Genomic DNA, 51163 nt, shown 5'->3' with positions numbered 1-51163 from the left:
TGGTGTAGATCTCGGTGGACGCCGTATCATTAAAAAAGATGTGGTGACTGCTGCGGTTATTCTTGATCCCAAGCACCCTATTGAAGGTCTGGCTGATTCAAAAAAGCTCAGTGAGAAGAAGCGCAATATGCTGGCCGAGCAGATTAAGCAGCATGCCCTGGCTTGGTCGATTGGACGTGCAACCCCGGAAGAAATCGACCGCCTGAATATTCTGCACGCTACCATGCTTGCCATGGTTAGAGCGGTAGAAGGGCTCATAATTACCCCTGAATTTGTGCGGGTCGACGGCAACCGGTTGCCAAAATGGCAATACGCTGGCGAAGCGGTGGTGAAAGGTGATAGCAAGCATGCAGAAATTTCAGCCGCATCGATAATAGCCAAAGTTGCCCGCGATGATGATATGATTGCACTGGACAAACTACACCCGGAATACGGTTTTGCTGCGCACAAAGGCTATCCAACCAAAGCGCATTTTGAAGCCATTGCCCAATACGGTGTATTATCTTGTTATCGCAAGAGTTTTAAACCCGTGCAAGCCGTGCTGGCCGGGTCAGATTCAGCCGCCAAGTAGTAAAGGTACACCACAACTATGTCAGTGAATTTTGTTCATTTACGCGTCCATTCTGATTTCTCGATGATGGACGGCCTGAATAAGGTGAAACCTATCCTGGATAAAGTTCAGGCGCTGGGTATGCCTGCCGTAGCGATCACCGATCAAATGAACATGTGTGGCCTGGTTAAGTTTTATTCTGAGTCACATTCCCGCGGTATTAAGCCCATTATTGGTTGTGATTTTTGGGTACAAAGCGAAGATTTTAACGAAGAGCCTTTCCGCTTGACCCTGTTGGCAATGAATAACGAAGGGTATAAAAACGTTACTCTGTTGATCTCTAAAGCCTATTTACGCGGACAGGTTGCGCAGCGCGCGGTTATCGACAAAGACTGGTTGGCCGAACACGCCGAGGGTGTGATTGTACTGTCGGGAGCAATGCGCGGTGATATTGGCTTGTGTCTGGCGAAAAACAATCCACGCATGCTGGAAGATAATCTGGCGTTCTATCAAACGCATTTTGCTGATCGCTTTTATCTTGAATTAATGCGAACGGGTCGCCGCGGTGAGGAAGATTATAATCACCGTGCGGTAGCATTGGCTGAATCTGTAGATTTGCCTGTAGTTGCCACTAACGAAGTGTGTTTTATTGATGAAGCTGGATTCGATGCCCACGAAATACGCGTAAGTATTCACGATGGTTTTACCCTTGACGATAAACGTCGTCCCAAGCTTTACAGCGAGCAGCAATATCTTCGCAGTGCCGATGAAATGGCAGAACTGTTCGAAGACATTCCTGAAGCCTTAGCCAATACGGTGGAAATCGCCAAGCGTTGTAACGTAACAGTGCGCTTGGGCGAGTACTTCCTGCCGCAGTTTCCTACCGGCGGCATGACCACTGAAGATTTTCTGGTAAAGGTATCAAAAGAAGGGCTGGAAGAGCGCCTTGAGTTTTTGTTCCCCGATGAAGAAGAGCGGTTAAAGCGCCGTCCTGAATACGATGAGCGTTTGGATATAGAGCTTGGGGTGATTAACCAGATGGGGTTCCCGGGTTACTTCCTTATCGTAATGGAATTTATTCAGTGGAGTAAGGACAACAATATTCCGGTAGGGCCAGGACGGGGCTCCGGTGCGGGTTCTTTAGTGGCATATGCGCTGAAAATTACCGATCTTGATCCACTTGAATTCGACCTGCTTTTCGAACGGTTCCTGAACCCTGAGCGGGTATCCATGCCCGACTTCGACGTTGACTTCTGTATGGATCGTCGCGATGAAGTAATCGACCATGTTGCTGAGTTATATGGACGTGACGCGGTGTCTCAAATTATCACCTTCGGCACCATGGCAGCGAAAGCGGTTGTGCGTGACGTGGGCCGTGTGCTCGGTCATCCCTATGGCTTCGTTGATCGCATATCTAAACTGATCCCGCCTGATCCGGGTATGACCCTGAAGAAAGCCTTTGAGGCCGAGCCACGTTTACCAGAGTTATATGATCAGGACGAGGATGTACGCGAGCTCATCGACATGGCGCGCATTCTGGAAGGCGTTACCCGTAACGCGGGAAAGCATGCCGGGGGCGTGGTAATTGCACCCACCAAAATCACCGACTTTGCACCTTTGTATTGCGATGATGAAGGTAAAAACCCGGTAACGCAGTTTGATAAAAACGACGTCGAAACTGCCGGGTTAGTTAAGTTTGACTTCTTGGGTCTGCGAACGCTAACGATTATTCAGTGGGCGCTCGATATGATTAAGGAAGGGCAGGGTAAACACGTCGATATCGCCGCCATTCCACTAGACGATAAAAAGAGTTTCCGTTCACTGCAAGCCGCAGAAACAACAGCGGTATTCCAGTTAGAATCGCGAGGGATGAAGGAGCTGATTAAGCGACTCAAACCTGACTGTTTTGAAGATATTATCGCATTGGTGGCATTGTTCCGCCCAGGGCCGTTGCAATCGGGCATGGTTGATAACTTTATAGACCGTAAGCACGGCCGTGAAGAGAGTTCCTACCCGGATGCAGAATATCAACACGAGTGTTTACAAGAAATCCTGGAGCCAACCTACGGCATTATCCTGTATCAGGAACAGGTAATGCAGATTGCTCAGGAAATGTCCGGATACAGTCTGGGTGGCGCTGACTTGTTGCGTCGTGCAATGGGTAAGAAGAAACCCGAAGAAATGGCCAAGCAGCGTTCAACCTTTCAGGATGGTGCAAAGAACAATAACATTGACCCTGACCTGGCAATGAAAATATTTGACCTGGTAGAAAAATTCGCTGGGTACGGATTCAACAAATCGCACTCTGCTGCATACGCCCTGGTGTCGTATCAGACTCTGTGGCTTAAAGTACATTACCCGGCTGAATTTATGGCCGCGGTAATGTCGGCAGATATGGATAACACCGACAAAATTGTTACGCTGGTGGATGAAGTAGGTCGAATGGGTCTTGAAATTCTGCCGCCTGACCTGAACAAAGGTCGCTATAAATTTACCGTAGATGCTGAAGGCCGTATTGTGTACGGTATTGGCGCTATTAAAGGCGTGGGTGAAGGCCCAATAGAAGCGATTATAGAAGCCCGTGAAACCCATGGCGCGTTTTCAGATTTATTTGATTTCTGCGCCAAAGTGGACTTAAAGCGAGTAAATAAGCGGGTACTGGAAAAGCTGGTACTCTCTGGTGCAATGGACAATCTCGGCCCACATCGCGCGGCCCTTATGGCAACGTTGCCTGAGGCCATTGCCGCCGCAGATCAACACGCAAAAGCGGAATCGTTTGGCCAGTCTGATATGTTTGGGCTGTTAACCACCGAGCCAGAACAAGTAGAACAGGCATTTGCTGATGTGCCGAAATGGCCGGAAAAAGTGTGGTTAGACGGGGAAAAAGAAACATTGGGCTTGTATTTAACCGGACACCCCATAAATCAATATGCAGAAGAGATTCGAAATTACATTGATGGGCGACTGGTCGATCTTAAACCTACCCCTAAAGATCAAATGAGCACCGCCGTTGGATTGGTGTTAGGTGTAAGGGTAATGACCAATAAAAAAGGGCGTCGCTGGGCAATTGTAACGCTCGATGACAAAAGTGCGCGTATGGATGTTCGATTCTTCCCGGATATGTATGAACAATTCGAATCCATACTGGAACCAGACCGCATTCTACTGATCAAAGGACAGGTCAGCTTTGATGATTTCTCGGGTGGCAATACAATCTCCGCCCGAGATGCAATGGACATTGTGCAGGCTCGCGAGAAAAACGCGCGGGCACTGGCATTGCAAGTTGATACGCAATGGTGTAAACCTGATAAGTTAGCGTCACTGCAATCAATTTTGCAAACTTATTCCGGCGGAAGTTGTCCGGTACAATTAGATATTTTACATCCAGATGTTGCAGTTTCCCTTAAGTGCGGTGCACACTGGTACATCACACCCGAAGATCAGTTGTTGCACGAGTTGAAACAGTGTTTGGGTGAACAGGCAGTGAAACTGACTTTTCATTAACACAGTGAATTTGCCCGGAAGTAAAGATAGGACAAGTAATGAGTATACAGTTTTTGGATTTTGAACAGCCAATCGCCGAACTAGAAGCAAAAATAGAAGAGCTAAGGCTGGTAAATCAAGGTGGTGAGTTTGATGTGGGGATCGAAGAAGAGATCACCCGCTTGCGCAATAAAAGCGCCGATCTGACCGGTAAGATATTTTCAAATTTAGGTGCCTGGCAGATTTCGCAGTTGGCTCGTCACCCCATGCGCCCTTACACGCAAGACTATATTAAGCACGCGTTTGAAGAGTTCGACGAATTGGCGGGCGACCGTGCATTTGCCGACGACAAAGCCATTGTTGGCGGATTGGCTAAGCTGGACGATCAGGCTGTGATGATCATTGGTCATCAAAAGGGCCGTGATGTACCAGAAAAAATCAAACGTAACTTTGGTATGCCTAAACCAGAGGGCTATCGCAAAGCACTGCGTTTAATGAAAATGGCTGAACGTTTTAATCTGCCTATTATTACGCTGATTGATACGCCCGGAGCCTATCCTGGTGTTGGCGCAGAAGAGCGCGGCCAGAGTGAAGCCATTGCCCGTAACCTCAAGGAAATGGCTGAACTGAAAGTGCCAATTATTTGTACGGTTATTGGAGAAGGCGGCTCGGGTGGCGCGTTGGCCATTGGTGTGGGCGACCGGGTTAACATGTTGCAATACAGCACCTACTCGGTCATTTCGCCAGAAGGTTGTGCGTCAATTCTTTGGAAGAGCGCCGATAAAGCACCGTTGGCAGCTGAAGCCATGGGTGTAAGTGCACAGCAAATTAAAGAACTCGGTTTGATCAATGCCATCGTAAATGAGCCGCTAGGTGGTGCACATCGCGATCACGCCAGTATGGCAGCCAATCTGAAAGCTACGCTTAAACAACAGCTTAGCCAGTTGCAGTCATTGCCGCTGGATAAACTGATGAGCGAGCGATATGATCGCATCATGTCCTTTGGCTATTGCTAAGTTATTATTGAGAATCAGTTAAAGGAGCCAACAGGCTCCTTTTTTATTGCATGACATCTTTACTATCAAGTCTTAAAAAGTCGTTAACCGAGCGGTTACGTGAACATACTCCCGACGCTTTGCTTATAGGGCTGAGTGGGGGTGTGGATTCCGTAGTATTGCTGCATGCGTTGGTGACTTTGCGCAATCAACATCTGTTGCAGTTGCCCCCTTTGGTTGCGATGCATGTGAATCACGGTATCAGCGCTAATGCGACTGAGTGGCAAACATTCTGCGAAACGTTGTGTACGTTGTGGGACGTAAGTTTTCAAAGTGCCTGTGTAGCGGTGGAAAAGGCGCCGCGAACCAGCCTGGAGGCAACAGCTCGCGAAAAGCGTTACCGAGCGTTATTTGCAATGGCTAAAGCATACCAGGCTGCCGTGCTCACAGCACATCACTGTGATGATCAGGCTGAAACCGTGTTGTTGCAATTAAAACGCGGCGCCGGTCCCAAGGGGCTTTCCGGCATGGCCGTCTGCAGTAAACAACAGGACGTACACATCTGGCGGCCGCTTCTGGCGGTGGCCAGAGTTGAGATAGAGCAATATGCACGAGATAACGGATTATCCTGGGTAACCGACGAGTCTAATGCCGATATTCGCTATGATCGCAATTTTTTACGCAATACCATTTTACCTGCGTTGCAGCAACGCTGGCCTGGGTTTAGTCAAACGTTGAGTCGCAGTGCTGCACTTTGCGCATCGCAACAGCAACTGTTGGAAGAAGTGTGCGATGAACGCTTGGCATCTTTAGTATCAACTGATGGCAGCCTGCAACTCAATGGATTAGCGTTGTATTCCAAGGGTTGGCAACAGGCTTTGATCCGCCGATGGATTGAAAAGCACAATGCACCGCTGCCCAGTGCAGCGCAGGTTGAGCAAATTATTAATATCCAGTATGCCAGCGCCGACCGTCAACCCGAGGTGATTTTGGGTACCTGCAGTGTGCGCCGGTTTCGGGAAAACTTACACTTAGTCAAATCCAGCAGTGCAACAGTTTCGGATGCACCTACAACACCTTCTTTGCTAAAACAAAACGAGGCGTTATTGATAGGCGGAATGCGGTTGTTGTTATCGGCCAGCGCTATGGAGCACTGCCAGTTACTGCATGTGAATCATCCTAATCACATTACTGTTGAATCAGCGGCATTGACCACCTCGGTAAAGCCGGTTGGTGAACGACATCACAAACCACTTAAACAATGGTGTAAGTTGTGGAATATGCCGCCCTGGCAGCGTACAGAGCTATTATTGATTCGCGATGACAGTGTACCGCTGGCCTTACTTATCCCCGCTGGCAGGCAAGTCATAATATTGAGTGAAGGGGAAGCGCAAACGCTTAGTTTGCGTATCGACTAACTATCAGAGGGCAATCCCTTAGGGCAATCCCTGAGGGCAATTCATTGCCGTTTTGGCCTGCGTTGTTATGCCGCCTGATAAGTATCTTTGCCGCCGTCTTTGGCTTCATAAAGCGCTCTATCGGCACGCTCGAATAGCATTTCCAGACTATCTCCTGCTTTAAATAACGAGCCCCCGATACTGGATGTCACGCCGTGGCTGGTGAGTAATGGATGGGAGTGCATGGCGCGTTGAATGCGCTGTGCAACCGTATTTAATTCCTGACTGCAGGATACATCCAGCAGGCAACAAAATTCGTCACCACCAAATCTGAATGCTTCTTCGTGTCCGCGAATACTGTCGATAAGAATATGCGCGGTTTCCTGTAATACCCGGTCTCCCTGCTGATGACCATAGCAGTCATTAACTTGCTTAAAGTTATCTAAATCAACCACTAGCAGGCCAAATATCTGGTTTGTCCGAATGTGTCGATTAATCAGACGCTGGGCCGCTTCGTTAAAACCATTACGGTTGCCTAAATTGGTTAATGGATCTTTGGTTGCCATTAACTTCAGACGACGAAACTCAAGCGCATGTCCAAGTGGACGGATAAAAATATGATGCAAATTCGCCAGGATACGACGCTGCGCTGGCGCAATCATCTCACTAAACTGATAGCGTATATAGGCAGTTGACTTACTCTCACCAAATTTTATGGTGGAAACCGGCAATGAGATTGTTTCAAGATTTTCCCGTGGGCGCAGGCCAAAGCGCATTGCATCACCGAATTCGCTTAAATCCAGACTTTCGACCGGTAGAAATGCTGCCAACTGTGTAAAATAGAGTGAACCCAGTGTAGATAATTCAATGGTTGATGTGAGCTGACTCAATACACTGTTGATTTGATCCGAGGATAATATTTCCCGCTCCGTAATGGGCGAAAATGCACTATCTGCACTAGTTTCAAACTGTATCATTGATATATCCACACAATGCCCCTTAACGCGTTGATGTATGGACTAATCAAAACGGAATGACAAAATTTTGTCGTGAAATCTGCCAAACTGTGCTTTGATTAATCTTATGGATAGTTCTGCAAAACACATGCCTAGTTTATTTTTGACGGGTTACCCGATTCGAAGGAGTAAAGAGTGGTAGATAACAGTTTTGTACAAATCGTCTTACTCATGCTTATTGCAGTGGTAAGTGTTGCCTTGTTCAAACGCATCCATCTGCCGCCGATTCTTGCCTATCTGTTTGCCGGCGTGATTGCCGGACCCAGCGGTATTTCGCTGTTTGCACATCCTGAAGAAATGCATCTTCTCGCCGAAGTGGGCATTGTATTCTTGTTGTTTTCACTGGGTCTGGAGTTTTCTTTGCCCAAACTCCTGGCTATGCGATCTTTGGTGTTTGGTGCCGGCCTGTTGCAAATGCTCACTACCACGGTATTGGGTTCATTGGTGGTCTTTCTGGTTACGGAAGTGTCTGTATCTGCAGCCATTGTTATGGGCGGGATGCTGGCTCTCAGTTCAACCGCAATCGTGATTAAACAGGTTACCGAAATGGGCATTTTAAATAATGTCCGAACGCAATTCGCTATTAGTATCCTGCTGTTTCAGGATATGGCGGTCGTGCCATTTCTTATCGTGATCCCCTTGTTATCGGGAGCGGATTCATCGAGTTTGGCCTGGGCGTTAAGTCTGGCGCTGGTTAAAGGCGTGGTAGTGGTTACCTTGCTAATGTCAGTAGGGAAGTGGTTACTGCCCTGGGTATTCCGGGAGGTGGCGCGTACCCGTACCGATGAATTGTTTGTGCTAACCACTATTTTGGTTGCGCTGCTTGCGGGTGGATTAACCTACGCGTTTGGCCTTTCTATGGCGTTAGGAGCCTTTCTGGCTGGCATGATGCTGGGTGAAAGCCAGTACAAATACCAGCTTGAAGCCGATATCCGGCCATTCCGCGACATATTAATGGGCCTGTTTTTCGCCACTGTTGGCATGCAACTGAAAATCAGTGTGCTGTTCGAATACTGGTATTGGATTATTCTTGGCGTGACGCTGCTGATGATAACCAAAGTGGCGTTGGTGCGCATCTCCGCAAGTTTATTTGCTATTTCTAAAGTGGATGCCTGGTCTGCGGGCGTTAAGCTTTGTCAGGTGGGGGAGTTTAGCTTTGTAATCGCCGCTCTGGCTAACTCTCACGGTGTCATTACCGCTACTCAGTCCTCCGTAATTGTGTGTATTGGCGTGATCAGTATGGCGTTAACCCCCTATCTGATTGAAAAGAGTCTTGGCATTGCACAATGGCTCTCACCGGATAAACGGGTATTACAGGCACAGGAACAGGGAGTATTTGAGCCTGAAGACATCAGTCATCACGTACTGATTTGCGGATTTGGTCGTGTCGGGCAGTCGGTAGCCAGAATGCTCGATATGGAAGATGTTGATTACAATGTAGTGGATGTTGACCCTATACGGGTTCACGAAAGTCGCAGTGCGGGTGAGCCGGTGATTTTTGGTGATGCTACGCAAAAAGACATTTTACTGAATGCAGGTGTGCTTACCGCAAAACTCGTACTCATCACTTTTTCAGAGGCGGAAAAGGCTAAGTTAGTTATTGATGCTGCAAGACAATGCCGCGACGATATTGATGTTATGGTGAGGACGTATCGCGATGCTGAGCTGGACGAACTGTATAAGGCCGGCGCCAGTCAGGTGGTACCGGAATTACAGGAAGGCAGCTTGATGCTGATTTCTCAGGTTATGCACTACGCCGGTATACCCATGTCTCGCATACTCAAGCGAGTGAGGGAAGAGCGCAAAGGACGATACGATCATTTACACGGATTCTATCCTGGCGAGACGACTGAAATTAGTTATGGTACAGCAGACAAACTGGAGTTTATGCATGCGGTGGTATTGGGCGCGAACGCTTTTGCAATAGGCAAAACGCTGGTCGAATTAGACAAACTGAATAACAAAGTGAAAATTAAGTCTGTACGCAGAGACGCGGTCGACTGGGATCCATCTGAGTGGAAAGGGGTTCTCGAATCGGGTGATGTTATTGTAGTGGCAGGTAAACCACGGCGCGTTGAACGCGCCGAGCGGTATCTGCTTGAAGGGGATTAGGCTACTTTATCCTGCTCCAGATCTTTAAATTGCTTTTTAAGATCGTAACTTGAGTCGGTAACGATTTTCTCCAACGTTGCAATACGGTCTTTTAATGCCAGAATGTCGTCCTCAAGTGCGCTAACCTTGCCGTTTTCTGCATGTCCTGCATGACGGTATCTTTGTTTGATCAAGGTGATAAATACACCGGCTACGATTGCCACTATGGCGACAGCTGCAGTAAAAAAGCTCATTTTCTTTCCCTTTTTATTAAACCAGTAAAGCGTTTCGCGATAGGTATACCAACGTCGATGTTTTATAATAGGGCATCTTTTTATCTTTGTATAAAAAATGTTCACTTCATGCTTGTCAGGCATGAATAAAACCGGCCCCAGTTGGTTAAACCTGTCGCGCAATTAATGTGTCGATTAATGCGATGACAAAGCTAGTAGAGCAATTTATTCGCCAAAACTACAAAAATCAATAAAATCAGTATAATATCGCGATATTTGGTAATCATCATTATCAACGTTTTAGCGGTATTGACGAACTAATAGGTATATTTTGCTAATGAGTGAGCAAATTAACCAAGATGAAATATGGATGCGTTATGCCCTCGGGCTGGCCCATAAAGCCGAACTGGCCGGTGAAGTACCGGTAGGTGCAGTGGTTGTTGCTAACGATACCGTAATAGGTGAAGGTTGGAACACGCCAATCAGTGATCACGACCCTACTGCCCATGCGGAACTGAAGGCCATTCGTATGGCAGCGACACGGCGCGAAAATTATCGGGTAATTGACGCTACCCTTTACGTCACGCTTGAGCCTTGCTCTATGTGTGCGGGTGCATTGGTACACAGCAGGATATCCCGCTTAGTATTTGGTGCCTATGACGATAAAACCGGTGCGGCAGGCAGTGTGATGCAATTGTGCAGACACGATGCACTCAACCATCAGCTTGAGGTTACGGGTGGCGTATTAGCCCAGGAGTGTGCAACAACAATCTCAGATTTTTTTAAGCGACGAAGAGCGGAAAAGAAGGCAGCGAAAAAACAGGATTAGTTGATTTTCGCTGGGAACAGCAATTCGAAAGTGGCAAATTGGCGGCGACGCTGATATATCTTTTGGCTGGTTTTGCGCGTTTGAAAACGTCGACGATGGTTAAGTTTCATAATATTTCCTTTAATAAATGCTGTTGCTTTTGTAACTTGATCACTATGACCGACTTGTTAATGCTACGAAAGTTATATGAAGGTGATGTGACAAAAAAACAAGTCAACTGACATTCAGTAAGTCACAATGTCATTCATATTGACTGTTTGGTCAAGAAAAATTGTAAAAGTTCCCAGTTAGTAAGGATTCAGACACGATTAATTTTGATTTTCCAGTAATTGTAGGGTATCCGAGAAGTGGTTTACCCATTCGACATAATGCACTGCCAAGGGCCCATTGGCATAACCGTGTCGTGTTGTTTGGTAAACGTTGGGAGCGTGCAGCAGCGCAACCTGCTGCTTAACGTTAGCCCATAAAAACGGATCGGCGCCTTGTTGCTGAGTCAGCCAGATCGCATCTGTGAGGTGGTCAAGTCCCAGTACATACGCTGCCACCATGATCATTTGCTTGTCTGGCAATTGCAATTTAGCGGGCAGTTTCCGGCTTAATTCTGCCAGATAGGTATCCAACGCCTGCACAAGTTGAGCCTGAGTATAGGGCCGGGTTAATGCCAGTGGAGTGGCCATTGCGGGTGGTAAAGTGAACGGTTCCAATACACCGGCACCCTCATTTCTATCTTTAGTGGTAAGCGTGTGATCAGCATAACTTATTGCCGCCAACAAATGCCATGGAAAGGTTTGCCCAGGATAGCTGAATGCGGTTTTTAAAGCGCTTATATGTGTTTGAGTGTCGGCAATAAACTGACGCGTAGGTAAGGGGCCAGACAGGTCGTTAAATGGGGCTGGTGTAGTCAGAGCAATCGCCAGTGAACCGTTCACACGGCTTCGGTGCGTAAAATCAAATAGCGCAGCGCGCAGCAAGGTTGCCTCACGCTTGATCAGCCACTGGTGCGGCAAGGTGTCGGAGGTGGGTAGTGTTATCATGTTGAGATGTGGCTGTGGCGTTAGTGGTTGCAACCATTTCACCGGTAATACCACGCAGGCTTCTTGCTGCTGCACCAGCTTGGGTAACATCGTTTCAACCGGGGTATCTCTCAGTATGTCGCTGGCCATCACACAAGGCTTAGACTGTTCAGATAGCATTAACCGGACTTGGTGCCTGTGCTGAAAAACCGGTCCGGTAGCAAATTTGTCGTTTAGTGTTTCGGGGGTGAAAAGCGGCGCGGCAATGTCTATTTCATCGTTTTGCAATGCCTGTTCGAGCTCGTCATGGTTATAAAAGTGGCGAATGAAAAGCGTGACCTCAAGATAATCAGCAAAACCTTTCGCAAGCGCAATATTTTCACCCTGGTAGCCGGTACGCCCAATATTGCCACCAACCGGACTGTTTATCACGCCAACGCTTAGCTGATTAGACGTTAGAATGTCGGGTACCGTGCGGGCGTTTGCGTTATGACAGAACACAACAGGCAAAATAGTACATAGGGTAAGGCTCAATCGAAGCCAGGTCTGGCGGAAAAATATCGAGTGCAATGTCATTGTTATCAGGCTTTCAGGCTGTTGTGTTATTAAGATTCGGCAATGCACTGCCAATCAGACAAAAAATATGCCATTGATTACGGCTTAGCGGTTATCAAGGCGAAGCTTTTCCACTATAATCCGCGCCACACGACTTCACAACCAGAACCCTGCTTTTTGCATACCGTTTAATCAGCGGGTGTTCTCACAATTTGGGTAGCTTAATATGTTGGTCCTACGTGGCGCACCTGCATTATCTGACTTTCGTACAGCAAAACTGATTCAACGATTAGCCAACGCTGGCGTTAAGGTAACTCACCTTTACAGCGAATTTGTGCATCTGGTATCTGCCAGTCAGGCTCTTAGTGATGCCGAGCAGGGAGTGCTGAATAAACTGTTAACCTATGGACCAACAGCCTCGCAGGAAAGTGCTAAAGGCGAGTTATTTTTCGTAACACCCCGTCCTGGTACCATTTCTCCCTGGTCTAGCAAAGCTACTGACATTGCCCGCAACTGTGGTTTGTCTGCCATAGAACGCATTGAGCGTGGATGCGCTTATTTCGTGGAAGTAGAAGGCGATGTGTCCTCCGGTACCCGCGCGATTATTGCGGCTGAACTTCACGATCGCATGACCGAAAGCGTATTTGGTTCACTGGAAGCGGCGAGTGTACTGTTTGATAAAGCCGAGCCCAAGGTATTTAATTCAGTCGATATCCTGGCCAATGGCCGTGAAGCATTGGCAACGGCAAACCAAACATTGGGACTGGCGCTGGCTGAAGACGAAATTGACTACCTCTACGAAAACTTTGTGAAGCTGGGCCGTAATCCCAACGACATCGAGCTTTACATGTTTGCTCAGGCGAACTCAGAGCACTGTCGACACAAAATTTTCAACGCCGACTGGACCATCGACGGTGAAGTACAGCCTAAGTCGCTGTTTAAAATGATTAAAAACACCTTTGAGGTGTGCCCCGAATACGTATTTTCGGCGTATAAAGACAACGCTGCGGTAATGCAGGGCTGGCAGGCTGGCCGATTCTTCCCCGAGCCGCAATCACACGAATACATGTACCACCATGAAGACATCGCTATTCTGATGAAGGTGGAAACCCACAACCATCCTACCGCTATTTCGCCATTCCCTGGTGCTGCTACAGGCTCTGGTGGTGAAATTCGCGATGAAGGTGCAACAGGACGCGGTTCTAAACCAAAAGCCGGATTGGTTGGTTTTACGGTATCAAACCTGAAGCTGCCCGATGCCGTTCGCCCATGGGAAAAAGAATATGGCAAACCGTCGCGTATCGTCAGTGCGCTGGATATCATGATTGACGGTCCTTTGGGCGGCGCCGCGTTTAACAACGAATTTGGTCGTCCGAACCTGCTGGGGTATTTCCGTACTTATGAACAGGAAGTGACGAGCTTTAACGGCACTGAAGTACGCGGCTACCACAAGCCTATTATGCTGGCGGGTGGTTTAGGTAATATCCGTATGGATCACGTTGAAAAAGGCGAAATCACGGTAGGCGCCAAGCTGATTGTACTGGGTGGCCCGGCGATGAATATCGGCCTTGGCGGTGGTGCAGCCTCCTCGATGGCGTCAGGTCAATCCAGCGAAGATTTGGATTTTGCCTCAGTGCAGCGCGACAACCCTGAGATGGAACGTCGTTGTCAGGAAGTCATTGACGCGTGCTGGCAGTTAGGCGACAACAACCCCATTCAGTTTATTCACGACGTGGGCGCGGGCGGTTTGTCTAATGCAATGCCTGAGCTTGTGAACGATGGCGGTCGTGGCGGTCGTTTTGAGCTGCGCAAAGTGCTGTCTGATGAACCGGGTATGTCGCCACTGGAAATCTGGTGTAATGAATCTCAGGAACGTTACGTACTGTCTGTTGCACCTGAAAACCTTGCCGTATTTGAAGCCATTTGTAAGCGTGAACGTGCGCCATTTGCTGTTATTGGTGAAGCCACTCAGGAACAACATCTGTTGTTGAATGACGCACATTTCGATAACCAGCCAATTGATTTGCCGCTGGATGTACTATTGGGCAAGCCGCCTAAAATGCATCGCGACGTGGCGTCTGCTACCCAGGCATCGCCTGAACTGGATCGCAGTGAAATTACCCTGGCTGATGCTGCGCAGCGCCTGTTGCGCTTGCCGACGATTGCTGAGAAGACCTTCCTGATCACCATTGGTGATCGCAGTGTTACCGGTTTAGTGAGCCGCGATCAGATGGTTGGTCCCTGGCAGGTTCCGGTTGCTGATGTTGCGGTCACTGCCTCTGCATTTGACACATACCACGGCGAAGCAATGGCAATGGGTGAGCGTACGCCGGTTGCTTTGCTTGATTTTGCTGCCTCTGCGCGATTAGCGGTGGGTGAGTCGATTACTAATATTGCCGCTGCTCACATTGGCGACATGAAGCGGATTAAATTGTCTGCAAACTGGATGGCAGCAGCAGGGCATCCAGGCGAAGATGCCGGTTTATATGAAGCAGTAAAAGCCGTGGGTGAAGAATTGTGTCCGGCTCTGGGGTTAACCATTCCGGTAGGCAAGGACTCTATGTCGATGAAGACCGCCTGGCAGGATGAGCAGGGTAATAACAAAGCAGTGACTTCGCCATTGTCTTTGCTCATTTCAGCGTTTGGAGCAGTAACTGATATCCGCCGCACGGTAACGCCTGAGCTGCGCACCGATAAAGGTGATACCCGATTGTTGCTAGTGGATTTAGGCGCGGGTCAAAACCGTTTGGGCGCCAGCTGTCTGGCTCAGGTTTATAATCAATTAGGCAAAACCCCGGTTGATTTGGATTCTCCGGCACTGCTGAGCAACTTCTTTAACGCTATTCAGGCACTGTTGGCTGACGGCAAATTGTTAGCCTACCACGACCGTTCAGACGGCGGTTTGTTTGTCACTGTGGCAGAAATGGCGTTCGCGGGCAAAACCGGTGTTACAGTTGCCCTTGATGATCTTGGCAGCGATGATCTGGCTGCGCTATACAGCGAAGAGTTGGGTGCGGTTATTCAGGTAAGCGAAAGTGCGCTGGAAGACGTATTGGCTGTATTTAAACAACACGATCTTGCATCTGTTACTCATGTCATTGGCGAGCTTAACCAGAACGACACAGTTACCTTCACACGTAATGGCAATGCTGTATTGTCTGATTCTCGCGTGGCTTATCGCACGATGTGGGCAGAGACTACCTTTGCCATGCAGACTCTGCGTGACAACCCAAGTTGTGCAGAACAAGAACACAACGCTAAGCAGGATGCGGCTGATCCGGGTTTGCATGCACAATTAAGTTACGACCTGAACCACGATGTTGCTGCGCCGTATATTGCTAAAGGCATTCGCCCACGCGTTGCGATTTTGCGTGAGCAGGGCGTTAACTCGCACCTTGAAATGGCGGCGGCGTTTAACCGTGCTGGTTTTACTGCTATTGATGTGCACATGAGTGACGTACTGAGTGACGCCGTTTCACTGGACAGCTTTAAAGGTCTGGCTGCGTGTGGGGGATTCTCTTACGGTGACGTACTGGGTGCGGGTGAAGGCTGGGCTAAGTCGATTCTGTTTAACGAGCTGGCCAGTGAGCAATTTGCTGCTTTCTTCGCTCGTAAGGATACCTTCAGCCTGGGCGTGTGTAACGGTTGTCAGATGCTGTCTAACCTGAAGTCACTGATCCCTGGCACCGAACACTGGCCGCATTTTGTAACTAATCAGTCTGAGCGTTTCGAGGCTCGGGTGGCGATGGTTGAAGTGATGGAGTCTAAGTCTGTACTGTTTGACGGCATGGCGGGTTCACGTATGCCAATTGCTGTTTCACACGGTGAAGGTAGGGCAGAGTTTGCCAGCGAAGGCGCTTTGCAAGCGGCTCAGTCGCATGTGGCGCTGCGCTTTGTTAACAACTACGGGGACGTGGCTACCCAGTATCCTGCGAACCCGAATGGATCGCCTATGGGGATCACCGGCTTAACCAGCACGGACGGTCGCGCAACCATCATGATGCCTCACCCGGAGCGGGTTTTCCGTGCTGTGGCCAATTCATGGCGTGCCGATGAGTGGAAAGAAGATTCACCGTGGATGCGTATTTTCCGGAATGCACGTGTGTTTGTAGAATAATTTCAAAAATATGACGGTAAGGTGTCAAATTTTTGTCCTGACACCTTGCCAGTCCCTCAATACTGCTTTAAAGTAGTGCAATCAGTACGGAATGCTGAGTGGTTACAAGGACTTGTAGGGGTTGAGTTATCATCGCTGTCTACCTCCTAGCAGTGGTCTTGGCATAATAAGAGACGAACATGAATCGTTCGAGTAAAGGTTTCGGTTTGACCGGTGTTGCAATCGCGGTATTGTTTATGATCGTTACTGCGGCGTTCGCTACTTCGGCTCAATCCAGTGAAATCAACAACGCAGAACAAATCACTTCAAAGTAAGTAATAAAATCAAATAATTACGATAATTCGGCCAGTCCCGGCAGGTTATCGCTTTGCCTGTTTTTCCCGGTTAATCAGTTTCTGATTAGGATGTTTTTTCAGTAATACATAAGTTGCACCGAATCCGCCGTGTTGTGGTTGTGCGGTATGAAATGCAATGACAATATCCAACTGCGGTAACCAGTGATTTACGTAAGATTTTTTCAAGCCTGGAAATGGTTTGCTTTGTTCGCCTCTACCGTGTTGTACGAGTAGAGTGCGCACGCCGCGTTGGTGAGCAGCGGTAAGTCTGGTGTACAGCAACGCGCTGGCATCGTGCAGTGACATGCCGCTCAATGTTACTTTTTGTTCAATTTCGTACTTACCTAATCGCAGGTTTTTATAGACACCATCCTGGATTCCCGGCTTTTTGTAATCAAGGTAATCAAGCGGGTCAACGGGCTTCACGCTTTCCATTGTAAACGGGTTTACGTGCTGTTGATTCGCAGCGAGAGCCTCCCGTCGCAATTGCTTGGCGAGCCTTTGCTGCGCGGTGTCCAGCAATACACGGTCGTCAGTTTTGATTGGCTTTACGTCGCCTAATTCTTGTAAAAAATCCTGAAAATCGTCGCTGTGATCGTACATAACACCCTCTTTGCTACTCTTTATACTGGTTGCTTTGGTATCCCGATCACTCTATACCGGCTTGAACAGTCAGGGTCAACTTTTCTGGCTTATTTGAGGTGTCTGGTAAGCAACCGTATTAATAAATACCCCATTGAAATCACAAACACAACCAGGGTGACCTTGGGGCTGAATCCTTGCATTAAAGCAAGGGTAAAGTAACCGATCATGATAATGGCGAGTTGGCTGTGACTGGCTTGCCTGCTTCCTCCTCGCGTTGCTAATGTGGCAACAGCAAAAATCAGCAGATAGGCGGGTACAAATCCGTATTCGAGAGTAATAAACAGGGCTTTTAGCGCAGCCATAACCGCGACAATGGCAAAGCCGGCCGTTAAGCCATAGCAGAGTTTTTGTGACACAGTCACGGGGTGAGAAGGGGATGTGGTTGGCATAAGTTCCTCATTCACTGATAAGAAAGGGCGTGCACACCCTTGATTCTAGTGGATAACAATGCTGGCTAAATAATGTCGGTAACATCAGCCATAGCGATGAGAATGCTTGCCACACCAGCACCTGTCATTGCACCTTTCCCAAATGCGATAGCCAATGGAATAAAAGCAAGTGATCCTTGTACATATTGTAGTTCGTCGGTTGTTAGTTCCCGCATTTGCTTAGTCATCCATTTCTGCTGCTATTGTGATTCCAGCGCCAGCAGCGAAGCCTGCGCCTGTAGCAATTTGAGTGGCGGAGTAAGTGCGGTATAGATAAATGCCACCGCGTATTCCCCAATAAATAAGCGAACCAAAGCCGCCATTTACTTGTGTTAATTCTTTTTCGTTCAATTCTGTCATCAGTTTCTCCTTTGCTATGCAAAAAATGTCGTCGCTCTTTGCGACACAAACAAGTGTTGCGCATTCACAGAAGGGATGAAACTGTACAAGAGAGGGGTTTAACAAACAGAAAATGGGTGTGTCGAACTGGCGTCCCCACCAGGAATCGAACCTGGATCTAAGCCTTAGGAGGGCCTTGTTTTATCCATTAAACTACAGGGACGAGGCGGCTATCATAACGATTATGATGCACTATGTTAACTGCCTCGTTGAATTTACTGGTTTATTTGTTGGTAATTTGACCTGTGTTGAAAATCTTGGGTTTGCGTCGAGAGCTTAATATGCTCTGTTATTGTAACTATCTGCCGAATAGACAATAAGAATGTGCGATAACAGTCAGAGGTTTTGTTTTTTGGAATTTGTAAAGGACTAGCATCTTTTGCACATTAGTTTGCAGAACCCAATCTAAAATTGCTATTCTCGTTAACCACAACAAGTCTACTTTTCACAAAACACCTGAAAAGAAAAATAGAAGACACATATATGCCGATTTCTATGAGCAGAAACTCTCTTATCATTTGTTTGATTTTGTTTAACTGGTGTTTTCATATTCAGTATAGTTTTGCTGCCACGGTGCGCGTCATTGATGAGCAGGGAAGACCATTTGCTAACGCTGTGATTAGCTCAAGGGATTTATTACCTGTCTCAGACAAAAGTACAGTTGGCTTCTCTGCTGTAATGGATCAAATGAATAAACAGTTTTCCCCGGAAATTTTAATTGTTGATCAGGGGACCACAGTTACTTTTCCTAATAGTGATAACATTCGGCATCATGTATACAGTTTTTCAGAACCAAAGCCGTTTGAAATTAAGCTGTATGCAAATGACAACGTCCCGCCAATTTTATTCGACAAACCAGGCATCGTCGTTTTAGGTTGCAATATCCATGACTCAATGCTTGGCTATATATACGTAAAAGAGAATGGCAGAGTGTGGACAACAAATGCCCAAGGTATTGCCGAAATTGAAATTGCTGATGGAGAATTTTCGGTTTGGCATCCTGAGTTTTCTATCAATCACTTACAGCGAATGCCTGCTAAGTTTGATACTAATCGAGATTACGAATTAACCTTCAGTCGTGTGTCTTCTTCTGCTTTAAACAAGAACACTTTCGGCAGTGGTAAGTTTAATCGGCAATGACGATCTCTCTCCGGCAATCACTTTTTCAGCTTTTGTTTTTCGGCGTATTTATTACCGCATTATTGATCATGGCTAATGTGTGGACGATTACGTCTAAAGCTGCATTAGACCAGGTTTCAAAGAATATTGATGTAGCCAATACGGTGTTGGAGCAGCTTATGGCTGAACGTAGCAATCAATTGCTAAACTCTGCCCGTGTATTAACAGATGACTTTGGGTTCAAACAAGCTGTCGCAACAGGCGATATTCCGACTATTAAAAGTGTGTTAGAAAACCACAGTCAGCGAATAGACGCTGACTTCATGGCAATCCTGGATTTATCCGGGCAAGTTATAGAAAGCCAACCCGCGATTTTTGCTAAAGACACCGCATTCCCCTTTCCTGATATTGTACGGTCTGTACTCGAAGACGGGGGAGCGGACGACGCACTGATTGTAAACGACGGCCTTTATCAGGTCATTATGTTACCGATTTATGCTCCCAATCCAATTGCTATCGCCGGAATTGGTTTTTTAAATGGCGATGCGTTTTTACGCGATGTGAAGTCAATCATCCAAGCAGATATCATCGTTTCTTTACACTCTCAAAGCAGTTCTAATCCAGTTGTGTTACACAGCAGCTTGCCACGTTACAAAGCAGAGCGTGTAATTGCCGCAAATCAGCAAACACTCAACTGGTTTGACGTGACGTTTTTCAGAAGTGCGCCGTATTTGATAAGACAAATAGCCTTGCCTGACACTATAAGTAAAGAAGTAACGATTACTCTTGCCGTTGATGTTTCGAATCATTTCGACAATTTTTCAGCGCTTCAGTTTAGTATTCTGGTTATCTCTCTTATGGCAATTGCAGGTTCACTATTGGTATCTATGTTTATGGCTCATCGAGTGAGTAAACCAGTGGCCAGCCTGGTTGATGCAGCTAATCAACTTGCCAATGGAAACTACGATAAAAGTTTTCGTACCCATGGGAAGCTTAGGGAAATAAATGCGTTGTCTGTGGCGTTTGTAAGAATGAAAGACAGTATTCAGCAACGACAGGAGAGCATTCTGACGCAATCCCGACAGGATTTACTTACCGGTTTGTACAATCGGGGGTATATGGAAACGCTGATTGAGCAACAACTTAATTCAGGAAACAAACTGCAAGTAATCGGTATTAATATTCGCGACTTTAGAACAATTAATGATTTGTATGGTTATTCAAATGGCGATGCTTGTATCGTAACCATTGCGGAGAGGATAAAAGAATGGTCTGGAACTGCTGCCAGATTGTCCGGAGGCGAATTGGTTTGGTTTGCCAATGAGCCGCTCACACAGGAGCAGATTGAATCATTTCATGCGAGCCTGGAATTACCCGTCATTACCAACCAGGTGGTCATGTCAGTTAAGATTATCTTTACAATCATTAATTGCCCTGAGGATGCAACCAGTACACAAGACCTTCTCAGAAAGATGAATATTCTTCTCGATGAGGGGGAGCAGGGAGCAGAGTGGTGTTTATACTTTAACAATGACGTTGAACAGCGTTATTTACGGCGTCTCAATATTATTACCGAACTCAAAAAGGTGTTGCAGACCCAGCAGGATGAATTGTCATTGGTTTATCAACCCAAGGTTGATTTACATAACGGTAAAGTTAACGGTCTGGAAGCACTGATTCGATGGAATAGTAAAACATTGGGATTTGTACCACCAGACGAATTCATTTGTATTGCAGAACAAGCTGGATTCATTGAAAAAGTTACAGACTGGGTATTTAGTCAGGTAATTCGCGATGTCTTGTTTCTCAAAGGAAATAACATTTCTTTACAGCCCGCTATTAACCTCTCCATGCAGGATATACAAAACAGACCGCTGTTGGAAAAGCTGATTCAGTTATTGCATGAAAATGGTTTGTCTACACGCGATATCACCCTTGAAATCACAGAAAGCGATTTAGTTGCTGATGCTAATCTGGCTATCGATAACCTGACTTTTCTCAGGGATAAGGGCTTTAGTATAGCTATAGATGATTTTGGCACAGGTTACTCGTCTTTGGCTTACCTTAAGCATTTGCCGGTTACTGATATAAAAATTGATAAGAGTTTTGTGTTGAACTTAAGTGCAGATAGTGAAGATCAGCAAATAGTTCATACGATATTGAGTTTGTCTAACATATTTGATTTGAAAGTAGTTGCCGAAGGCGTCGAAGATGCTCAGGCAATGAACATTTTAACTGAATGGGGTTGTGACACTGCTCAGGGGTATTTCATTACCCGCCCGTTACCTTTATCAGAATTAGTCGAATGGTTAGATAGGACTGAATACTTTTAGTAAGTTTGGAGCTTCGCGTGCGGTGTATAAAACTAGTGGGGATAATATTACTTTTCGTGAGTAGTATGGCAGTTGCCGGTGATGGCAAGCTTATCGGAACAGCAGGCCTAAATACAATTGAGGGAAGTGGTGGGGGCGGAATAGTTCCTTGGGCAACGCTATCAGGATACGATACTCGCGATCAGATTTCAGCAAGTGCATTCATCACTCAGGTCAGCTTACCGGATTACAGACTAAACGTAATTGGAGCAAATATCTCTTTATTTGATCGCGCGGAATTCAGTGTGGCGCGACAAGTGTTTGGCCTTACTTCATTGGGTGGGGAGATTACTCAATCCATCTACGGTGCGAAAGTGCGGCTTTACGGCGACGTTATTTACTCAGACTGGCCGCAAATTAGTATCGGATTACAGTACAAAGATCTCGAGGATACTGCTGTTGCTCAATTGTTAGGCAGCGACGATACCCAAGGAACAGATTTCTATGTTGCGGCTACTAAGGTACATCTCGGAGTAGTAGCTGGGTACAATCTGGTATGGAATGTTTCAGGGCGTCTTACCAAAGCCAATCAGCTTGGTTTGTTGGGCTTTGGTGGTGCAACAAATGATGATTACGAACTTATGCTTGAAGCCAGTGCTGGGGTCTTGTTTTCCCGTCATTTTGCGGCAGGCATGGAATACCGTCAAAAGCCCGATAATCTTGGCGTAGGGGAAGATGATTGGATAGATGTCTTTATTACCTACATTCCGTCAAAGCGGGTTAATTTTACGTTGGCTTGGGCTGATTTAGGCAGTATTGCTGGTGTACCGGCCCAAAAAGGTCTTTATCTATCAGTTGGAGGCCAGTTATGGTGAAAGGTCTATTATTTATTGCAGTTTGTGGATTGCTCTTTGTGACTGGCTGCGTTAGTCGTTCTGAAACATTGTATGTTCAACTGGGCGGGCAGGCGAAAATAGATGAAGTAGTAAAAAACTTTGTTCGTGAAATTGAATTTAATAATGAAATACTCCCTTTTTTCGCTGACACCAATATCGACCGTTTTACAGAAAAATTTGCACAGCAACTTTGTGTATTCGCCGATGGTCCTTGTGATTATACAGGTGATTCTATGGAGCAAGTACATGGGGGCATGCACATTACAGAAGCGCAATTTAATCTTACTGTCGATTTGTTTATTGCTGCTATGGACAAAGCCAATGTTCCTCATAGATTGCAGAATCAGTTAATTAGCAGAATGACCTTCACCAGGAAACAAATGCTATACAAATAACAACCATGCGCGTTTCTTGAGTTACCCGGATTAACGTTTGACAACAAAATCGTTTGGCTGAATATTGGCAAGAAAACTGTCGTCGCTGGCTTTCACCAGTGAACTGTTAGCGTAGGCTTCAACTACCGTTACCGAAACCGGATGTATACGGTATTGAAGGAAGGTATCACCCCGTGGGTTATTGATTTCCTGGATCTGATACAACGCCAGTTCGTCACCCACCATTACCCCATGTTGCCTGCCCAGCGATACGGACAATTCGTTATTGGCAACAACCTGAATAACCCGACCAGTTGCAGGCACACAGGCAAGCGACAAATCAATATCACTTTGTATCTGTAACACCTGATCGTGCAGCGCTTTGCCAAAGGCACTTTGCCAGAACGCGTGGTTACTGGCATCTAACTGGGCAAATTTGTCGAACTCCCATTCAGCAGACATACTGTAGGTTTTAGCGAATATGGGCGCGCCATTTACACCGTCTATCAATTCGGTTCTGAAACGAAAGCTACGGGTAGGGGTGTTGTCTTCCCAAAATGCCAGAGTGGAATGCTCTGGGCGATGTACGCTGATATCTTCAATCACCCCGGTAAGTACAAATTGTGAGCGAGTTTGAGCCGCCAGCGCCGTTGCCTGTGCCCTTACCTGGCGAGTTTGCCAGCGAATGGTATAAGGCTCGAGCGCATTAATCACACCATATTGCGCATCGTTGTCGAATACTTGTTGAAGTTGTCGCGCGAATTGCTCACCAATTTCCTGAATCTGGCCGTCCTGAGTATGTTGGCGCTCCATCACCGGAAAATAGCTGGTCGCAATGGTTTTCATGTAACTGGCGGAGTCGCACTGTTGTTCAGCGGGAAATATGTCTGCTCTAATTCGCACAGTAACATAGTTATCGTGCCAGGTTTCCGACACTAACTGGAGCTCCTTTACTTCACTGGATGCCGATATTTCCAGCCGCTCACTGTTGAGCAGGCCATTGGTGAGTTGCTGGACACTGGTTACCGATGCGCCGGCAAACAACATTGCCTGTCGCAGCGCTTCCTGAGTGGCGTCCTGTTTGGCTTGCACCTTATTACCATTTATCACAGCAGCCTGTCCCTGTGTTTCAAACCAGGCGGCATAAGATTGCCCTGTCAGGCAAATGAGCAGGCAGAATAGCGCCCATTGATAAGGTGTGCTGATAGGCGCATACTTTAGTTTGTTACCCATATTCATACTCGGTGTCAGCGTTTTTACTGCTATTGTTGTGTGCCCGTTGTTCCGGCGATTCCCCGGGGTTTGGCGTTATGCCTGGTATCGGACAACACGGCAATAGTAACGTCAATCATGTCGTGAATACTATCTCGAAGCATTTTTCGTTCCGTATTTTACACGGGCACGAATATTGCCTGTTTAATTGCATTACAGTGGTTATGACACGGTGCAACGCATGATGAATTGTTCAGTTAAACTTACCCGGCTAGCGCAATTAGCACGACTGGTAGCGGTAACTATTACCTTGTTTATTGTTACTGGCTGTACGTCATTGTTCGATAAGCACGTAGAATGGGAAACTGTTGAACCAACGGAATATCCGGTACTTACCGCAGTCGGTTATGCGCCAATTGGATCGCAAATGGGCGCGAATGATTCTGAAAAGAATATCATGGCAATGAAGGCTTCCAAGCTTGATGCGTACCGAGAACTTGCTGAGCAGGTATACGGGCAACGCATAAACGGCAAACAGTCTCTGGCAAACATGGTGATAAACAATGCTCAGTTGCAAGCATCGGTAGAAGGTGTGATCCGCGGTGCCAAGGTAGTGAAGGCTTATCCGGTAGGCGAGGACACCTATGCAACGGAGCTGCAGCTGGATATGCAGCAGGTGTATAACATCTATTTATCTACTGCCCGTCCTCAGCGTGTGAAAAACGTGCGTTATTATTAAGTCGGTAGCAAACATTCTGTTCTGCAATGTGCGCAACGGTATTCGCTTGCTATAGTAATTGGTATTCTTTCTGATTATAAAAAGGCCATTGTAAAACGGGCCACCCATTACGACGGAATAACTATGAAAACTTCGCTTCTGGCGATCCCTCTTGCGATCGCAAGTTGCTGTAGCCTTGTCGCTTGCAGTAATACCACATCAACAACCAATCAACCCGCCAGCAACAGTGTGTCAGCAATCGCTGTATCCAGCACCGACAGTCAGCTTACTCAATTTTTAGAGAAAGAGTGGCAACGCTTTATTTCGCAGAATCCAGAAATGGCCAGCTACTACCGATTAGGCGACGATACGCTGCACGCTCAGTGGAGTGATTTGAGCCTTGACGCGATCAATCAGCGACATAAAGACGATCAAAATGCCCTGGCAGAATTGTTGGCAATAAACAAAGCAAGCTTATCTAAAGCACAGCAGTTAAGTTTCGATTTGTTCAGATGGCAACTGGAAATGGCCATTGATGAACACCAGTACCAGTCTTATCTCATGCAGGTTAATCAACGAGGTGGAGTGCAAACTCTGGATAATTTTGCCAATTATGTCCCTCTGGATACGGTGGCTGATTATGAGCGCTGGCTAAAACGACTGGAGGCTCTGCCTACTGTTATTGAACAAACAACGGTATTAATGCAATTGGGTATCGACACAGGCGTTTTGCCGCCAAGAAAGACGTTATCCAGAGTATCTGGTCAGCTGGAAAAGCAACTGGTGGAAAACGCCGAGGAGAGCTTATTTTATAAAGCCTTCAAGCAATTGCCTGAGGCGTTTAGTGAGCAGGACAAGCAACGGTTACAAAACCACGCAAAAACGGTAATTGCTGATCAGGTCATCCCGGCTTATACAGCGTTTACTGATTTCTTTAATCAGTCTTATTTGCCTGCGTGCCGCGACACCGATGGTTTGTCGGAGATTCCCAAAGGTCGCGAATACTATGAACACCTTGTGAAGTATTACACGACAACGGATCTAACCCCAGACGCGATCCATCAAATTGGTTTGCAGGAAGTGGCCAAAAACCGTGCTGCCATGCTTGAGATCATCAAAGAAGTGGGATTTGACGGCGATTTTGACCAATTCATTACGTTCCTGCGAACGGATCCCCAGTTCTATTACAACACGCCAGAAGCGTTATTCGACGCTTATCTGGCGGTGAGTAAACGGCTTGATCCTGAGTTGGTAAAGTTGTTCGGTAAATTGCCGCGAATGCCCTATGGCTTAAAGGCCATACCTGATGCGATTGCGCCAGACACCACCACCGCATATTATCAACCGCCTTCAGCAGACGGCCTGAGAGCGGGATATTACTTCGTCAATCTTCACGAACCTGGCACACGGCCAAAGTATGAAATGGAAGTACTGAGTGTGCACGAGGCGGTACCGGGGCATCACCTGCAAATTGCGTTACAGATGGAGCTCGGTGAGTTGCCTATGTTCCGCCGGTTGCAGGGTTTTACGGTATTTATAGAAGGGTGGGGGCTTTATAGTGAGCGTTTAGGTTATGAGATGGGCTTATATCAGGATCCCTATTCTCGTTTCGGGCAACTCACTTATGATATGTGGCGCGCAGTGCGGTTGGTAGTTGATACTGGCATTCATTACAAAGGCTGGTCACGTCAGCAAGCCATTGACTACTTCACGCAAAATGCCGCCAAAAGCAAAGAAGACATCATTAACGAAATTGACCGTTACATCACCATGCCAGGGCAGGCGTTAGCGTATAAAATCGGACAGTTAAAACTATTGGCATTACGCGAGCAGGCTGAAACCGCGTTAGGCGACCAATTTGATATTCGCGCATTTCATGACGTAGTGCTTGGGTCGGGTTCAATACCGCTTAACGTGCTGGAAGCTAATGTGCAAGAGTGGATTGATAAACAGTTGAAATAACGGAAATAATATCGGGTGCCTGTTAATTCAGGCGCTCACGCCCTTACCGGAAAAACCGCCTTTCTTTTTCCCGGCTTTATCGTAAGTCAGCGATTCTTTGGCGCGCACTTCCATCATCAGGTTGCGTAAATGTGCTAGCCTTAACTGACCTTGCTCTACGGCTACCTGGTTAACTTCTGTACAATACTGGCATTCACTTAGCAGTGTTTTGGCCCGTTCAACCAGGTCACTTACTTCAGACGACAAAGGCGCTTCGTTTTGAAGCGCCTTTAACTTTGGGTTTACGGTTTCATCAAGGAATTGGATATCTGTGAGGAGCTGCTCTTTGTCTTTGAGTAAAGTCATGAGCGACTCGGCATCTCTGCTGCTAATTAAATGCAGTTCTTTTTCTAACATCGTTTTTAGGGATGTTAACTGATCGATCTGCAAATTAAGCTGTTCAGAGATTGAGGTTGCCATTGTTACCTTTAATTAGGATTTCAGTCCAAAAATTTCAGATTCCAACCGGGCGATTTTCTGCGCCAATGATTGTGGATCAACTTTATATTCACCACTTTGAATGGCTTTCTTCAGTTTGTCGACCTTTTCCTGATTTACCGGCGCATCCGCGCTCTTTTTCTGCACCTGAGTAAGCTGCTGCGCAGACTGCGTCAACGACACCGAATCCTGACGAGGAGCGGAAGTCGCCTGAGCCTGTGCAGTAGCAGCTTGTTTCGCTGCAGACTGATTCTGTTGAGTTAGCTGCTGCGTATTGACTTTGTTGTCAATAGGAGCTTTAGGTAACCCATTGTTTACATTATTAATTGCCATAATTAATTCCCACTACCTTTGAAACCTCAGTATATATATCGGCCTCAGGCAGAAATTCTTTAGATCTAATTACAACTAAATTGCGTGCCTGGCACAAGCGTATCATAAATTTACCACAACTTCCTGAGTGCTGGCGACTTCTGCAACAATTGTTTTGCCGGAACTGCTGTTTTCAACCCGAATTGAATCGCCAATTACGCCGTCCTGTAGTGCCACCCCTGAGGTTTTTACTGCCATTCCCGACGCTCTGGCGGTAATGGTAATTCTATCGCCTTTACATACAAAACACAGCATATTACTTTGAATAGGCTGGCCTTCACGAACCCGGTATTTCAGTCTGGCACCTGAAACATCCTCCAGTGCCGTGTAGGGCGTATGCCGTAACTGCTTGATGTCAATCTCGGCCAGAATCGCATTGTCAGAGGAAATAACCGTCCCAGGGCTTATCATGCTGGCGGTAACCACAATAGTGCGGGTTCGGGTTATCCTGGCCGTGGTAAACAAATACCAGTTGTTGTCGTTGCAGCTTACTCGCACGGTTAAATAACTTTGCGACAGCGTTGCAGGATCTACGTCAAACTCAAATGGCCGGTTGCAGTCGGGTATGGTAATGCGACTGTCAACCGGGGTAACGTCAATTTGCAGGTTATCAGCAAAATCATCTGTTTGATTAATCTTAATTTGAGAGTCAATAAACTGCGCCACGCCCTCGCTAATTTTTTCATGCTGAGACTGGGGGTTTTGTTGGGCAATTACCGGAAAGTGAGCTATTGTGATAGCTGTGGTCAAGATGAACGCGCTCTTAAGGTGTGTAAAAAATCTTTTAATTTTTTTCATGTTCAGATGTTTTCATTTTGACTATTATTAAAGTAAATCAGCAAGTTTTGCGATGAATGAGTCACAGTGACGTTTAATTGACACCATCGTGAATAACAGCAGGGCAGCAAGGTTTGTGCCCATATTTAACACTGAGGTGATGTATGTCTGGAATTATGGATTCGGTAAATCAGCGCACGCAGTTGGTCGGACAAAACCGACTGGAATTGTTGCTGTTCCGTCTTAATGGCCGGCAACGATTCGGGATTAATGTGTTTAAAGTCCGGGAAGTGTTGCAATGCCCTGCGCTCACCTCAATGCCAAAGCTCAATCCTTTGGTTCGAGGCGTGGCACATATTCGCGGACAAACCATTTCAGTGATTGATTTAAGTATGGCAACCGGTGGTCGCCGTATTGAAGATTTAAAAACGGCATTCATTGTCATTGCTGAGTATAACCGTTCAGTGCAGGGGTTCCTGGTTGGTGCAGTTGAACGCATCATCAATACCAATTGGGATGCGATTATGCCGCCGCCTCAAGGCACTGGCAGAGCGAGTTATTTGACCGCGGTGACCGAAGTAGATAAAGAATTGGTTGAGATTCTGGACGTAGAAAAGATCCTCAATGAAATTTCGCCGCTCAATACTGAGGTGAGTGCCGACGTTGCCAGTAAACTGAATACCGATGCCCACAAAGATAAAATAATATTTATCGCCGATGATTCATCGGTGGCAAGAAATCAGGTGAAGCGAGCCCTCACAACGTTAGGGCTTGAAATTGAGATGGCTAAAAACGGCCTTGAGGCATTGAACCGGTTGAAAGAGATTGCAGCTGAAACCGGCGATGTGACAGACAAAGTGGGTGTGCTGGTATCGGATATCGAAATGCCTGAAATGGATGGCTACACACTGACCGCTGAAATCAAGAATACCCCTGAGTTACAAAAATTACATGTTGTGCTCCACACGTCATTGAGTGGCGTATTTAACCAGGCGATGGTTAAGAAAGTCGGTGCAGATGATTTTATCGCCAAGTTCCACCCGGATGAACTGGCGACAGCTGTTCAAAAATGGCTTGGCCCCACTGAATAAGCGAACGGAGTACTAACCGATTGGTTAATAAGGATGTATCACCTGAAGGGTACCGCAGGTTCAGGGATTTTCTTGAGCAGCAATGTGGTATTGTGCTGGGCGATAATAAGCAGTATTTGGTAAGAAGTCGCCTGGCCGGGTTGTTGTACGAGCATCAACTGGCCAGTATGGACGAATTGCTGGGAATCGCGATTTCCGGCCACAACCGCGCCTTATTGCAACAAGTCATCGACGCTATGACCACAAATGAAACATTGTGGTTTCGCGATACGTATCCATTTGAATTGCTCATCAACCAGATTTTGCCCGATCTTGCCACCCGGCAACGTAGATTGCGTATTTGGAGTGCTGCATGTTCTTCAGGGCAGGAGCCTTATTCTATTGGGATGTCTGTACTGGAATACCAGCGCAAAAGTCCTGCGGCAAAGAGCCTTAGTGTTGAAATAGTGGCAACGGATTTGTCCAGCAACATGCTTAAGAAATGTGAGCAGGGTTTGTACGATGAGCTGTCACTATCGCGCGGATTATCGGCAGAACGCCGCCAGCGCTATTTTTCGCAGCACGAAAGCGGCATGATGCAAGTTAATGCCGAGGTTCGTCGTATGGTGAGTTTCCGCAGTCTGAACCTGCTACACAGCTATTCCATGCTGGGTAAGTTTGACATTGTATTTTGCCGCAATGTGTTGATTTATTTTTCTACCGACATCAAGCAAAAAATACTGCAACAAATTGCCGCTCAACTCCAACCAAGCGGCATTCTCTTCCTTGGCGCGTCAGAGTCAGTTGCCTCTGCGGCAGAGAGTTACCGCATGATAAAATGCAACCCTGGGTTGTATTACGCTAAGAAAGATTAGTTAACTAATTGATTTAGCTTTATTCCTTAAATAAATATCCAATTTTTATTCTATTGGCACTCCCTTTGCTTAGTTGTGACTAAGTATTAGGAGTAGTGCTCATGGCAATTAATCTAGACAAACTCACAGGCTTCCATCAACAGGCGTTGAATATTCGCAACGACATAATGGAAGTGAGCGCCGGTAACCTGGCAAACGCCAACACCCCTGGCTATAAGGCCCGAGGCATAAACTTTCAACAAGCTATGGCTTCGGCGCAGTATGCAAGCGGTCAAAAAATGACACGTACTCATGAAAAACATATCAGCGGCGGCATGACCTCGTCAGCGGAAATTGGTTTCCGCATTCCTTCTCAACCGGATACGGGTGACGGCAATACGGTGGAAGTGCAGCGCGAGCGTAATGAATTCTTAGACGCATCGATGCGCTATCAGGCCAGCATTCAGTTTCTGGATGGCAAAATTAAAGGCATGAAAAAAGCGATTAGCGGAGGACAAGGGCAATGAGTTTATTTGATGTTATGTCAATTTCTGAATCGGGTATGCATGCAGAAAGTGTTCGCCTGAATACCACAGCCAGCAACATAGCTAACGCCAATACTGTGAGCAGTAGTGCAGGTGAAACTTACCGCGCACGTCATGCTGTTTTTGCCGCTGAACTGCAACGCGCCTCAAACGACCAGATGAAAGGCACCGAAGTAAAAGTGCTGGGCGTGGTAGAAAGCAACAAACCACTTAACGTTGAGTATGCGCCTAACAACCCATTGGCAGATGAAAATGGCTATATCTACAAGCCCAATGTGAACATTGTGGAAGAGATGGCCGATATGATGTCTGCGTCAAAAGCCTACGAAACCAACATTCAGGTAGCTGATACCGCCAAACGCATCTTCCGTCGCGTAATGATGCTTGGCCAGGGCCAGTAATGGCTGGCCATTAAGAGGATACTATTGTGAGTATAATCAACACCACAACAGGCTTAACCGACAACCTGTACTGGCAGGACGAGACGGTTCCGGTAGTCGATGGTTCTGAGCAAGCACTGAGTCAGGAAGACTTTTTCGCCTTGCTGACCGAGCAGTTAGCGAACCAGGATCCTACCAAGCCGGTAGACAATGATCAGATGGTGTCGCAAATGACCCAGTTCACTACTGCGGATGGCATCAACAAACTCAACGAAAAGTTTGAGACTTTTGCCACTTCAATGACGTCAAATCAGGCGTTACAGGCGTCTGGGCTGATTGGTCAGAACGTACTGGTAGAAAGCAACATTGGCTACATGGCTACTGATGGCGCAGGTGTCAGCGGTGTAGTGGTAAACGATCAAACTGTTCAGAACATGGAAATTACCATTACCAGTCCAAACGGCGAAGTGGTAAGGGTAATCAATGCCGGCACGCAAGCGGCAGGTAACATCCAGTTCAGTTGGGATGGCACTGACAGCCGCGGCAATATTATGCCGGCCGGCGAATACATTGTTAGTGCATCTGGTGAAGCTAATGGTGAAGGGGTGGCTATTTCCACCGCTATCAACCGACACGTTAGCAGTGTGAGCCTGGCAAGCAGCAGTCAGGGCATTATTTTGAATTTAGCAGGTGATGTCAGCATTAATCTTAAAGACGTCATTCAAATCGGCAGTTAGTAGGAGAGAAAACTCATGTCTTTTAATATTGCATTAAGTGGCGTATCTGCCGCACAAAAAGATTTGGACACCACCGCCAATAACATTGCCAACGTCAACACGGTAGGTTTTAAGGAATCGCGTGCTGAGTTTGGTGACGTATATGCGACATCATTATTGGCGGGCGGTAAAACAAAAGTAGGTGACGGTGTATTAACCCAGGAAGTTGCGCAGCAGTTTACCCAGGGTAGTTTACAGTTCACTAATACCGCATTGGATTTAGCGATCACCGGCAACGGCTTTTTTGCCACAGTACCAGAAATTACCTCACGCGATTTTTCGTTTACCCGTGCCGGTCAGTTTAAACTCGACGCCGACAACTTTGTGGTAAACAGTGCGGGCGATAATCTGGTTGGTTTTCCGGTTAACTCCGATGGTACCAGCGCTTCAGTGGCGTTAAGTACAACGGTTCCTGTGCGTATTCCTGATTCATCAGGTAATCCACAGCAAACCGGTGAAGTTGATATTCGCATGAACCTGCCAGCAGGTGAAGGCGCGCTGGATCCAGCCAGCTTCGACCCGGAAGACCCATTAACCTATAACGCCGCTACCTCGGTAACTGTTTATGACTCGCTGGGTGACAGCCATGTTATGACCTATTATTTCATTAAAGACAATGCAGTAGGTAGCGACAACGAATGGTATGTAGTTGCCTCGGTAGACGACACGCTGGTTGACTTGGTGAACTCTGACGGCACGGATTCAGACCCTACGACCGCCGTCAATTCTGCAGGCACCAATACCGGTAACGGCGTAACAGCTGCGAAGTTAATTTTCAGCCAGGGCGGTGAATTTACTGGTATTGAATCGCCAGATGGGGTGGCGCAGTCTGATTTTAAAATTGTAACCGAAGCATTGGGCGGAACAATTTTGGCGAACGGCTCTGATCCAACACAGCAAATTGCCATTGATTTTAACCTGGATCCAAATGGCGCTACGCCAAATGAACCTACTCAATTCGCATCTGCCTTTGAGGTAACTTCACTCGAGCAGGACGGTTTGCCAGTTGGTCGTTTAACCGGTATTGATATCGGCCCGGATGGCCTGGTTCGCGCAACCTTCTCAAACGGGACGTCTGAGCCTATCGTGCGCGTAGCCTTGGTACGCTTCTCAAACGAACAGGGCCTGACACAGGAAAGTAATACCCAGTGGAAAGAGAGTATTCTGTCAGGTGAGGCACTTGCAGGTGAAGCAACAACCGGTACCTTTGGTGAGATCAACTCTTCGGCTCTGGAGCAGGCTAACGTTAACCTGACGACGGAACTGATTGACCTGATTATTGCGCAACGTAACTTCCAGGCAAACTCTCGTTCACTGGAAGTAAATAACCAGTTAAACCAGACCATTCTGAACATCCGATAAGCATTTCTCTTATCGTAAAAGGGCTGCCCAGGCAGCCCTTTTCTTTTAGCTGTTTTATTTTGGCACTTTTGGCATCGCCTTTGCACATTCACTGCTAAGTGTATTAAAAGCGTCAAAAGGCAGTCATGGATAAATTACTCTATATCGCCAGCAGCGGGGCCAATCAGGACCTGATTGCAACGTCTTTGCGCGCCAACAACCTGGCAAACGCGCAGACCACCGGTTTCAAAGCGCAGCTCGAACAGGCCCGATCTATGCCGGTATACGGCGAAGGTTTGCCGACCCGGGTGTTTGCCATTACCGAAAGCCCCACCAACAACTATGAAAGTGGCCCAATGATTCAAACTGGCAGACAACTGGATGTTGCCGTACAGGGCGACGGATGGTTTGCCATTCAGGATCAGCAGGGCAAAGAAGCCTATAGCCGCGATGGTAATTTTCAGTTGGGTGCCGATGGTGTGCTCGAAGATGTGCATGGCAATGTGGTGATGGGGGATGCCGGACCGATATTTTTGCCCGTGCCACTGGATAACCTGAATATTGCCGCCGACGGCACTATTTCGATACGTCCACAAGGCGCACCGGAATCGGTACTTGAAGAAGTAGGCAGACTCAAGCTGGTTAAACCGGAATACCGCGATATGGAACGAGGTAATGACGGATTATTCCGCATGAAAGACGGCACAACGGCTGCGGCCGATGAAACGGTGTCAATTCGCACCGGCATGCTGGAAGGATCGAATGTGAACGCGATTGATGAGATGGTCAATATGCTGAGTTTGCAGCGTCACTACGAGCTGCAAGTCAAAATGATGAAGAAAGCTGACGCCCTGGATACTCGCGGCAACATGTTGCTGCGCATCATCTAATCCAATCGGTATCAACAGAAACAAGGCAGAGGAGAAATCATATGCATCCTGCACTTTGGATCAGTAAAACCGGACTCGACGCGGCGCAAACCGACGTGTCCGTGGTGTCGAACAACCTGGCTAACGCGTCTACCGTTGGCTTTAAGAAAGACCGGGCGATATTTGAAGACCTGTTGTATCAGAACATTAATCAGCCGGGCGGTCGCTCGTCGGCTGATACTGAATTGCCATCAGGCCTGATGGTGGGCGCAGGTTCAAAAGTAGTGGCAACACAAAAAGCCCATACACAAGGGAACTTGTTAACAACCGACAACGCGTTGGATATGTCGATTCAAGGGCGCGGATTTTTCGAAATCCTGCAACCTGATGGCAGCATTGCGTATACCCGCAATGGTCAGTTTACGTTAAACGATCAAGGGCAAATTGTTACTCCTGGGGCTGGTTTCCTGTTACAGCCTGAAATCACCATTCCGGAAGATGCACAGCAAATTACTATTTCACAGGACGGCGAAGTGTCGGCATCGGTTCGTGGACAGGCGGAGCCACAGGTATTGGGACAGCTTACTGTATCTGATTTTGTTAATCCGACTGGCCTGATGCCTACTGGCCAGAACCTGTATGTCGAAACAGCAGTATCAGGCGCGCCAATTCAAGGCGTACCCGGTTTACAGGGCTTAGGTACCATTGTGCAGGGCACGCTGGAAACCTCCAACGTGAACGTAACAGAAGAGCTGGTAAACCTGATTGAAAGTCAGCGGTTATACGAAATGAACTCCAAGGTGATCTCATCGGTGGATCAGATGCTTGGACAGGTCATTCAACAGCTATAACGAATAAGTGAGACGGTTATGCAGCGCCTAATGTTCATTGCGATTGCGGGATTGATTACCACTGGCTGTGCCAGCACAGGCCCTGACTATGTGCAGGCAAACGACCCGTCGTTTGCGCCTGTGATCCCGGATATTCCGCGCGAGCACATCGTTGAAGACGGTGGCTTGTTTCGCCCTTACATGGCCAACAGTCTGTATTCTGATGTCACTGCCCGCCGGGTAGGTGACATCATCACCGTCACCCTGAGCGAGAATACCGCAGCGTCAAAATCAGCCGGCACAACCACGTCTAAAGAAACCGGGGTAGATTTACAGCCGATTACTGGTTTAGGCGGCAATGCATTGAATATAGGCAGAGAGTCAATTCAACTGGGAGTGAGTTCATCCAATGAATTTACCGGAGATGCTCAAGCCAACCAGAGCAACAGTTTAAACGGTAGCATTTCTGTCACGGTTGTTGACGTGCTGGCAAATCAGAATCTGGTGATCCGCGGCGAAAAGTGGCTCACGTTGAATCACGGCGACGAATACATTCGTTTGACCGGCATCATTCGTCCTTCTGACATTTCTCCTGCAAATGAAATAGTGTCTACCAAAATTGCCAATGCGCGCATCCAGTACAGTGGTACCGGTAGTTTCGCCCGTTCACAGGAAAAGGGTTGGTTAACCAAGTTCTTTTCCTCTGAATGGTGGCCGATGTAAGGAGGTCCTATGCGAATTTTTATGTATGTTTTGCTTGGTAGTATGCTGATTAGCAATCAGGTATTTGCTCAGCGCATTAAAGATGTAGCCAGTATTCAGGGCGTGCGAAGCAACCAGTTAATTGGTTACGGCCTGGTAGTGGGTTTGCCTGGCACGGGCGAGCAAAGCCCGTTTACCGAGCAAAGCTTCCGTACCATGCTAAGTAACTTTGGTATTAGCCTGGATCCCAACACCAAACCCAAGATTAAAAACGTCGCGGCAGTGGCTGTTCATGCCGATTTGCCGCCATTTACTAAGCCAGGTCAAACTATTGACGTTACCGTGTCATCGATTGGTGAAGCCAGTAGTTTGCAGGGCGGCACACTGCTACAAACCTTCCTCAAAGGGGTCGACGGCAATATCTATGCGGTTGCACAAGGAAGTCTGGTTGTCAGTGGTTTTGGCGCTCAGGGTGGGGATGGCTCACGTATTATCGTTAATACTCCAACCGTTGGTCGTATTGCCAATGGGGCATTGGTAGAGCGTGCTGTACCGAGCGGATTTGCTTCTGGTGACAGTTTAACGCTGAATCTACATTATCCTGATTTCTCAACCGCCAAAGCACTGGCCGATACCATTAACCAGCGTTTTGGCGCGCAGCCTGAGAAAGGCTATGCGATTGCTGAGCCATTAGACGCGGCTTCTGTCCGTGTGACTGCGCCGCGGGATCCGGGTCAGCGAGTCGGCTTTTTGGCAACCCTGGAAAACTTCGAATTTACCCCGGCAGATGCGCCTGCCCGTGTAGTGGTAAACAGCCGTACTGGCACCATTGTAATTGGCCGGGATGTGCGCCTGTTGCCTGCCGCTATTACCCATGGTGGTCTTACCGTCACGATCAGTGAAAACCAGCAGGTTTCTCAACCTAATGCGTTAGCCGAAGGTGAAACTGTGGTCACTACCCAGTCCATCATTGACGTTAATATGGCAGACAGCCGTATGTTTAAGTTTGAACCTGGTGTAACACTGGACCAGTTAGTGCGCGCAGTGAACGAAGTCGGCGCAGCACCTGGCGACCTGATGGCTATTCTTGAAGCCTTGCGTCAGGCCGGAGCTTTGCAAGGTGAGCTGGTGGTGATCTAATGGACCTGTTGAATAGCAAAACTACGCTGGAAAGCGCCCGAAACGTGCATGATATGTCGAGTATCAACCGCTTAAAAGAAGCGGTGTATAGCGACGACAAAGATGCACTGAAAGAGGCCGCGCAGCAATTTGAAGCTATCTTTGTGCAAATGATGCTCAAGTCTATGCGCAAAGCGCAGGATGCGATGGCCGACGAAGACAGCCCCTTTAACTCTGAGCAAATGAAGTTTTACCGCGACATGCACGATCAGCAAATGGCTGCAGATATGGCCAGTGGTGGTGGCATGGGGCTGGCTAAATTAATTGTGCAGCAACTCGGTCAGCCTGAGAAAGGGCAGTATATGCCATCAAGTGTGTTGCGAAACGACGGCAATCTAGCCTCGCTAAACTGGCATAACCGTTCGCAGGTAGCCGATGCTCAGGCGTTGGCTGAATCTGTGTCAGAAGAATCAGTACAGCAAGCATTTAAAACCGCCGCATTTGACAATCCTGCTGCTTTTGTTCAGGCATTGTATCCCGTGGCCTCACAGGCTGCCGAAAAGATTGGCGTAACACCGGAAGCATTAATTGCCCAGGCCGCGGTTGAGACCGGATGGGGTCAGTACGTGATCCACGATGGCAAAGGCAATAGCACCAATAATCTGTTTGGCATTAAAGCGAACAGCCAGTGGAAAGGTAATGCGGCTACGGTAGCTACAGTAGAATTTGACGACACGGTCGCGCGCCAGCAAACAGCGGCATTCCCAAGCTACGAATCGCTGGAGCAGGGATTAACTGATTACGTTGATTTCATTCGAAATCAACAGCGCTATCAGGGCGCGGTGGAGCAGGCGGCTGATCCAAAAGCGTATTTCAATGCGCTGCAACAGGCCGGTTACGCTACCGATCCCCAGTACGCCGACAAGATAATGTCGGTGCTGAACAGTGAACAGTTCAAGGGCTATTTACCATGAACACACATAATCGGGGGGCTGAAGCATGAGTAGCAATGTCGATCTCTATTCCATTGCAACCAGTGGCGTTAACGCCAGCAGCCGCCTGTTGGCGACCACCAGTAACAACATAGCCAACGTAAACTCAGAAGGCTATGTTCGCGAGCGCACGGTATTCACCAATGAATTATTGGGTGGGGTAGGTAAAGCCACCACCGAGCGTGTGATAGACGTGTTCGCGCAAAATCAAATGCGTCGCGATATTACTCAGGTTGGCGAGTGGGAAACGTTTTATAACAAAACAGAAGCAATTGATAATTTACTGGCTAATGAGGCCAATTCTTTATCCACGGGCTTGAGTGAATTTTTTGCCTCCGTGCAAACTGCCGCTGACGATCCAACGAATCTGGCATCGCGCGACCTGGTGTTGAGCCAGGGGAGTTCCATGCTCCGCCGTATGAGCTCCATTGCTGATTTTATGAATTACAAGGAAGATGAACTCAACCTTGAATTCCAGAGTATGGTTAACCGCTCAAATAACCTGATCAAAACCATTGGCGATCTGAACAAAGCCATTCTGGTTGTAAAAGGCAATCACACCGGTGGCGAGCCCACTGCACTGCTAAACGAACGCGATAATGCCATTAACGAACTAGCAGGATTAATGTCTATCGAGATCCGCGAAAGCCGCAACGCCAATGGTTCACTGCTAGTGAATCTTAGCAGTGGCGAATCGTTGGTATTAGAAGATGGCAGCTTTAACTTGTTTGAACTCACCGATAGCGCTGATGTGATGTACAAACAACTGCAATTGGCAACCACGTTCGATGGCGCAAAAGCCAATACTAATATTCGGATCACCGAAGATGATTTAGGCGGCTCGCTGGGTGGCTTGTTCCGCTACCGGGATGAAGTATTAGGCCCGGCACAGCGGGATATTGGCCAACTGGCGGTAGCCTTTGCCGACGCGGTGAATAGCCAGAACCGGTTGGGCATGGATTTAGATTTCCAACTTGGCGGTGACATTTTTACATTACCGGAATTAACCGGGCTACCGTATTCGGGGACACCCGATACGCTTAAAGTAGCGGGGCAATTTACGCCGGGACAGGGCAGTGCTGTAACGGACGCGGATATCCGGGTTACGGTAACGGCTGTGTCTGGCGGGGTACCGTCACAAGTATCGGTAGAACTGCTCAATGCCGATGGCAGTCCTAAAAAAGATGAAAATAACCAGCCTGTCACTTACACGGGGATTGCCGTAACCAGTGGATTTACTGAATTACCCGGCGGGATTGAAATTGAATTCCAGTCTGCATCGGGTTATAGCGTTGGCAATGAATTTTTATTCCAGCCGGTTAAATACAGTGCCAGTGATATTGAGATGGCTACTACTCGCCCGGAAGATTTGGCGTTTGCCAGCCCGATTCGGGTGGACGTGAGCAACAGTAATCTGGGTGATGCCCAGGTGGTTGCCACTAAAGTCACAAACACTGAAGTGGATGCGTCGTTGGGTGCTGATGCCTCAGCGTTTGATGGCTCAGGTGGTATACACGGTCTGGCCGGTTCGCCCAGTGCAACAGTGGGGGCGCCACTACAAATCGTATTTACCTCGGAAACCAGTTTTAATGTGCTGGATGGTGAATCACCAGCAAATGTGATCACCAGTGTCAGTGGCGTAACTGATTACACCAACTTACTGGCACAAGCCGAAGCGACAGGTTCTCCGGCGTGGCCGGCGTCGTTTTCTGCGCTGAATGACTACCCGGGGTATGATTTTAGCTTGCAGGGTAAACCGGTTGCAGGCGACAGCTTTACCATCAGCTACAATACTGACGGCAGCTACGACAATACCAATGCGCTGGCTCTTGCGGGCTTACAAAAGCAGGGCTTGACCAAATTAAGTACTAACAGTGTTAGTCAGCCACGCACATTGCATGAGAGCTATTCGACACTGGTGAGCCGAATCGGAGAGGAAGCGTCGTCGGCGAGTATTGCCTTGCAAGCTGCGGAAGCGATGAAGGTACAGTCATCTGAATGGTTCGATTCTGTGTCGGGCGTGAGTTTGGATGAGGAAGCGGCAAATCTGGTGAGATATCAGCAGTCGTATGCGGCTGCCGCCAGGATCCTGTCTACCGCACAGGAATTGTTTAACACCATTTTATCGTCGGTTAGGTAGTGTCTATGCGAATTACGACCAATCAGCTTTACGATCAGAATATCCGCGCCATTATGGATAATCAGGCCGGGTTGGCGGATACACAGCTTGCCTTGTCGTCGGGCAAGCGCATTAACAAGCCATCAGATGATCCGGTGGGCTCGGCAAAGGTCATCCGTATGACAGAAGAGCTCGACAGCCTGAAGCAGTTTCAGCGCAATAACGATTTGGTGACGGGCTCTTTGTCTCAGCAGGAATCGATTTTGCGCAACATGACCGACACCATGAATCGCGCTCGGGTGTTAGCATTACAAGCCGGTGACGGGTTGTTATCGGATGCCGACCGCAAAGCGCTGGCATCGGAAATCGCGCAAATTAAAGACGAAGTGTTTGATTTAATGAACTCGCAAAATGCCGATGGCGATTATTACTTTGCCGGTTATCAGTCGGAAACTCAGCCATTTGTATTCAATCCGGGCGCATCGGGCAATGCGTACACATTCCAGGGCGACAGTGGAACCAATGAAGTGCAGTTATCTGGCAGTGTTACGATCCGCAGCAGTGCATCGGGGCAATCAGTATTTGAAGATGTGGCAGCCCGCCGCAATTTCACTATAACCGGTTCTTCAGGGATTACCGTGGACTATGCGCTGGTGGCAGGTCAGGGCGATTTTGATAAGTTTTACCGTAATAATTACGATCCGGTAACCGCAGCAAATAACAATTACCAGGTCAGTGTGATTTCGTCCACCCAGGTGCAAATTACCAATACCGGTACCGGTGCGGTTGTAGCCACCAAAGGTTATACAAGTGGCGAACCTTTTACGTTTGCGGGTATCGATTTCACATTAACCGGTAATACTGGTTCTACTCTGAACTTCCAACTGGATGCACCTGAAAAGAAAAACATTGCGCAAACACTGCATGAACTACAAGCCGTGTTAAGCAATGAGAATGTCAGTGATTCAGACTTCAGAGAAGGCTTGAGTGATGCCTTAGTGGGCATTGATAATGCACTTGAAAAAATCGGATTTGAGGTGTCGTCGATTGGTGCGCGCTTAAATGTTGCTGAATCCGTTTACGAGACCAATCTGGATTTGGAAGTGGCAACCAAAGAAGCGCGTTCAGCTATTCAGGATGTGGATTATGCCGAAGCCTCTGCAGAGTTCGCAAAACAGGAAGCGGCATTAACTGCCGCGCTGTCTACTTTTCCAAAAATTTCCAACCTGAGTTTATTTAACTATCTCTAGTCTGGTCAACGCTGAATGTGGCCAGATACATTCGGCTTTGGTTATCGATGTGAGACGAATAATACGTCATCAATAACCTGTCGTTGTGAATTGCCAGTCCCGGATAACCATTATCACCTGCACTGGGTAACACTGCCAGGGTGGTTAATTTTGCCGTAGTGATATTGAGTTGCCAAAGCCGGGTGTGCAAATTTTTGCCATCCCAGTGTCTGCCAGCAACCAATGCTGAATCATCATTCAGTAACAACATAGCAGGGCCTCCAATGTACATTTTCAGATCCTGCCACTTAAACTGCGTGTAGGGTGGCTTGCTTATGCCTAATTGAGCGGTATAGCTATCGGCATCACGTCGTACAATTGTGATCAGACGATCATCAGACGTAAAAACCAAATCACTTTCGTTGGGATACCCCAGTCCGTGTTTCTTTTTCGACAGGATGGCTTCACGCTTTAGCTCCATTTGCCCGCGTAACTGACCCGCATACAAATTGAGTTGGTTGGCCTGGCGCAGATAACCCAGCCCCCAGCACATGCCATTATGTTCTTTTGCCCGCCACAACCACCATGCCCTGGGGCCAGGGAAGTGTATACCTGACCAGGTGTTATTTCCGGTTGAAAACCAACTCACGGTTTCGGGTACTGGATGTGCCGGGGAAGAGCGTGTGTGAGCAATCAACATGAGTTTGCCGCTTTGGGTGGGAGTGAAATGCGGATCCCGTAAATCATAACCCGGCAGTACCAGCTGATGATAAGACACTCGCTGGCCGTTGAGCTTGCACTGCACAACGATGATTTTTCCGTCGTCGCTCATGTGATGAGTACCACTGCGATAGCTGATGAATAACTGATCCTGAAAGATCACTGCATCACCAAAGGCATTGTGACGCTGCCCGGTACACACTCGCTGTATGTTATCTAATTGAATCTTCAAATTTAACTCTTGATACATGGATGCCAGTTGAATTGTGCCAATGGCAAAGCAGTTTAGCTCTCAGTATAGCGTTTCCGATCAGCCGCTAAAGAATTTTTGAAAATTTTATTAAAGGGAATTTCAAGAATGTCGATATAGGATTTGAGAGAGCCAGTTCATCAATTACCCCTCAGGTTTTGATGACTACTAATACAATGTAACGCCGGAGATCCCGGCAGCCAGCTCCAGCTGGATTGAGAGTGTAGGAGAGACTTATGTCTTTGTACGTCAATACCAATGTGTCCGCATTAAACGCGCAACGCCAGTTGTTCGATGTGTCTAACTCATTAAGCACTTCATTTGAGCGTCTGTCATCAGGATTCCGCATTAACCGTGCATCTGACGATGCGGCGGGTCTGCAAATTACCGATCGTATGACTTCTCAGATTCAAGGTCTGAACCAAGCCGTACGTAACGCCAACGACGCTATTTCATTAACGCAAACCGCTGAAGGTGCACTTAACGAAACGACTACTGCTTTACAGCGTATTCGTCAGTTAGCTGTGCAGTCGCAAAACGGTATTAACTCGTCTGCAGACCGCGTGGCGCTTCAACAGGAAGTAAACGCACTGATCAGTGAGTTGTCCCGTATTTCTACTGATTCACAGTTCGGTGGTTTGGACATTCTGACTGGTGGCTTCTCCGCTAAGTTCCTGGTAGGTGCCAACGGCGGTCAGACCATCTCTGTAAACCTGTCTCGTACCGGTGGTTTTGGTGCATCAGGCCTGGGCGTTGGTTCAGTGTCAGTTTCCTCTTTTGCCACAGCATCAGCAGCACTTACTGCAGTGGATACTGCAATTTCCGCTGTCGGTGCGCAACGTGCTCAATTGGGTGCTCTGCAAAACCGCTTCCAATCTACTATTCGTAACCTCAGTAACATCGCAGAAAACGTATCTGGCGCACGTTCTCGTATCAAAGATACAGACTTCGCAACAGAGACTGCATCACTGACGCGTAACCAGATTATCCAGCAGGCAAGTACTACTGTATTGTCGCAGGCAAATCAGCGTCCACAAACAGCGTTGCAGTTATTAGGTTAATCCACGTGATTCCTAAGTCAGGGAATGGGGCCAGGAGGTAGTGAACCAGGTATCCACCTGACAGCAGAGAGTAGGCTCACTCTTTAAAAAAAGAGCAAAAAGCCGGACGAAAGTCCGGCGCCTTGCTGCTTCTAACTAACTGAAAAATAAGCTTAAAAAAATTTAGTAAAAAAGGCTAAAGGATTTCTCCTGCCCGTACGATAACTATTACAAAGGCACTGCGAACAAAAATAATAAATACGCAAAAGTGCCAGGCTGATCGCCCCAATAACAACAACATGATCGGCCAAACCAGGTTAACAAAAACAATAAAAACCTGGGTACTACAAAATCGTTAGGAGATTACAAAATGAGCTTATACGTTAGCACGAATGTGTCGTCGCTGAATGCTCAGCGGCAACTATTTACCTCTAATTTGCATTTGAGTACCGCTTTTGAGCGCCTGTCTTCCGGTTTCCGGATTAACAGCGCCAAAGATGACGCGGCTGGATTGCAAATCTCAGATCGGATCACGTCTCAAATTATGGGTCTTGATCAGGCTGTTCGAAATGCCAATGACGGCATCTCTCTTGCTCAGGTTGCTGAAGGCGCCATGCAAGAAATCACCACTGCGCTGCAACGCATCCGTGTGCTGGCTATTCAGGCACAAAACGGTATCAACACGTCTGCAGACAGACTGGCACTGCAAAAAGAAGTATCAGCCCTAAAACTGGAGATCAGCCGTATCGCTGCAACCTCACAGTTTGCCGGTGGCGATATTTTGACAGGGGCCTTCTCTACCGCATTCCTGGTGGGTGCACAAGCAGGTCAGTTTATCAGTTTTAACTTGTCTCGTCCGGGCGGTTACGGTTTCTCTGGCCTTACCAACGGGTATAACGCCAGTGTACTGACAGCCGGACAGGCTTCAGCAACGCTTCCGGTGATCGATGCGGCTATCTCTGCTATCGATGCCAAGCGGGCAGACTTAGGCGCGGTACAAAACCGTTTCCAGTCAACTATCAGAAACTTAAGCAATATCTCCGAGAATGCGTCGGCCGCACGGTCACGGATCCGGGATACAGACTTTGCCACTGAAACGGCAGAGTTAACACGCTGGCAGATTATCCAGCAGGCCAGTACTACGGTACTTAGCCAGGCTAATCAGCGTCCACAAGCAGCATTGCAGTTACTGCAATAGCATCGAGTGAACGCATGATGATGCTCAGGACTGTAAAAATGCGGGGGCAGACTGCAGTCCATAATCAAATAACGATGAGTAGAAACTAAGAAAAACGGTCGAGTTGCAATATGTGGGGGCAGACTGCAATCGACCGATGAGTAGAGTGTTTTTTGCAAGACAACGTGTTTAAGCAAGCTAAATAAAACCCTGGGGTTTTGTGCTGTGCTAAAGCTGCTGACTGACAGGAATGAAGCCAGGAGGTAGTGAGAGGTATGAGGTCTGAACATCATACCTGCCGCCAGCAAGAGCTTTTGCTCAGTTTAGCGCTGCTTAACCAGGCATTCGCCAAGCAAAGCGTCAGTTTTTTATCACTGACGCAAAAGATAATGCATAGGCTGTGCCAACACGTTGAAGTGAATTTTAAAACTGCGTTGATAACAACAACAAATACAACGCGATTACTTTAACTGTTAGGAGAAATCCATGAGTCTATACGTTAACACGAATGTGTCGTCGCTAAATGCTCGTCGACAATTGTTCACCTCATCAAATGGTCTGGATACTGCGTTCCAACGCTTATCTTCAGGCTTTCGCATCAACTCCGCGGCAGACGATGCAGCCGGGTTACAAATCTCTGACCGGATGACCAGCCAGGTTATGGGTCTTGATCAGGCGGTGCGTAACGCAAATGACGGGATTTCTCTGGCACAGACAGCCGAAGGCGCAATGTCAGAAATAACAACGGCCTTACAACGTATACGGGTGCTGGCTATCCAGTCCCAGAACGGTATCAACTCATCATCAGACAGACTGGCACTGCAAAAAGAAGTATCAGCACTGAAAACGGAAATTTCACGTGTTGCCGCAACAACGCAGTTTGGTGGTGTCGATATTTTGTCAGGGGCCTATTCAGCTGCTTTCCTGGTGGGAGCAAATGCCGGTCAGACTATCAGTGTGAATATTTCGCGCAGCGGCGGCTTTGGTTTCTCAGGCCTGACGAGCGGGAATAACCTAACCGTAGCAACAGCAGCGGGCGCGTCTGGCGCACTGACTACGATAGATTCAGCGATTTCGATTATCGACGCCAAACGGGCAGACTTAGGTGCAATCCAGAACCGCTTTCAATCAACGATTCGGAACTTAAGCAGTATCTCGGAAAATGTGTCAGCGGCAAGATCGCGCATTAAAGATACAGATTTTGCCACCGAGACGGCACAACTTACCCGCTGGCAGATAATCCAGCAAGCAAGTACAACAGTGCTTGCCCAGGCCAATCAGCGACCACAGGCAGCATTGTCGTTATTAGGCTAAACTTGAATACAAAGAGAGGGTGGAACTGAGAGGCCAACCCCAGCCAAGGATGGCGGCCGAAAGGCCACCAGTAAAAGGAAGAAAACGCCGACTAACAGAACTGAGAGTGTAGAATTTTAGGTTGAGAGGCCAGTATACTACTACTAATCCTGCCAGCCAGCAGAAACCGAATTTGCTCAAAACTCCTAACGTGAGCAAGTTGGCCGGGTCGCCTTTTAGACCCGGCCTTTTTTATTTTTATTGCCGAGTAAACACCAGTCAACTTACAAGGTAATACTATACAAATCCTGTGCCAACGTTTTTTTGACACACCGTAAATTCTTTATTTTTTCCCTTCATGATGCTTCCTGTCTCAGGGATTACCTGCGATGCAGCGTCTCTTTGTATTGTGCAGTAGTCCGGTAAGGCTCGCACAAGGATGGGAATCCCCGCATGAGTTTTCATTCCATAGATGTTTGCTATGGCCAAATCCGAACGAAAGCATAAACAATCCTTGCCGCATGGCAATGCGTTGGGGCGATGAGTTGCCGCTAACGGACTTTACTGCCACTGTAATGCCGTTTCGATTGTCATGATTCTGCCTCGCTGTTGATCTGGTCAAGTGGCGTAGCCTTTCGGCGTAGCTTGCCGGCATAACCTGCCCATATTGCCCATAAATTTTTTGAAAAATATCTCAAACCAAGCTGAGAACAGGCCTGTATTTCACTTAAGTTCGATAACTTTAGCAAAATATTTAAAATTAAAATTCATTTAAAACAATGACTTAAAAAATATTTTAAAAAAGAGAGAAAAAAAGCTAAAGAAACTCAAGGAATGGCCGATACCTATAGTTGAGGGGTAATTCATTCTGTGAATTGCGTAGTTGCCGGAGGGCGCTACAAATATGAGGTGGTTTAGCTGGATATCAGTCCGCTGAATTAGGTACGTAAGGTTACAGCTTAGCAGAATTCACTATATTCGACCAGCTGTGACCCCAGGAGGTTAGATAATGTCTTTATATGTAAATACAAACGTCTCGGCCCTGAATGCACAGCGTCAGTTATTTGATGTCAGTAACAAGCTAAGTACATCATTTGAGCGCTTGTCGTCAGGTTTCCGTATTAACAGTGCAGCAGATGACGCTGCGGGTCTGCAAATTTCTGACCGTCTGACCACACAGGTTCAGGGTTTAAATCAGGCTGTAAGTAATGCTAACGATGCTATTTCACTGACGCAAACAGCGGAAGGCGCATTGTCTGAGGTTACAACCAGCTTGCAGCGTATTCGCCAACTGGCAGTTCAGTCACAAAATGGTATCAACAGCTCTGCTGACCGTGTGGCACTGCAACAGGAAGTAACAGCGTTGGTAAACGAATTGTCTCGTATTTCTACAGACACACAGTTTGCTGGGGTTGATATTCTGACTGGTGGCTTCTCCGCAAAATTCCTGGTTGGTGCAAACGGTGGACAGACTATCTCTGTAAACCTGTCACGTTCAGGTGGATTCGGAGCCTCTGGTTTGGGTGTGGGTACTGTTTCAGTATCGTCTGTGACTGGTGCTTCTGCAGCATTAACGGCGGTTGATACAGCGATTTCTGCAATTGGTGCGCAGCGTGCATCACTAGGTGCCTTGCAAAACCGCTTCCAATCGACTATTCGTAACTTAAGCAGCATTTCTGAGAACCTGTCAGGCGCACGTTCACGTATTCGTGATACTGACTTTGCCGCAGAAACTGCCGAATTAACACGAAATCAGATTATTCAGCAGGCGTCTGTTTCTGTACTGAGCCAGGCTAACCAGCGCCCACAAACAGCGTTGTCGCTGCTGGGCTAAGTTAGCTAACCGGAACATTCCGGTATAAGAGTTAAGATGGTAAACGGGCATCTGCTATAAGCAGGCCCGTTTTGGCGTTTGTAATCAGGGGGTTAATTGTGGAAATTTCAACGTCACAAATTGGCCAGAATTTTGCTGGTATTAATAGCAATAGCGCAAACGAGGTCAAAAACGAGCGATCGTTAAGCCAGACGCGTATTGAGGAAAATCTAAACCAGCGAAACCTGGAAAAAAATAGCACGCCTTCAGCAGAAGATATTCAAGCTAATTCTGATTCTGCCGATAACTTTCAGAGAGAGGGGCGTAGCCAGGAGCTGGATGTCGCGGTGCAGGAAATACAGTCATTTTTGCAGGTACAAAACCGCAATCTGGCGTTTTCCATTGACGACGATACCAAGCGGTCTGTGGTAACGGTAAAAGATTCTTCATCAGGTGCTGTCATCAGACAAATTCCATCAGATGAGGTGTTGAGGCTTGCGGAACGTATAAAAGATCTCCAACAAGACATCGGAAGTAGTGTGGGGGTGCTTTTAAACAATAAAGTGTAGAGGTGAATTATGACAATTCAATCGTTAGGTGTTGGTTCTGGGCTTGCGCTTGACGACCTGGTGTCGCAATTGCTCGATGCAGAGCGTGCGCCAAAAGAAGAGCGACTGAACGCCAAAGAAGAAAAGATCGAAGCTGAAATTTCCGCTTTGGGGCAAATAAAGTCTAAATTGTCTGATTTCAAAGATACGCTTGATGAAATGCGCCGTGATTCCGATATCAACGGCCGCGAGCCTACTATTACCCATCCCAATGAAGATTCCGAGATCTTTACAGCGGAAGCGGCAAACTCCGCATTACGCGGTTCCTATGAAATTGCAGTATCACAACTGGCCTCTGGCAGTCGCTTCGAAACAGCCGATGCGGATTTTGCCGCCAGCACTGACAAAGTGTTAACGGACGCGGCTGGCGATGCCACCATGACGTTCAAAATAGATAGCACTGGCGACAGCTTTACTGTTACCGTTAAGCAAAATATGACATTGGCGCAATTGCGCGAAGAAATTAATAATCACAGTGATAACTTCGGTGTTAATGCCAACATCATTGATACGGGTACTGCCGCTGGTGGCGCTAAACTGGTGTTCTCGTCTACCGTAACCGGTGCGGGCAATGATTTAAAAATCGTTAATGATGGCAACCGCGCGGAGCTCGATAAATTAACGACAACCGATTCTACAGAAACGGCCACCTATCTGACTGCTATTAAGTCGGCGTCTAATGCGAAGGCTACTATTGATGGTATTGCGGTAGAAAGTGACACCAACAATTTTGAAAATACCATTCAAAACGTATCGTTTGAGGCTACTAAGGAATCCCCGTTTGATGTTGACGGCATTACGCGTTTAACGTCAACGCTGGAAATTGGTTACGACAAAGAAGGTCTCGATAAAAAAATCCGTGATTTTGTTGATAATTACAACAAAATTATTACGGATATCAAATCCCTGACCCGTTACGGTGAATCTGAGCTGGAAGAAGATGGCGCGTTAGCAGGTGATTCACTGCTCAGAGGTATCAGTGGGGCGCTGGCAGGTGTGGTTGGTTCGAGAGTGGATTCCTCGTCGCTGGGCAGCTTGTTTGCACTGGGCATTGAACTGACGTCAGATGGCAAGCTCGAAATCGGTAGTCTGGACTTTGGTTTGGGTTCCGGTGAAGAGCGTTTAAGTGATGCGATTGATGATAATTTTGATGAAATTGCAAAACTGTTTACCGACGAAAACCAGGGTATTGCCACGCGTTTATATGAGATCACCAAAGAATACACGTCTTTCAGCGGATTGATTAGTTTGCGCGAGCGTTCAGCGAAAGATGACCGCGATCAGCTTAATGATGATAGAGAACGCTTTGAACTACGCATGTCAAATTACGAACAAATTTTACGTGACAAATATCTCAACCTGGACCAAACCGTAGCCAAGCTAAACCAAACCGGTTCAGCGTTGTTAGCGGCACTGGGTTAATGCGAATTTTTAGGAGTTAACATGGCACTTACCGGCATTAATGCTTATCGGAAAGGCAACCTCAAACAAGATATTGCAACCGCGGATCCTCACAAATTAACCCTGATGTTAATGCAGGGCGCGTTAGACAGGATTGCCTATGCCAAAGGCGCAATGGAGCGACGTGAGTTTGAACAAAAATCACAGCTGATTTCGCGGGTGTCTGCCATTATCATGAATTTACGCGATACGCTGGATTTAAAATTGGGTGGCGAGACAGCTGAAAACCTGTATGCCCTCTACGATTACATGTTAGACCGACTCAATGAAGCGCATGTAAAGAATAGCTTGCAGTTGCTGGATGAAGTGACTAACCTGCTTACTCCTATTCGCGACGCCTGGGTTCAAATTCCTGAAGAAGCCAAACAGGAAGCTTTCGAAGCGCAGCGTCAAAAACGTGAAGCTGTGTGAATATCGACCAATTAAATCATGCATTAACGCCGGATAACTTACGAGCGTTAAATCAGCAAATCAGCGAGTGTCTGCTCGCTGATTCTCCCGACAAATACCAACAGTTCAATACTCTCATCAATGAGCGCGATCAGCTTATCCTTTCAATTCTTGGCCAGCTCGACAACGCGACAGCGAAACAATTTGCCCAACAGGAAATGGTTGTTAACGACAATCTGAAGAATATGGCGCAAACCTTGCTAAAGTCAGCTAAGGACGATGTTAGCCAGTTTATTCGTAGTCAAACAGCGATCAAAAAGTATAAATAAGCGGCATTTAGCCGGGATTTAACGACATTAAATAGCTTTTTAACTGCATACTGACTATATTTGCTTTGGGAATGGCTACTTAAGCATTTGTATTCCATACGTTTTCGTTTAAGTGATTACAACGCGAGACCATGGCATGCAATTTCAGGTGTGTAATTGTGAAGAGGGCGACAACTTATTGACGCTGTGTCAGGGGTACTGACACCCTTCGCATCGATGCGGGGCGCTTATTCTGCCAGTGCATTGACAATAAATAAGAACGGTGAAGACATGAATGTGTTTGATAATCGTACCATACTGATCACGGGTGGAACTGGCTCATTTGGCAAACGTTTTGTCAGTTATTTGCTGGCTGAAGCCAAACCAAAGCGAGTCATCATTTACTCCCGCGACGAACTCAAACAGTTTGAAATGCAGCAGCAGTTCAATGCGCCATGTATGCGGTACTTTATTGGTGACGTGCGCGACAATGAGCGCCTTAAAATTGCCATGAAGGGCGTTGATTATGTGGTACATGCCGCAGCGCTTAAACAAGTACCGGCCGCCGAATACAACCCCAATGAGTGTATTAAAACGAATATCAATGGCGCACAGAATGTGATTGATGCGTCAATTGCAAACGACGTGTCCCGCGTTATCGCCCTGTCTACCGACAAGGCTGCCAACCCGGTAAATCTGTACGGAGCCACTAAACTGGCTTCCGATAAACTGTTTGTTGCAGCTAATAATATCTCTGGCGCCACGGGGCCGCGCTTCTCAGTAGTTCGCTATGGCAATGTGGTAGGCTCCAGAGGCTCGGTAGTGCCTTTCTTCAGAAAACTGTTGCGCGATGGCTGTGACGAATTGCCTGTTACGCACCCTGAAATGACCCGTTTTTGGATCACCCTGGACGAGGGCGTGGAATTTGTGGTGAAGAATTTCTCGCGCATGCAGGGCGGTGAAATTTTTGTT

Annotated in this window: 48 protein-coding genes and 1 tRNA gene; 36 read left to right on the top strand and 13 right to left on the bottom strand. The window is 47.4% G+C overall.

Going from position 1 to position 51163, the window contains the following annotated elements; translation table 11 throughout:
- The 4 genes from rnhB to tilS all read left to right on the top strand — a co-directional run.
- Positions 1–571, top strand: a 571-nt coding sequence (rnhB, locus tag ACLR2L_RS05920) for a ribonuclease HII (protein WP_413366516.1), incomplete at its 5' end; no start/stop codon positions are given.
- 18 nt (positions 572–589) lie between these two features.
- A complete protein-coding gene (gene dnaE / locus ACLR2L_RS05915; RefSeq protein ID WP_413366514.1) occupies positions 590–4054 on the top strand; it encodes a DNA polymerase III subunit alpha in 3465 nt (1154 codons plus the stop codon).
- Between the two features lie 38 nt (positions 4055–4092).
- Positions 4093–5049: an acetyl-CoA carboxylase carboxyl transferase subunit alpha gene (gene accA / locus ACLR2L_RS05910; protein ID WP_413366512.1), complete on the top strand. Its 957-nt coding sequence runs from the start codon at positions 4093–4095 to the stop codon at positions 5047–5049.
- A 50-nt stretch (positions 5050–5099) separates the two neighbouring features.
- Entirely contained in the window at positions 5100–6446 is a 1347-nt protein-coding gene (tilS, locus tag ACLR2L_RS05905; RefSeq protein WP_413366510.1) for a tRNA lysidine(34) synthetase TilS, read from the top strand.
- A gap of 65 nt (positions 6447–6511) precedes the next feature.
- On the opposite strand, the gene ACLR2L_RS05900 is transcribed toward tilS, so the two are convergent.
- The gene (locus tag ACLR2L_RS05900; RefSeq protein WP_413366508.1) at positions 6512–7402 is read right to left on the bottom strand and encodes a GGDEF domain-containing protein; all 891 of its coding nucleotides are present in this window, start codon (positions 7400–7402) and stop codon (positions 6512–6514) included.
- A gap of 210 nt (positions 7403–7612) precedes the next feature.
- Between ACLR2L_RS05900 and ACLR2L_RS05895 the strand changes: the two genes are divergently transcribed.
- Positions 7613–9553, top strand: a complete 1941-nt coding sequence (locus ACLR2L_RS05895; RefSeq protein WP_413366521.1) for a cation:proton antiporter — start codon at positions 7613–7615, stop codon at positions 9551–9553.
- On the opposite strand, the gene ACLR2L_RS05890 is transcribed toward ACLR2L_RS05895, so the two are convergent.
- A complete protein-coding gene (locus ACLR2L_RS05890; protein WP_413366506.1) occupies positions 9550–9786 on the bottom strand; it encodes a hypothetical protein in 237 nt (78 codons plus the stop codon). The two genes, ACLR2L_RS05895 and ACLR2L_RS05890, sit on opposite strands and share 4 nt — an antisense overlap.
- Positions 9787–10102: 316 nt before the next feature.
- On the opposite strand from ACLR2L_RS05890, the gene tadA reads away from it, so the two are divergent.
- Entirely contained in the window at positions 10103–10594 is a 492-nt protein-coding gene (tadA, locus tag ACLR2L_RS05885; RefSeq protein WP_140956196.1) for a tRNA adenosine(34) deaminase TadA, read from the top strand.
- Between the two features lie 308 nt (positions 10595–10902).
- On the opposite strand, the gene ACLR2L_RS05880 is transcribed toward tadA, so the two are convergent.
- Positions 10903–12183, bottom strand: coding sequence for a hypothetical protein (locus ACLR2L_RS05880; RefSeq protein WP_413366504.1), 1281 nt, complete (start codon positions 12181–12183; stop codon positions 10903–10905).
- Positions 12184–12388: 205 nt separating this feature from the next.
- Between ACLR2L_RS05880 and purL the strand changes: the two genes are divergently transcribed.
- Positions 12389–16279: a phosphoribosylformylglycinamidine synthase gene (gene purL / locus ACLR2L_RS05875; RefSeq protein WP_413366502.1), complete on the top strand. Its 3891-nt coding sequence runs from the start codon at positions 12389–12391 to the stop codon at positions 16277–16279.
- 179 nt (positions 16280–16458) lie between these two features.
- Entirely contained in the window at positions 16459–16593 is a 135-nt protein-coding gene (locus tag ACLR2L_RS05870) for a hypothetical protein (RefSeq protein WP_255438889.1), read from the top strand.
- A gap of 45 nt (positions 16594–16638) precedes the next feature.
- On the opposite strand, the gene smrA is transcribed toward ACLR2L_RS05870, so the two are convergent.
- The 5 genes from smrA to ACLR2L_RS05845 form a co-directional block, all read right to left on the bottom strand.
- Complete coding sequence (gene smrA / locus ACLR2L_RS05865) at positions 16639–17217, bottom strand: DNA endonuclease SmrA (RefSeq protein WP_413366500.1); 579 nt, start codon at positions 17215–17217, stop codon at positions 16639–16641.
- A gap of 89 nt (positions 17218–17306) precedes the next feature.
- Positions 17307–17648 carry a hypothetical protein gene (locus tag ACLR2L_RS05860; protein WP_413366498.1) on the bottom strand — a complete coding sequence of 114 codons (342 nt, stop codon included), beginning with the start codon at positions 17646–17648 and terminating at the stop codon, positions 17307–17309.
- 65 nt (positions 17649–17713) lie between these two features.
- Positions 17714–17875 carry a hypothetical protein gene (locus ACLR2L_RS05855; RefSeq protein WP_413366496.1) on the bottom strand — a complete coding sequence of 54 codons (162 nt, stop codon included), beginning with the start codon at positions 17873–17875 and terminating at the stop codon, positions 17714–17716.
- Entirely contained in the window at positions 17868–18047 is a 180-nt protein-coding gene (locus ACLR2L_RS05850) for a bacteriocin (RefSeq protein WP_140956191.1), read from the bottom strand. The genes ACLR2L_RS05855 and ACLR2L_RS05850 overlap by 8 nt, the downstream gene beginning before the upstream one ends.
- Positions 18048–18174: 127 nt before the next feature.
- A tRNA-Arg gene (locus tag ACLR2L_RS05845) sits at positions 18175–18249 on the bottom strand.
- Between the two features lie 332 nt (positions 18250–18581).
- Here ACLR2L_RS05845 and ACLR2L_RS05840 point away from each other — a divergent pair.
- The 4 genes from ACLR2L_RS05840 (at position 18582) to ACLR2L_RS05825 (ending at position 22808) form a co-directional block, all read left to right on the top strand.
- On the top strand, positions 18582–19226 hold the full coding sequence (locus ACLR2L_RS05840) for a methylamine utilization protein (RefSeq protein ID WP_413366493.1): 645 nt from the start codon (positions 18582–18584) through the stop codon (positions 19224–19226).
- On the top strand, positions 19223–21538 hold the full coding sequence (locus ACLR2L_RS05835; RefSeq protein ID WP_413366491.1) for a putative bifunctional diguanylate cyclase/phosphodiesterase: 2316 nt from the start codon (positions 19223–19225) through the stop codon (positions 21536–21538). Before ACLR2L_RS05840 ends, ACLR2L_RS05835 begins: the two co-directional genes overlap by 4 nt.
- Before the next feature lie 65 nt (positions 21539–21603).
- Positions 21604–22392 carry a DUF3034 family protein gene (locus tag ACLR2L_RS05830; protein WP_413366489.1) on the top strand — a complete coding sequence of 263 codons (789 nt, stop codon included), beginning with the start codon at positions 21604–21606 and terminating at the stop codon, positions 22390–22392.
- Entirely contained in the window at positions 22386–22808 is a 423-nt protein-coding gene (locus ACLR2L_RS05825; protein ID WP_413366487.1) for a group I truncated hemoglobin, read from the top strand. The genes ACLR2L_RS05830 and ACLR2L_RS05825 overlap by 7 nt, the downstream gene beginning before the upstream one ends.
- A gap of 30 nt (positions 22809–22838) precedes the next feature.
- Here the strand turns inward: ACLR2L_RS05825 and ACLR2L_RS05820 are convergent, their stop codons facing one another.
- Complete coding sequence (locus tag ACLR2L_RS05820) at positions 22839–24020, bottom strand: flagellar assembly protein T N-terminal domain-containing protein (RefSeq protein ID WP_413366485.1); 1182 nt, start codon at positions 24018–24020, stop codon at positions 22839–22841.
- A gap of 220 nt (positions 24021–24240) precedes the next feature.
- Between ACLR2L_RS05820 and ACLR2L_RS05815 the strand changes: the two genes are divergently transcribed.
- Together ACLR2L_RS05815 and ACLR2L_RS05810 are read left to right on the top strand one after the other, a co-directional pair.
- Positions 24241–24738 (top strand): LPP20 family lipoprotein, encoded by a 498-nt coding sequence (locus tag ACLR2L_RS05815; protein ID WP_370298001.1) that lies wholly within the window; start codon positions 24241–24243, stop codon positions 24736–24738.
- A gap of 123 nt (positions 24739–24861) precedes the next feature.
- Positions 24862–26679, top strand: a complete 1818-nt coding sequence (locus tag ACLR2L_RS05810; RefSeq protein WP_413366483.1) for a DUF885 domain-containing protein — start codon at positions 24862–24864, stop codon at positions 26677–26679.
- Positions 26680–26706: 27 nt separating this feature from the next.
- Here the strand turns inward: ACLR2L_RS05810 and flgN are convergent, their stop codons facing one another.
- From flgN to flgA, 3 genes are all read right to left on the bottom strand, one after another.
- Positions 26707–27138 (bottom strand): flagellar export chaperone FlgN, encoded by a 432-nt coding sequence (flgN, locus tag ACLR2L_RS05805; protein ID WP_413366481.1) that lies wholly within the window; start codon positions 27136–27138, stop codon positions 26707–26709.
- A 12-nt stretch (positions 27139–27150) separates the two neighbouring features.
- Positions 27151–27489, bottom strand: coding sequence for a flagellar biosynthesis anti-sigma factor FlgM (gene flgM / locus ACLR2L_RS05800; RefSeq protein ID WP_413366479.1), 339 nt, complete (start codon positions 27487–27489; stop codon positions 27151–27153).
- 102 nt (positions 27490–27591) lie between these two features.
- Positions 27592–28278 (bottom strand): flagellar basal body P-ring formation chaperone FlgA, encoded by a 687-nt coding sequence (gene flgA, locus ACLR2L_RS05795; protein WP_413366477.1) that lies wholly within the window; start codon positions 28276–28278, stop codon positions 27592–27594.
- Positions 28279–28469: 191 nt separating this feature from the next.
- Between flgA and ACLR2L_RS05790 the strand changes: the two genes are divergently transcribed.
- The 13 genes from ACLR2L_RS05790 to flgL all read left to right on the top strand — a co-directional run bounded on the left by ACLR2L_RS05790 (position 28470) and on the right by flgL (position 41152).
- On the top strand, positions 28470–29396 hold the full coding sequence (locus ACLR2L_RS05790; RefSeq protein WP_413366475.1) for a chemotaxis protein CheV: 927 nt from the start codon (positions 28470–28472) through the stop codon (positions 29394–29396).
- 20 nt (positions 29397–29416) lie between these two features.
- Entirely contained in the window at positions 29417–30250 is an 834-nt protein-coding gene (locus ACLR2L_RS05785; RefSeq protein WP_140956163.1) for a CheR family methyltransferase, read from the top strand.
- A gap of 101 nt (positions 30251–30351) precedes the next feature.
- The gene (gene flgB / locus ACLR2L_RS05780; RefSeq protein ID WP_140956162.1) at positions 30352–30756 is read left to right on the top strand and encodes a flagellar basal body rod protein FlgB; all 405 of its coding nucleotides are present in this window, start codon (positions 30352–30354) and stop codon (positions 30754–30756) included.
- Positions 30753–31175, top strand: coding sequence for a flagellar basal body rod protein FlgC (gene flgC / locus ACLR2L_RS05775; RefSeq protein ID WP_140956161.1), 423 nt, complete (start codon positions 30753–30755; stop codon positions 31173–31175). Before flgB ends, flgC begins: the two co-directional genes overlap by 4 nt.
- A 35-nt stretch (positions 31176–31210) precedes the next feature.
- On the top strand, positions 31211–31891 hold the full coding sequence (locus tag ACLR2L_RS05770) for a flagellar hook assembly protein FlgD (protein WP_140956453.1): 681 nt from the start codon (positions 31211–31213) through the stop codon (positions 31889–31891).
- 15 nt (positions 31892–31906) lie between these two features.
- Positions 31907–33292 carry a flagellar hook protein FlgE gene (flgE, locus tag ACLR2L_RS05765; protein ID WP_140956160.1) on the top strand — a complete coding sequence of 462 codons (1386 nt, stop codon included), beginning with the start codon at positions 31907–31909 and terminating at the stop codon, positions 33290–33292.
- A gap of 125 nt (positions 33293–33417) precedes the next feature.
- Complete coding sequence (gene flgF / locus ACLR2L_RS05760) at positions 33418–34161, top strand: flagellar basal-body rod protein FlgF (RefSeq protein ID WP_140956159.1); 744 nt, start codon at positions 33418–33420, stop codon at positions 34159–34161.
- A 41-nt stretch (positions 34162–34202) separates the two neighbouring features.
- Complete coding sequence (flgG, locus tag ACLR2L_RS05755; protein ID WP_140956158.1) at positions 34203–34991, top strand: flagellar basal-body rod protein FlgG; 789 nt, start codon at positions 34203–34205, stop codon at positions 34989–34991.
- Positions 34992–35009: 18 nt separating this feature from the next.
- The gene (gene flgH / locus ACLR2L_RS05750) at positions 35010–35693 is read left to right on the top strand and encodes a flagellar basal body L-ring protein FlgH (protein WP_413366471.1); all 684 of its coding nucleotides are present in this window, start codon (positions 35010–35012) and stop codon (positions 35691–35693) included.
- 9 nt (positions 35694–35702) lie between these two features.
- Positions 35703–36812: a flagellar basal body P-ring protein FlgI gene (locus tag ACLR2L_RS05745; protein WP_413366469.1), complete on the top strand. Its 1110-nt coding sequence runs from the start codon at positions 35703–35705 to the stop codon at positions 36810–36812.
- Positions 36812–37765: a flagellar assembly peptidoglycan hydrolase FlgJ gene (gene flgJ / locus ACLR2L_RS05740; RefSeq protein ID WP_413366466.1), complete on the top strand. Its 954-nt coding sequence runs from the start codon at positions 36812–36814 to the stop codon at positions 37763–37765. Before ACLR2L_RS05745 ends, flgJ begins: the two co-directional genes overlap by 1 nt.
- Positions 37766–37790: 25 nt before the next feature.
- Complete coding sequence (gene flgK / locus ACLR2L_RS05735; RefSeq protein WP_413366464.1) at positions 37791–39923, top strand: flagellar hook-associated protein FlgK; 2133 nt, start codon at positions 37791–37793, stop codon at positions 39921–39923.
- A 5-nt stretch (positions 39924–39928) separates the two neighbouring features.
- Positions 39929–41152 carry a flagellar hook-associated protein FlgL gene (gene flgL / locus ACLR2L_RS05730; protein WP_413366462.1) on the top strand — a complete coding sequence of 408 codons (1224 nt, stop codon included), beginning with the start codon at positions 39929–39931 and terminating at the stop codon, positions 41150–41152.
- Here flgL and ACLR2L_RS05725 read toward each other — a convergent pair.
- Positions 41139–42083 carry a hypothetical protein gene (locus tag ACLR2L_RS05725; protein WP_413366460.1) on the bottom strand — a complete coding sequence of 315 codons (945 nt, stop codon included), beginning with the start codon at positions 42081–42083 and terminating at the stop codon, positions 41139–41141. The genes flgL and ACLR2L_RS05725 overlap by 14 nt on opposite strands.
- 254 nt (positions 42084–42337) lie before the next feature.
- Between ACLR2L_RS05725 and ACLR2L_RS05720 the strand changes: the two genes are divergently transcribed.
- The 9 genes from ACLR2L_RS05720 to pseB form a co-directional block, all read left to right on the top strand.
- Entirely contained in the window at positions 42338–43162 is an 825-nt protein-coding gene (locus ACLR2L_RS05720; RefSeq protein WP_413366458.1) for a flagellin, read from the top strand.
- 349 nt (positions 43163–43511) lie between these two features.
- On the top strand, positions 43512–44339 hold the full coding sequence (locus ACLR2L_RS05715; RefSeq protein ID WP_140956150.1) for a flagellin: 828 nt from the start codon (positions 43512–43514) through the stop codon (positions 44337–44339).
- Positions 44340–44804: 465 nt separating this feature from the next.
- Positions 44805–45632 (top strand): flagellin, encoded by an 828-nt coding sequence (locus ACLR2L_RS05710; protein ID WP_140956149.1) that lies wholly within the window; start codon positions 44805–44807, stop codon positions 45630–45632.
- A gap of 988 nt (positions 45633–46620) precedes the next feature.
- The gene (locus ACLR2L_RS05705) at positions 46621–47445 is read left to right on the top strand and encodes a flagellin (protein WP_413366454.1); all 825 of its coding nucleotides are present in this window, start codon (positions 46621–46623) and stop codon (positions 47443–47445) included.
- A gap of 98 nt (positions 47446–47543) precedes the next feature.
- Positions 47544–47993 (top strand): flagellar protein FlaG, encoded by a 450-nt coding sequence (locus ACLR2L_RS05700; protein ID WP_413366452.1) that lies wholly within the window; start codon positions 47544–47546, stop codon positions 47991–47993.
- A gap of 9 nt (positions 47994–48002) precedes the next feature.
- Positions 48003–49454, top strand: coding sequence for a flagellar filament capping protein FliD (gene fliD, locus ACLR2L_RS05695; protein WP_413366450.1), 1452 nt, complete (start codon positions 48003–48005; stop codon positions 49452–49454).
- A gap of 21 nt (positions 49455–49475) precedes the next feature.
- The gene (gene fliS / locus ACLR2L_RS05690) at positions 49476–49904 is read left to right on the top strand and encodes a flagellar export chaperone FliS (protein WP_140956145.1); all 429 of its coding nucleotides are present in this window, start codon (positions 49476–49478) and stop codon (positions 49902–49904) included.
- A complete protein-coding gene (locus tag ACLR2L_RS05685; RefSeq protein WP_413366447.1) occupies positions 49901–50212 on the top strand; it encodes a hypothetical protein in 312 nt (103 codons plus the stop codon). Before fliS ends, ACLR2L_RS05685 begins: the two co-directional genes overlap by 4 nt.
- A gap of 276 nt (positions 50213–50488) precedes the next feature.
- The coding region (gene pseB, locus ACLR2L_RS05680; protein WP_413366518.1) for a UDP-N-acetylglucosamine 4,6-dehydratase (inverting) at positions 50489–51163 on the top strand (675 nt) is incomplete at its 3' end.

The organism is Alteromonas sp. AMM-1 (assembly GCF_047290655.1).
In the GTDB taxonomy this organism is placed as follows: Bacteria; Pseudomonadota; Gammaproteobacteria; order Enterobacterales; family Alteromonadaceae; genus Alteromonas; species Alteromonas mangrovi.
The sequence above is the reverse complement of the archived record's forward strand: the minus strand, read 5'-3'. Positions and strand labels throughout refer to the sequence as shown.

What these genes read in the sequence shown, in the direction of transcription:
- dnaE (WP_413366514.1), top strand. Translation starts at nt 590, where the DNA reads ATGTCAGTGAATTTTGTTCATTTACGCGTCCATTCTGATTTCTCGATG.
- accA (WP_413366512.1), top strand. Translation starts at nt 4,093, where the DNA reads ATGAGTATACAGTTTTTGGATTTTGAACAGCCAATCGCCGAACTAGAA.
- tilS (WP_413366510.1), top strand. Translation starts at nt 5,100, where the DNA reads ATGACATCTTTACTATCAAGTCTTAAAAAGTCGTTAACCGAGCGGTTA.
- ACLR2L_RS05900 (WP_413366508.1), bottom strand. Translation starts at nt 7,402, where the DNA reads ATGATACAGTTTGAAACTAGTGCAGATAGTGCATTTTCGCCCATTACG.
- ACLR2L_RS05895 (WP_413366521.1), top strand. Translation starts at nt 7,613, where the DNA reads ATGCTTATTGCAGTGGTAAGTGTTGCCTTGTTCAAACGCATCCATCTG.
- ACLR2L_RS05890 (WP_413366506.1), bottom strand. Translation starts at nt 9,786, where the DNA reads ATGAGCTTTTTTACTGCAGCTGTCGCCATAGTGGCAATCGTAGCCGGT.
- tadA (WP_140956196.1), top strand. Translation starts at nt 10,103, where the DNA reads ATGAGTGAGCAAATTAACCAAGATGAAATATGGATGCGTTATGCCCTC.
- ACLR2L_RS05880 (WP_413366504.1), bottom strand. Translation starts at nt 12,183, where the DNA reads ATGACATTGCACTCGATATTTTTCCGCCAGACCTGGCTTCGATTGAGC.
- purL (WP_413366502.1), top strand. Translation starts at nt 12,389, where the DNA reads ATGTTGGTCCTACGTGGCGCACCTGCATTATCTGACTTTCGTACAGCA.
- ACLR2L_RS05870 (WP_255438889.1), top strand. Translation starts at nt 16,459, where the DNA reads ATGAATCGTTCGAGTAAAGGTTTCGGTTTGACCGGTGTTGCAATCGCG.
- smrA (WP_413366500.1), bottom strand. Translation starts at nt 17,217, where the DNA reads ATGTACGATCACAGCGACGATTTTCAGGATTTTTTACAAGAATTAGGC.
- ACLR2L_RS05860 (WP_413366498.1), bottom strand. Translation starts at nt 17,648, where the DNA reads ATGCCAACCACATCCCCTTCTCACCCCGTGACTGTGTCACAAAAACTC.
- ACLR2L_RS05855 (WP_413366496.1), bottom strand. Translation starts at nt 17,875, where the DNA reads ATGACTAAGCAAATGCGGGAACTAACAACCGACGAACTACAATATGTA.
- ACLR2L_RS05850 (WP_140956191.1), bottom strand. Translation starts at nt 18,047, where the DNA reads ATGACAGAATTGAACGAAAAAGAATTAACACAAGTAAATGGCGGCTTT.
- ACLR2L_RS05840 (WP_413366493.1), top strand. Translation starts at nt 18,582, where the DNA reads ATGAGCAGAAACTCTCTTATCATTTGTTTGATTTTGTTTAACTGGTGT.
- ACLR2L_RS05835 (WP_413366491.1), top strand. Translation starts at nt 19,223, where the DNA reads ATGACGATCTCTCTCCGGCAATCACTTTTTCAGCTTTTGTTTTTCGGC.
- ACLR2L_RS05830 (WP_413366489.1), top strand. Translation starts at nt 21,604, where the DNA reads ATGGCAGTTGCCGGTGATGGCAAGCTTATCGGAACAGCAGGCCTAAAT.
- ACLR2L_RS05825 (WP_413366487.1), top strand. Translation starts at nt 22,386, where the DNA reads ATGGTGAAAGGTCTATTATTTATTGCAGTTTGTGGATTGCTCTTTGTG.
- ACLR2L_RS05820 (WP_413366485.1), bottom strand. Translation starts at nt 24,020, where the DNA reads ATGGGTAACAAACTAAAGTATGCGCCTATCAGCACACCTTATCAATGG.
- ACLR2L_RS05815 (WP_370298001.1), top strand. Translation starts at nt 24,241, where the DNA reads ATGATGAATTGTTCAGTTAAACTTACCCGGCTAGCGCAATTAGCACGA.
- ACLR2L_RS05810 (WP_413366483.1), top strand. Translation starts at nt 24,862, where the DNA reads ATGAAAACTTCGCTTCTGGCGATCCCTCTTGCGATCGCAAGTTGCTGT.
- flgN (WP_413366481.1), bottom strand. Translation starts at nt 27,138, where the DNA reads ATGGCAACCTCAATCTCTGAACAGCTTAATTTGCAGATCGATCAGTTA.
- flgM (WP_413366479.1), bottom strand. Translation starts at nt 27,489, where the DNA reads ATGGCAATTAATAATGTAAACAATGGGTTACCTAAAGCTCCTATTGAC.
- ACLR2L_RS05790 (WP_413366475.1), top strand. Translation starts at nt 28,470, where the DNA reads ATGTCTGGAATTATGGATTCGGTAAATCAGCGCACGCAGTTGGTCGGA.
- flgB (WP_140956162.1), top strand. Translation starts at nt 30,352, where the DNA reads ATGGCAATTAATCTAGACAAACTCACAGGCTTCCATCAACAGGCGTTG.
- flgC (WP_140956161.1), top strand. Translation starts at nt 30,753, where the DNA reads ATGAGTTTATTTGATGTTATGTCAATTTCTGAATCGGGTATGCATGCA.
- flgE (WP_140956160.1), top strand. Translation starts at nt 31,907, where the DNA reads ATGTCTTTTAATATTGCATTAAGTGGCGTATCTGCCGCACAAAAAGAT.
- flgF (WP_140956159.1), top strand. Translation starts at nt 33,418, where the DNA reads ATGGATAAATTACTCTATATCGCCAGCAGCGGGGCCAATCAGGACCTG.
- flgG (WP_140956158.1), top strand. Translation starts at nt 34,203, where the DNA reads ATGCATCCTGCACTTTGGATCAGTAAAACCGGACTCGACGCGGCGCAA.
- flgH (WP_413366471.1), top strand. Translation starts at nt 35,010, where the DNA reads ATGCAGCGCCTAATGTTCATTGCGATTGCGGGATTGATTACCACTGGC.
- ACLR2L_RS05745 (WP_413366469.1), top strand. Translation starts at nt 35,703, where the DNA reads ATGCGAATTTTTATGTATGTTTTGCTTGGTAGTATGCTGATTAGCAAT.
- flgJ (WP_413366466.1), top strand. Translation starts at nt 36,812, where the DNA reads ATGGACCTGTTGAATAGCAAAACTACGCTGGAAAGCGCCCGAAACGTG.
- flgK (WP_413366464.1), top strand. Translation starts at nt 37,791, where the DNA reads ATGAGTAGCAATGTCGATCTCTATTCCATTGCAACCAGTGGCGTTAAC.
- flgL (WP_413366462.1), top strand. Translation starts at nt 39,929, where the DNA reads ATGCGAATTACGACCAATCAGCTTTACGATCAGAATATCCGCGCCATT.
- ACLR2L_RS05720 (WP_413366458.1), top strand. Translation starts at nt 42,338, where the DNA reads ATGTCTTTGTACGTCAATACCAATGTGTCCGCATTAAACGCGCAACGC.
- ACLR2L_RS05715 (WP_140956150.1), top strand. Translation starts at nt 43,512, where the DNA reads ATGAGCTTATACGTTAGCACGAATGTGTCGTCGCTGAATGCTCAGCGG.
- ACLR2L_RS05710 (WP_140956149.1), top strand. Translation starts at nt 44,805, where the DNA reads ATGAGTCTATACGTTAACACGAATGTGTCGTCGCTAAATGCTCGTCGA.
- ACLR2L_RS05705 (WP_413366454.1), top strand. Translation starts at nt 46,621, where the DNA reads ATGTCTTTATATGTAAATACAAACGTCTCGGCCCTGAATGCACAGCGT.
- fliD (WP_413366450.1), top strand. Translation starts at nt 48,003, where the DNA reads ATGACAATTCAATCGTTAGGTGTTGGTTCTGGGCTTGCGCTTGACGAC.
- fliS (WP_140956145.1), top strand. Translation starts at nt 49,476, where the DNA reads ATGGCACTTACCGGCATTAATGCTTATCGGAAAGGCAACCTCAAACAA.